A 57,671-nucleotide genomic window follows, 5' to 3' on the forward strand; every position below is an offset into this window, starting at 1 on the left:
GGACGGCAAGATGGGGTACGCGTACCGCGGCGGTCTCCCAGCGGGAGATGCGGTAGGCACTGGTGCGTTCCGGCCAACATCCGCCCTGGAAGGCCTGGGCGAACCTGTTCGCCGCCACCCAGCTCGGATGTCCGCCGTAGAGGCGGTTCACCCGCAGCAGCCAGGCGACGCGGTCCTGGTGCGGGGGCCAGCCTCGGCGGACGGCCGTCGGGCGGGGAGCCCCTGGCGGTCGACCTCGACGACTCGTGAGTCCGTTTCTGGTCCCCACCGGCCATTTATTGCACGACGTGCAGCGGAGTGCAACAACGTGGTTACGAAGCGAGACTGATTCTACTTTTGACTGACCGACCGACCAGCTTCGTCGCTTGTGGCCCTCGAGGACCCGCGGCGGGCGGGAGCGTCGATCTCGACGGTCGCCCATACGACAACAGGGGGACGGATGGGAAAGAACGGTCGAAAGAGGAGAGTCGAGCGGGATGAGCCGCCTGCCGACGTGCGGCGCATTCCACACCAGCGCCACACCGTACCAACACCGCCACCGGACCGCAGCGAACCGCGCGTTCCCGCCCTGGAGAGGGCCATCCGCACCGTGCCCATACCCGGGGCGCCACCGCCCCTGTCCCGAGAGGGCGCCGCCGTCGGACTGGCCTTCCTCGACATGGCCCTGCGCCAGAACCACATCCGCCGGCTCACCGAACGCCTCACGTTCGTGGAACACGGTGTGGCGAGCAGGACCACCGAGGTCGACGTCCGGTTGAGCCTGCTGGACCCGCGCCAGCGCGAAGCGAGCCATCTCTTCCAGCGACTCAGCAGCCGCAGCGCCCGCACCCGCAGGGAGGAGGAGGCCGCCACACCGACCATCTGGGTTCCGGTCACGCGGATCTCACGGCTCAGCGTCTCACCGATCGACGTGGTCGACGCCGCGGGCAACAAACTTCCCCGGCTCACCCAGTACGAGACGTCGAGGCTGCTCGCGTCCGGCCTCTACCGGCTGCTGAAGGGAATCCTGACCAGCCAGCCGGAGTCCCGGCGCCGTGATTCCGGGATCAGCCGGCTGCTCCGGCAGGAACGCGCCCGATGGCTCATCCAGGCCGCCCTCATCGCCCTCCTGACCGAACGAAGCCGCCCGCTGAACGACACCGACGCCCACCACGTCGGGCGGCCGGCCACCCAGACCGACCGGTTGGACGAACGGGACATCCGGGAGCTCGTGCTCTCCGTCCTGCGCGCCCACGAGGCACAGTTGGAGCCCTACTTCAAGCTGGTCGACGTCGCTCTCAACGACTACCTCCTCGTCGCCGCTCTCGACGTCACGAAGGACGACCACCTGCTGAGCTACGACGCGCCGGTACACCTGCGCGAACGCGCCCCCGTCGAGAGTCCCCTGAGCGCCTGGTCGCGCTCGACCTCCGGCAGGTACTGCATCCAGTACCTGGCTCAGGTGCCGGCGGGGCTGCGCTCGTACCACATCGTCGCGGAGACCGAGGCCGGCGTGCACATCGAGGCGATGTCCCTCGTGACCGACGTCGACGCCACCCGGACCAGGGAACTGGCCACGGATCTCAAGGCGCTCGCCCAGCGTGTACGCAAGCAGAAACCGGACCGGCCGATTGAGACTCGTCTGTTGGAACTCGAGCTGCAGGGCGCGCTCGGTCGCCTGTCCGAGCTGTTCCGCAGCCGGCAGTGGGACGCCAACGAGGCGGGGGTGGACGTCTGGGAAGGCGCCTTCCGGGACACCCGCGGGCTGATCGAGCGGTACCTCTCGGCCGAGGACCTGATCAGCGAACAGGACCCGAACTCGACGCCGCTGCTGCGTGCCATGCTGCCCATTCCCGCCATGCTCGAACGGGCCGCGGAGGAACTGCGGGAGCACGACGTCGGCTCTGACTTCTCCGTAGTCAAGCGTCGAAAGAAGCCAGATTTGAGAACCGTCGACCGGGCTTAGTACGAGGTCTCCAACGCCCAGCTCCACGACATCACACAGGTGGCCTTCGGTGCGGCCCCGCCTTGTCAGCGGAGCCTGTCCCACCTTCCCGGTAAGATGCCCGCAGCACCTGCCCCGCGGTGTCTCCTCGGTATCCCCGCTCGTAGAAGTTGGAACGAGAATGGTTAGACGTTTCAATCCCTCCCAGCTACGGTCCGCCGCGAACAGGCTGAAGTCACAGGCACGCCAGGTAGAGAGCGCGGGCCGTAAACTCCAGTCAGACCTTCGAAGGCTTGATCAATCGAGTCGGCGAGCACAAAGCGAGTTGAAAGCCGCTCAGCGGAAGGGCCGCACGCCGAGGCCCTCGACGTTTACGCCGTCAGAGAACGCGCTCCTAGATGAAGCGCGCGATGCCGTACTCGCAGACGTCGCTGATCGTAGTTGTGACGTGTTCCTTTCCCACGCGTCGGCTGACTCTGAGACTGCCGCCGCTCTGCATGGCGCGCTGAACGACTGCGGGCTCGAGGTATGGGTGGACTTCGCGAAGCTGCGTCTTGGTTATAGCCTTGCCCGTCAAATTGACCAGGGGATCGCGCGGTGCAGCGTCGGACTGATCCTAGTGACGCCGACGTTCCTGACTGGGCGTCACTGGACGGAGAAAGAGCTGGGGGCCTTGTTGACGAGCAGAAAGCGGGTAATTCCCATCCTGCACGACGTTTCCTTTGAGGACCTGGGGAACTTCAGTCCTTTTCTGGCTGACCTTGCCGGCCTGAGCACGGCGCATCACTCCGTCGAGGAGATTGCGGAGCAGATCGCGGGCATCTTTGACGAGGACGACTGAAGGCTGAGGCGCGTGGCGCGCCCTATCGAGACTGGGCAGACCCAGGCTGAGGACAATGGCAAGGGCACGGGAAGAAAGTCGCTGGTGTCGGCGAGCGGCGGCTATACCTTCTCGTCAGGCCAACAAGCCTACAGGTCGTCGGCGTCCGGCATCAGTTTGTACCAGGCGAGTTCGTTGCCCGGTTCGTCTGCGTACCAGGCCCAGGTTCCTGAGGCGAGGTCCTTCAGTCGTCTCTTTGCGGCGCTGGCGTTTCTGGACAGGAAGGCCGTGAGGAACGAGCACCGGTCCGCCTTGATGTTCTGCTGGGCGGCCCAGGCCAACAGTGCTTTGCGGCGTTCAGTGGAGACGGGACCGTCTGTCGCGACGGCCTCGATGATCCAGAACTGGACAGGCTCGGCACCGATGTCTGCTATGACGACGTCGGGCAGGACATTGGCAATATCGATCTTGATACCTAGTGCCTGCAGGGTAGCGGTGTGCGAGGTCGAGGTCAGCGCCCCGAAGTACGGGAACGTCGCGGAGACACCCCAGTCTCGGGCGGGATCGATCGAGGTGATGTGCACCGCGAGGGTGTCGCCGGGTTCGGCGTCCTCGACGAAGAACGGCCCGGACACCGGGTTCAGGTACGGCATGCGGCACACCTGCGAGGGCAGGTCGGCTGGGCCGCGCACGAGGCCGCCGAAGCAGTCCTCGGTATGCACTTCGAGGATGTCGCCGGAGCGGACGTGCGCGACCGGGAGACGGCCCCCGAAGGTGTAGGCGAGTTCGTCGCGGGCGGGCCGGTAGGTGAACGTGCTCACGGCGATCACACCCGCTCCATGTCACGCCCGGCCGGCTGGGTCGGTGCCAGGCCGGACAACACAGGCCGGCGACCGGCGATGTAGAGGCCAGCCAGGACGATCACGCCGAGGGCGAGCCAGGCCAGACCCAGGCGCTGGGCGGCGATATTGGCGTTGACCACCACATAGGCGAGGATCGCGAACCCGATCCCGGGCAGGACCATGTGCGCCCACCAGTTCCCGCTGCGCCGGCGGATCAAGTGATGCGCTACGACGGAGACATGAAGGACGAGGAAGGCGACCATCGCCCCGAAGTTGATCAGCGACGACAGCAGCGTGATCCCGTCCGCCCGAGTGGCCATGTACAGGCCCAAGGCGAGGGAGACGACGCCGGTGAGCAGGGTCGCGTTGATCGGCACGCTGCGGCGCACCGACACCTTCGCCAAGAACGCGGGAAGCTGCCGGTCGCGGGCCATCGCGTACAGCAGTCGCGAGGTGGCGACCTGGGCGACCATCGAGTTCGGCAACCCCCAGGCGATCGCGGTCGCCACCGCGCACAGGGTGGCCAGCCAGCCACCGCCGGCCACGGCGGCGGCATCGTAGAAGGCGGTGCCGTTCACATCGCCCTCGGCCAGCAGCGCGTCGGGGTCGGTGACGAGCATCGCCGCCAGCCACGTCTGCGCGATGAACAGCACCCCCGCCAGGACGAGCACGGCGGCCATCGCGCGGCCGATCTGCCGGGCGCCGTCACGGGTCTCCTCGGCCAGCATGGAGATGCCGTCGAAGCCCAAGAAGCTGAGGACGGCGATGGACACCGCCCCCGCTACGAGGGACCAGGTGAAGGTGTCCGAGTTGTAGAACGCCTCCCAACTGAACCGCCCCTTGCCGGAGGCGAGGGCCCAGCCGGCGACGGCCAGGAACACCGCCAACACGACCAGTTCGCCGATGAGCATCACCCGGGTCACCACCGCGGTCATCCGAATGCCGACCGAGTTGATGATCGTGTTGACTACGACGAACCCGAGCAGCCACAGCCACACCGGCACCGCTGGCACGGTGGCGTGCATCGCCACCGACGCCACCAGATACAACAGGCCCGGCACCAACACGTAGTCGAGCAGGATCACCCACCCGGCCAGGAACCCGACCGGCGCACTGATGCCCCGACCGGCGTAGTTGTAGACACTGCCCGACATCGGAAACGCCTTCACCATCTGCGCGTACGAGAACGCGGTGAACACCAACGCCACCACACCAATGGCGTAGGCGAGGGCGACCATGCCGCCGGAGCCGGCGTAAACGCCGCCGAAGATCGCCATCGGCGCGATCGGCACCATGTACACCAGGCCGTACGCGACGAGATCACGGAATCGAAGCTGGCGGCTCAACTCCTGCCGATAGCCGTACCGGGTCAGGTCATTCGAAGTTGTCATCGGGGATCCCCACGGAGGTGAGAAGCGCGAGTACGGAGCGGGAAGGCGTCTGCGTCGCCGTCGAGAAGGACTTGACGGCAGCGGGCATCCGCGATTGGCGTTGCTTGGCAGCCACTCGATGTATTTCGTCGCGGTGGCTACGTCCGGATCGGCGGTGATCCGGTGCGGCAAGCTTGCCAAGCACATCCATGCAGATGGATCCCCAGGAGTGGTGAGATTTTCCCCCAGCCACGCGCGCCCGTGACCTGCACAGATTTTGATCAACTAGCGAGAATTTACCCACCCGAGGGCCGGTGGCCTCGCCGTGACCCGTACCGGTTCCGGTAAGAGGGGCGATACCGTGCGACGGGGAGGCTGCACGTAGGAGGTGACCGCGATGGCAAGAACAACTGGTACCAAGGCGCAGCGCGATCACGTGCGCCAGACATTGGCCGGTTTCGGCGCGACGCCGGCAGCCATCGCCGCCGAGTTGCAGCGACGGTTCGGTCTGCGCCCCCGGGATGCCTTTCGACAGGCGCACGGGTGGACCCAGGACGCGGTGGCAGAGAAGTTGAACGCCAACGGTACCGGTTCGGCTACGTTCACAGGGGCGCGTATCAGCGACTACGAGCGGTGGCCCTTCGGCGGTCGTCGGCCCACCTTGGCCGCCTTGAGCGCTTTGGCGCAGGTCTTCGGGACCGAACCGAGTTGCCTGGTCGACCTGGACGATCTGACTTCTATGCCGGACGCGGACCGAGAGGTTCTGAGCGGCCGGAACGCCGCCCCGATACCTAGCCGATCCGTCACACCCCAAGCTCCGCCTGGCGCGATGGCTGAGCCGCTGCGGTGGGACCTCGGCGCTCTGCAGGACGAGACGGAATTGGTGATAGCGGTGGCAGAACGTACGGCGAGCTTCGGCGCATGGGCGCAAGCCTCCAACGTCGGGCCCTTCACCCTTGATGATGTCGCTGCCTCCACCCGCAGGATCGCCGTCGACTATCTGACCGAGCCGCCGGTCGTCGTCTACGCCCGGGCAGGTCTATTGGCGGACCGCGTATTTCGACTTCTGCAGACGGGGCGTCAAGACCCTGATCAGTCTCGGGAGCTCTACACCTGGGCGGGGTACCTCTGCACGCTGCTTGCCTGGATGGCCGGGGACCTCGGTCATCCGGCCGCAGCCGAGTCGCAGGCGCGCACCGCGTGGATGTGCGCGGAGACCGTCCGCGACAACACGCTCCGAGCCTGGGTCCTGTCCACGGTCAGCAAGATTCACCTGTGGGAGCGACGGTTCGAGGACGCGGCGAACGCCGCCGTGCGCGGCTTCGGCCACGCTGCCGAGGGAAGCGCGGCGGTCATGTTGGCGTGCCAGGAAGCAGACGCCTGGGCGGAGATCGGCGCTGCCGACCCGGCCAGGGCGGCGCTGCGGCGGGCTGAGGAAGCCCGCCAACACGTTAGCGGCGATCCGGTGGGTGGACTACTGGCCTGCGGCTTGGTGCGCCAGCACAATTACGCTGGTTCGGTGCTGCTTCGCATCGGTGAGGCCGCCCGCGCCACCGAGCACGCCGAGCACGCTCTCGCGCAGGCCGCCGCAGATTCCTCGGTCGCCTACGGCACGCTCGCCCAGATCCGCATCTGGGCCGCCGCCGCGCATCTCAATGCCGGCAGCCTCGACGGCGCGGTCTCGGTCTTGTCTCCAGTGCTCGCTCTGCCGCCCGAACAGCGGCTTGACCCACTGGTGCACCGCCTGCGTGGCGTTGGCCGGAGCCTCGCCGGCAACCCGTCGCTGCGCACGAGCTTCGAGGCGCGAAGTGTCCAAGCAGCGATCACCGAGTTCTGCGCCACCGGCGCCGCCCGCCAACTCCCCTGACGACCTGGAGAACCAATGGCAGCACCGCACGCCACCGAGGTCCGCAACCACTGGTACTGGCGACCGGGTTGGGGGATCGGCTCCCGCTTCTACACCTGGCACATCACCTTCGACGGTCAACCCGAGGTTGAGGAACTCGCTGACCAGTACCGAGCCCTGCTGTCCTCGCAGCCAAGCCTTGACGTCATCCCGAACCGATGGCTTCACCTCACCATGCAGGGCATCGGCTTCGTGCAGGACATTGCTACCGACGATGTCGACGCCATCGTGGCCGCCGCCAAGGATCGCTGTGCGCGCCTGTCGCCCTTCAAGCTCACCATCGGCACTCCCCACGTCGATCCCGAATCCATCCAGATCGCCGTCGACCCCGTCGAATCCGTGCGACGGCTACGCGCCGCCATCCGTAGCGCCATCGCAGACGTCTGGGGTGAGGACCGAGTACCCGAGCCCGCCGAGCCTTACAACCCTCATCTGAGCCTGGCCTACACCAACACCGACGGTCCTGCGGCTCCGCTGATCGAGGCCCTCTCGTCCGCTCCGAAGCCCAGCGCAAACGCCGTGATCAACTCATGCCAGCTCATCATCCTCAACCGTGACGAGGGGATGTACGTGTGGGAACCGTACGCAACCGTCGAGCTCCGATCCTGAAGTCTGTTCCGAACCACTGCCGCGGTCGCCGATAGCGGCCGGTCGCTCAGCCGCGGAACCGTCGCGTTGGTCTATGCGGGTTGAGCCGGGGCCTGCACGGGGCTCTTGTCTCCATCGAGCAGGCCGAGCAGTCCGGCGGTGAACAGTTGCCGCCGGACTGTGGGCGGGATGTTGACCAGCCGCAGGATCCCGCCGCGCACGTGCACGGCCCGGTGGCAGGCCACCAGCGTGCTGGTGGCGGCGGGATCGAAGCGGGTCACGTTGGCGAGGTCGAGGTCGACGTGGCGGACGGTGTCGGCGCGCAGCGCGGCGAGCACGGCGTCGTACACGAGCCCGCTCGTCGGTGTGCCGAGTCGGCCGGTCAGGCTCAAGCGCACGAGCGGGCACTCGCCGCTTGTGGTGATCGTCAGGTTCATGGCTCCTCGCTGCGCATCTCAGCGCTCAGGATACGGAGCGAGGTGCTATACAAACCCGGAAGACTACTCTCCGATTCGAAGTGACCGCTTACGGCGACTGGTCGCACAGACTGTCAGTCGATGAGGGGTGGCAGGTCGATGTCATCGTCGCTGTCGGGCATCGGCACCCACCCCGGCCCGTCTGCGGCGGGAATCAGGTAAGCGGCGGCCGGTCGGGATCGGACCCACGCGAGAACGGCCTCGCGGGTGCCTTCGATCTGGTCGATGCCGGTGGTTCGGCCGGGGACCTCATCTATCCAGGTGGCGACCCAGACGACACGGCGGTGCAGGTCGCGGCCTTTGTGCAGGTAGACGGTGCCGTAGCCCTCACGGGGCTGGGCGAGCAGTTGCCCCGGCGCGATCTCCTGGCCACGCAGCTGGGGCGGCAGGTAGTGGGCGTGCTCGCGTCGGCGTGGGGTGTCCACGACCCGCATCGTAGTGTGGCCGCGCGGCGAGGGTCGCCGCCCAGCGATGTAGTTCCCATGGGGTCGGCGGGCAGGTGAAGGGGGTTGCGCCCGCCCCCTGGGGGCGGGCGCAGGTCACGCGGCGCGTGGTGGTGCGGGTTGGTGTAGGCGGAGTAGGCGGGCGAGGGTGGCGGCTTGGTCGACGGTGGGGAGGCCGGCTTCGGCGGCGAGGGCTTGGATCTCGGTTTCGGTGGCGGGGTCGGTCAGGTAGCGGGCCATCGACAGCGTTCCCGGAAGGACGGGAGGGTCGGTGTCGGGGTGTGCGGTCGGGGCCTCGCCGTCGGTTGTCCGCGTGGGCGGGGTCGGCGGCGACGGGTGTGGTGTGTTCGCGCGTGATGTCTGGTCACGGCGTGTGGCCATGTCCCTCCCAGGACGGCTCGTGGCGTGAGGACGTGGTGTGGGGCCATGGGGACCTCCTTCGCGGTGGTGGGAACTCGTTGAAGATCGATCGCCGGATCGCGCAGCCTGCGGGCGGCGGCGGGTCGGCGTCGGTGAAGGGCCGCGGACTGTAGCTCCGGTGGCCGTGGAGGTGAAGACGTGCGCCACTCACAGCGACTCACAACGGGCGAGCCGCTGGTGTGAGTGGGCCGGGCGGTCGTGGGCTCTGTCGCCGGACAGCGTCCGGTGACAGTCGTTGACAGCTTCCGGGAACTGCCGCTCCGCTGCCGCCCGACGCGCAGCCCGGCCCGGTCGCCTCGGTGCGGGCCGCAGGGCGGGCGGTGACGGCTGCCCCCGGTTGGGGGCGGGCACGGGCGGGTTCGGCGGCGTGTGGGCGAGTGGGACGCCCGTGCGCGCCGTGTGCTCCGCCCCGCCCGCATCAGGCGACCCGGTCTTCCTGGTCGGGCGCGGTATGGGTGGGGAACTCGTTGTCGTGGCGGGTGTCGGTGTAGGGCAGGTCGATGAGGCGGTGACGGCCGGCGCGGTCGACCAGTTGCCAGACCTGCTCGGCGGGGCTGGCGGCGAGTGCGGCGCGCAGTTCGGCGGTGGTGGTGGCGACGATCGTCTCGAGGCCGATGCCGGCGATCCGGTGGTGCAGGTTCGCCTCCCGTCGTGCCGACGGGAGATGGAACAACACCGGCCACGCCCAGGTGCTCATGGTATAGAGCCGTTCGTATTTGATGACCTTGTCGATGAGGACCTGCAGGTTTCGCCTCCGGTGTCGTACTCGAGGAAGAACGGCACGGACCGTCCTCGCTCGGTCCACACCCCGGCCCCGTCCGGGCGGGGGAAACCGGTCGCCCCGGCGATGATGATCTGCGGGTCCCCGCCCTCGCGGTACAGGGTGCCGGGTTCGTGGTAGGCCGACGCGGGCTGCCACCGGACGAGGTCCCCGTCGGGGTGGGTGCGGGCGTGGGCGGCGAGGTCGATGAAGACCTGGTTGCCGCCGAGCAGGTGCGGCAGGTCCGGCCGAGAGGTCAGCGATTGTTTGCGGCGGCGGGCCTGGTCCCGGCGGCCTCGTGGGAGTCCGCGTTGGGCGTGGACGTGGTCGTAGCCGAGCTGGTCCAGGACGTAGTGGTAGGGGTGGGAGCCTCCGTCAGCCTTGTTGGGCCGGAACCGGTCCACCGCCCGCAAGGCGGTGAGGCGGCGTAGCCGGCGTTGGGTGAAGTCCAGGGACGGGAACAGGGCGGCGGCGATCTGGTCGGTGGTGAGTACGCCGTGGTCGTAGAGCCAGCCGAGGAGGCGGTCGTCGCGGGCGGTGATGCTGGCCTGCAGGCGCAGCAGCGGATCCGCGGTCGGTAGGTGTTTACCCATGAGCACAAGCCCCTGGGGGGGGACCCGAGACTGGAGGGTCTGTCTGGAGCGGAGTCGGATCGCTGAGAGTGGGGTTGACCTGGGCTGTGAGCGGCTGTGGGGGGTCCGGTTGGGGGTCAGGATCAAGGCGGACGGTAGAACGGAGAGCGACGCTGACTCCTACACCGCCGGGCACACCGAGTTCGGGGTGAGAAGCAGGCGGGAGTGTGTGTGAGTCTCGCCGGTGACGGGACAGTCGACGAAGGTGAGCGTTGTACTGCGGCATCATTGTTGCTGCTCCAAGGTCAGGTAGAGGTGAGTGGGTGTGCGGTGCGGCGCCGGCCGCTGGGCGGGCGGGCACGCGCTGACAGGTCTGGTCAGGTTGTGTCAGCTGCCGGGTCTCCTGACAGGCACGGGTCTGACAGCGGTGGGCCGGTCTGACAGGCGGCGTGCGGTCGAAGTTCTGTCACGCGGCCTCCCGGTGTGACAGATCCGGTGCGGGTGCAGTGGTCTCGGCGCGTAGGACGCGTACGAGAGCTGAGGCGGTGGCGTTGGACAGCTGGTGCCCGTCGGCGCGGAGCTGTCGGGCGAGGGCCTTGCGGGACAGCGGTGTCCCTTCGGCGGTGAGGGTGCGGGCGGCGGTCCGGGCTGCCGGGACCAACGCGGCGACCTCCGGACCGCCCTGGTCGGTCCACGCCTCGCGGTCCGGACGGTCCGGGCGGTCCGGGACCGCCGCAGGTTGGTCCGTGACGGCGGGGACCGCCGTCGGCGAGTCCGGGACCGCGGTGGCGGTCACGGGTACCGGTGCTCTGGTGTCCGGGACCGACGCGTCGACAGCGGGCGGCGGTCCGGGCTTCGTCCGTTCGTCGTGAGCGGTCTGGTTGGGCGGATGGGCTTCGGTGCGGCCGAGGGCGATCTTCACCATCGCCAGAAACCCGAGGGCCGGTAGGGCGGCGGCGATCCAGCCGATCACCGAGGCTTCCGCCTCCACGACCTGCGCGGCCAGCGACAGCGACACCGCCACCACGAGCACCGCGGCGGGGAAGGCGACAGGCTTGCCCAGGCGCCGCTTGCGGCGCAACTCCAGCCCGGCGGCGATCGACATCAGCTCCAGCACGATCGCGTCGGCCCAGGCCAGCCAGCCCGGCTGCCCGTGCCCGGCGGCGACGTCATGCACGTGCGTGAACGACGCCGCGCCGGCCGCCCCACCGATCAATAACATGATCGCCACCTGGACGCGGTCCTCCCACCGCTCCCGCCCCGAGCCCGGGCGGGCAGGTGAGCGGGCGGTTCGCCGGTCAGGTGTCGCCAACGGCCCACCACCTGGGTTCAGGCGGCGCGTGCACGGCCGCGTTCAGCGTCGTCTTCCGGAGGCGGGCCGCGATGGCAGCCGCCTCCGTGTGGTTGGTGGTTGAGGTCACGTTCTGCTCCCAAGGAAGTGGTTGAAAAGTTTGACTTCAGGTGGTTCAGGTCCGTCCCAGGCCGCGCCTGCCCGGCTTCCGGTCGGTGTCCGGGCAGGCGCGACCCTGCCGGGCGACGCCCGGCTGGGCGGACCCCTCGTAGGTGCAGGGGGACGGCAAATGTCACTATGGTCGAGTCAACGAACACGCCAGACCCCGCGCAGGGGCAGGCAGCAGGGCAGCAGGCGTCGCCACAACCCGCACAGCGGGCTGTGGTCAACACGGGCGGACACAGGGCAGGCGGCCTAGCCGAGCCACAGAGGATCAAGACTCACCACCGGCAGCGCCCACAGCAGCGCTCAGGTGGTTGCGGCGGCTCAACTCGCCGACGAACGGTCCTTCATGTGGGGGCCTCCCATCTCTGCACGTCCCTTCGCGGTGTCGGCACGAACAACGGCAGGCACCCTGTGGGGTGCCTGCCCGCTGCATGTGTGGCCGACCGCGCCGGTCGGCGCTGCGGGAACGTGTCTCCATTACGCCTCGGCGATCCGGTGGAGTCAAACCCCGATTGGCAACGGATCGGCCACCGAGTCTTGCCAACGGTCCGGCTAAGTGCTATTGAGTCCGCCGGGGTCCGTCGGTGTGCCGACGCGTCCACTCTGCGCGGGCAAAAGTTTGCCTCCAAGACGTCCACATAGTGAGACGGGCGGGCCAACCCTCAGCGTCTGGCCACGTTGTGGCGGCTTCGGGTTGCTAGGAGCGGGTGACGGTGAGCAGGACCGGCGTGGTGATGCCGTCCTGGGCGCTCAGGTCGGCGAGGAAGCCGCCCAGCCAGCCGAGCGCGTCCAGTGACCATTCGGCGAGTGTCCCGGAGAAGGTCACGCGGTGCCGGGGTGGGCCGTTCCAGAAGCCGCTGTCGAACGGGGGACGCATCGCCTTGGGGTCATGGTCGGTGTCGGAGTGCGACTCGCACGCGAACACGCGCTGGTCCAGCCGGTTCATCTCCTCGCGCAGGTGCGTGGCCGCCGCGGGCAGGGACGGGTTCTGGCCGCTGTCCAGCGTCACCCGTATCGGTGTCCGTGAGTGCCGATCGCCGCCCTCGAACCATCTGGCGGTCGGAAGCGACGGCACGTCGAGAGCTTGGACGGCCAGCAGGACCTGCACCGCCGGCAGATCGAGGTCGCCGATGCGCGCGGCGACGTCCCCGGCGCAGCGCAGGAACGGCTGCACGGGCAGGGGTCGGTCGTCGGCCACTGTGTCGACGGCGACCTGGAACCAGGCGACCAGTGGCGCCGCCGGGTCGGCAAGGGGATGTTCCGGTCCGGCGTCGTTCATGCCCTACAGACCCGGCGCCGCCCGCCGCCTGTCCGCGGCGGTCGTGGGAAGCAGTGGTGGAGGTGTCGGCGAGCCATCCCATGGCCAGCGACCTCTGGTGGAACGGGATGTACGCGTCCTGGTCCTCGTCCGGACCGCGCCACGGATGCGGCGACAGCTCACCGTAGAGAGCGGCGAACATGGTGCCCGCGAAGACACGGGCACCACGTTCCAGGCCGGGCTGGGCTTCCCTGCGGTCGTCCGCCACTCGGTTTCCGGTCACCTACTACGCCAATCAGTTGACCTGGCAGTTGATGTCGGCCGGCCTCATCTCCACGTTGCCGTCGTCGACCTCGCCGTTGCGGTGTCTGTGGCGTCAGATACCTGTGCCGAGTTGCTCGCGGGCTCGGAGGCTGAGGGCGGAGCGGAGCGCGGCCAGGGCAGTGGCTAGGTAGATCGCTGTAAGCAGGGTGAGCAGTTGCGCCCAGGGGATGCTGAGGACGAAGCCGGAGATTCGCAGGGCAATGACCACCGTGGGCGGCAGGGCAATGATCAGACTGAGCAGGGTGCTCGTAGCAATGAGAATGCCGTACTGGTAGAGCAGGACGTGACGTGCCCAGGTGGGGGGAATGCCGATGGATACCAGGCGGGTCAGGTAGCCGCGTAGCGTGCGGGTCTGGGCACGGGTAGCGGAGAACACGGCGGTGAGCACGAGGATCACCAGCCCAGCGGCGGTGGCTAGCAGTGCAGCGGCTGGAACGGGTGGCTTGGGTGGTACGTAGATCCGGACTGCTTGCGCATCGATGCCTGCACGGCCGACGGCCTCTTGCATGGCCCTGGCTGCGCTATCGGAGACCTCAGTAATGATGAGGGGCGTGTTCCGCGGCACGGGTAGGTTCAGGCTGTCCGCCGTAGAGCGGAGCATCACGCCGTCGGTGCCGGTGCGCCATTCGACGAGTGGCACGTCGACGGTGGCTACGGGTAGCTCAGGGGTCTGGCTGGTGACCTTGTCGCCCTCCTTCACGGCAAGGCGCGTGGTAGGCGTTGGTGCGTCGGGTGCGTCGGCCCATACGAGCAGTCCGCCTTCAGCCAGCACAGCGCGTTGCGTGGGGTTGAGGGAGTGGCCGATCAACTGTTCGACCTGGCCGGCGGTCTCTACGGCAAGAAGGTTGCCGTTGTGGCCGTCGCGGGTGACTGACCGTGTCGGGATGCCGGACTCGTCGGTGGTGAACAGGTAGGCCAGTTCCGCACGGGGCAGCCCGTCGGCGAGGCCGGAGGCGTCCACGGCTCGTAGTAGCGCCGTTGGTGGGGGAAGTGTGCTGCTGGCGCGGTCGGCCAGGAGTACTTGGCCGGGTAGCGCGTCGGGGTAAGCCTGCTGATCCGTGGTGCGAATGAGGGTGTCGAGCAGCGTCAGGAAGCCCATGGATGCGCCCAGCAGCACCGTGAGGATGGCGACGATCGCTCCGGCGCGGAGTTTGTCGGCCGCGAGTTGCCGAAGTGCAAGGCGGCGGCGTGGCCCGCCTTCGGGCAGCACTCGCAGCACCAGCTCGAGCACGTCGGGAATGACGAGTAGCACCGCGAGTGTGAGCACGCCGGTGAGGATCATCGCTTTGGCCGGAGAATCGACTCGTACGGCGTATGCGACGGTGGCGCACCATGCGGCGACGGCGAGGAGGTGCCGCGCATCTCGGATGTGTCGCTGAGCTGTAGATGTCGTCTGGGATTCTGGATGGGAACGAGGAGCCACAGCAGAGCTGACTTGTTCCTTGTTGCGGGCCAGCGCTGCGCCGGCGCCCACGCTGGTGAGCATGACCAGTGCGAGCAGCTGCAACGGGGGCGCGGCAAGTCCCTCGATCGGGCCGGGCGGCCAGTCGCGCAGCTGCGCGATGACCGCTCTGGCCACCCCACCGATTGCTGTCCCGAGGATCGCTCCGGCCGCGGCCGCAGCTGCGCACCAGGCTGAAGCGGCGATGGCGAGCGCAGCGGCGGCGGTCGCTGGGCGTACGCCGATAGCCACGAGTCTGGTCGATGTCTGTCGGAACCGTCGATTGTTGAGTCCGAACACGAGCAGGACAGCCGCGACGGGTAGCAGCAGCGACGGAATGGTGTAGCCGGCAGGTGTGCGCTCGATCGAGGTGCGCTCGGGCCGCTCGAGGAGTTGCTCCCGGAACCGCAGTGTGCCACCGACCACGAGGGCGTCCGCCCCCTCGGTGACGGTGGGCGACCGCCGTGTGTAGTCGCCTATCGCGGTGGTGAAGGCTGTCACGGCGCTTTCGGCGTCGCCCCCTGACCACAGCAGCAACGGTTGAGCGCCCAGCACCGGAAATCCCTGGGCGAGGCTGGGATCCAGCGATGCCCAGGTGCCCGGGGCGACCAGCAGGTTCGTGCTACGGGCGAACTGGTCCTCAGCGGTGCCGACGACGGTGAACGTCACCTTGCCGCCCAGCAGGGGTAGGGTGCCGTCGGCAGTCTCTGGGGCGTCCTGGGGCTCGGTGAGGACTACCTCGCCTGGTCGGGTCGGCCACCGACCGGACAGCAGGTCGTACCGATCAGGGAAGGGCTGATCCTGCCAGGATGCCTCCAGCATAGGCACGCTACGTGCGGGAGTGGTGGCCAGTTGCGTGGAGGACGCGCTGAGCATGACCTCGAAGTCGGTGAGTCCGGCGCGTAGAGCCTGCGCCCGCACGTCCGACGCGAACTGGTTTTCTCCGGGTGGCAGCACGATGCTGCCGTAGCCGACGGAGGCGCCGAACCGGCCCAGGTCCCGGTCAGCGATCTGAGCGCCCGACAGGGACAGCGTCCGCAGGGTGACGAACATCGCCATGATGGCCAGGCCGGCGACAAAGACGATCGACGCTGACCGGGCCAGCTCGCGGGAGCGGATGAGACGCCGGGCGAGCCGCAGGACGAAACGCAGGTGCGCCACGTGAGACGCCGGAGAGCTTGCTTCGGTCATGAACGGGCTTCCAAGCGTCCATCGATGATCTCGTAGCGGGTGTCGGCGTAGTCGCGGCACCGACGATCGTGTGAGCAGACCACGGCCGTGACTCCCTGGTCGCACAAGGAGCGGATGAGCGCGAACAGTTCTTGGGTGGCGGCGGAGTCCAACGCCCCGGTCGGCTCGTCAGCCAGGAGAACTGCTCTCTGCCCCGTCAGCGCCCGAGCGATCCCTACCCGTTGGCGCTGTCCACCGGACAACTGTCGGGGTAGCCGGTTGTCGAGGCCTTCCAGCCCTACTCGGCGCAGTTGGTCCGTGGCTTCGGATCGCGCAGCCTCGGCGGGTACGCCCCGCGCCTCCGAGGGCAGTGCGACATTCTCCACGGCCGTGAATTCCTCAATCAGGTTGTGCTCCTGAAACACGACGCCCACCGTCTCGAGCCGCAGCTGCGCGCGTTGGCTCTCGTTCGCGGTGGTGACGTCGATGCCGCTGACCTGGATCTCGCCGGAATCGGCGAGATCCAGGCCGGCCATCAGGTTCAGCAGCGTCGACTTACCTGAGCCGCTGGCACCATAGATGCACACGAACTCACCCGGGCGAGCTTCGAAGTCCACGTCTCGTGCGGCCCACACGGTCTCCACCTCAGAGTGGTAGGCCTTGCGCACCTTCTGCGTACGGATGAGTGGTGACATCACGGAGTCAACTATTCAGCAGCTGTACGCCGTACGCCAGGACGACACCTCGTCGCTGTTGGCCGGAGCCACGTTGCTGTCGTTCTGGTTACGCCCCAACGTCTGGTCGTCCCCGGACCCGTTGGCGTCCTTCCACATGCAACCGGAGTGGGTCGTGGACTTGTTCGCCCAGGAGTCCATCTCGTCGTTGGCGTCGCCGCTCAGGTTCAGGATGGTGGATGAGCCCTGGCCGCGCTCGGTCAGCATCCACTTGAAGTCGTTGTTGCCCCACAGGCACATGTAGGCCGCGTCGCAGTCACTCAGGGCCGCGCTCGCGGTCCCCGGAACGAGCACCAGACCCGTCCCTACGATCATGGCCGACGCGATGAGGTTCTTGATCCTCATCGTCACCTCCCCGTCTCGATTGCGAGTGCCGTGATCTACGGCACGCCGTCCATCGAAGCACGTCTCATAGTAGTGAATCAATGACAGAATGAGAAAGTTGCAGTCGGCAAGTGCGTCGCAACGCGCTGACCTGGGGTTACGCACCAGTCTTGATCTGGCGGCCGACCGTAGGAAGTTCGGTCATCATCGGCGCGCTTCAAGATCGTAGTTCGGCCGGCCTACGCCCCCGGCCACATGTTGGCCTGCTTAGGCCTCACCGTGCGGATCGGGCCGGGCGGGTGTCGGACACGCCGGGCTTTACGGCCATCGGCTCCGCCGAGGTTGTCAAGCAGTGGTGCGATTGGCGACACCGGCGGCGCAGCCCGACCGGTTGTTCCCGACCTTCTAGGTCCAGTTCCTCGCGGGCTGTATCTGCAGGTTGCGGCAGTCGCCGCGCTGGTCGGGTTGGTGTGCGGCGGTGACGTCGAAGGCGAGCCGCCACAACAGCGGATTGGTGACATCGTCGGGCAGCACGGCCAAGGTGCTGAGTCGTTCGCGGGGCACAGCCGGACACCTTCCGTCGACGAGATCACGCCGCCCGCCCGATGGGCAGGCGGCGGACACCATCGACACTCAACTCATCCCGCAGGTCAAGTCGCCCTTCACGGCTCCTAGCTCAGCATTCGCCGAGTTCAGGCCGCTTGCTGGTCTTGCGGGCCGAACTTCCACCGCCAGTCGAGGCGGTGGCGGCCGAAGGTGCGGCGTTCGCCCTTGAACCCTGCGCGCAGGAGTTTGATGTCGGCGACGAGGCGGATGATCTCCCGCTTGACGGGGATGTCGTCGCCGAGGTCCTGCCACGCCTGCACGGCCTGGTCGCCGATGCGTCCGCGCAGCACAGCGGGGATCCCGGCGTCGGCGGCGCATTGCTCGTGCTCGGCGATCTGCGCCAGCAGGCCTTTCTCGGCGCGGGCGTAGGCGATCGCGGTGACCTCGCCTTCCTCCCCGAGCTTGCGCCAGTCCTCCAACTCCCCGCGCAGTCGTTGTGCTTCGGCGCGGGCGTGGGCGACTTCCTCGTCGGTGGCGCTGGCGGCGGTGAGGATGTCGTGCACGTCGGGTCGGGACAGCCACGCCACCACGGTGCGCTGCACGTACTCATCGAGGAATTCGGCCTTCACCGCGGTGCACCGCTTGTGCAGGCAGGAGTACACCTGCCCCGTCCAGCCGTGCCGGTTGAGCCGCTGCGACGACAACGGACCCCCGCACACGCCGCAGCGCACGATGTACGACAGCAGATGCACCGCCCGCGCCGGGCGGGTCGTCGTGCGGGACGGGTCGCCCAGCATCCGCACCACCGACCAGTACGTCTCCTCGTTCACCAGGGGCGGCCAGATCCCGTCGCCGACGATCTCTCCACGCAGCACCCGCTTGCCGATGTAGGCCGGGTTCATCAGTTGCTTGCGCAGGATCCCGCGCCGCCAGATCCCGCCCTGCGAGGCAGGAATGCCGAGGCGGTTGAGTTCGGCCTCCCGGACGGTGAGGGGCATGCCTTCGGAGATCTTGCGGAAGTTGTCCCGCACCACCTGCGCGTGCGAGTACTCGGTGACGGTCCCATCGGCGGCGACCGCGGTGCGGGCCTCGGTGTCGGGCTCCTGGCGTAGCAGGGCTTTGGTGCGTTGGTCGTAGATCCGCCGATACCCGTAGGTGATCTTTCCGTGTGGGCGGCCGGCTTCGGCGGCGCCGACGATGCCGCGCAGCACGTTGTCGCGGATCGAGTCGGCCATCCACTCCGCCTGCACGGCCTGGAAGCCGAGCATCATCCGGTCGTTCTTGTCCCGCAGGTCATACAGAACGCCGCCGACGAGCCAGAAGTAGAGGCCGACCTCGTAGCACATGTCGCGGATCTTCACGAACACCGCGAGGTCCCGTTCCTTGCGGGAGATCTCCCAGACCACCAGCACGTCACCCTTGCCCGCGCGGATCTGCTCGATCAGCAACTCGAACTGCTCACGCTCCTTCGTAGCGCGGCGGCTGGCCGAGCGGTGGTTGTCGGTGAACGACCCCGCATCGGTCCAGGACCGCTTCGTGATCTCCGCCAGGTTCAACACGCCCTGGTCGTGGACGCTCTTACCCTGCTCCTTCTTGTCCTGACTCGCGCGCTGATACCGCAACGCCCGCACCTCTACGCCACCGGCCAGCAGCGCGTCCTTGCTGTCGAACCGGCCCCGGTTCCCCGCCCGGGCCTTACGCCGTACCATCAGAACCGTCCCCCTAGATCGACGTTCGTGTCGGCAACATCGACCCTAGCTTCTAACGATTCTTGACAGTCGAGAACGACCCGGCGAGCAGTCGAGCCCACGCGTACTGGCGCCGCAGCGCCGCACTTCCCTGGACCAACGGGAACACCTCGGTGAAGTGCACGCTCGTGCTCCGGGACGCCACCGGTGCGCGTCCCGGCAGTGTCATCGCGTTCGCGGTCGCCGTGTCCTGCACGATCTGGCTGATGAGCGCGCTGTTGGCAGGGCGCGTCTGGCCCTACGGCAACGCGAGCGTGGGCGCGTCCGACGCGGACGCGATCGTGGCCGTGCTGCTGCTCGTGCCCGGATTCCTCTACACCAGGCTCGACCTGCCGCTGCGGCACACCATCCTCGGCCACCTGCGGAGGCTGACCCGATGGCTTGCGCACCTGTCCATCGGCGCGGCGGTCGGCGCCTCCGCTGCCGTGGCCGCCGGCGTCCAGGAAGCGGCCTTGAACTGGGTGCTCGGCATGGCCACGGCCCTCCCGCTGGTCGCTGCCGCCTGGCTGCGGTGGCGGCTCGTCAGGCAGCGGGAACTCGCACCCGTCCGGCTGTCCGCGCCGGGCTGGCTCCGTCCAACCAGCGGCGCCACCGCGTCGATGGACGCCGTGTTCCAGTCCTCGGGATCACACCATGGCTGGCGACCACGCCTCTCTGGCCGCGCTCGCCGATCTCGCCCGTGCCGGTTTCCTCATCGCCCGGCAGTCCCTCATGCAGGTGAACTTCGAGGTGCACCACATCCGTGACCGGACCGGCTACCTGCGGGAGCTGTTCGAACAGAAGATTCCGCGTGCGCGGACGGTTGGCTCGACGGCCGACGCGAGGCCGAGCGACGGCGACGACCCGCTGGCACCGGAAGAGGCGCCACGGGAGACCCTCTCGACGGCCGCGAACGGGGTGGGTCTGGTCATCGGCACGTACGCCGGGGCGCTGCCGCGGGTCATGCAGAGCCGGCACCAGGGCAGCGACCTCCCGGTGGCGTTGCGCGTCGACCATGTGGCCCATGACCTGCAGGTGTTCCAAAGCACCGCGTGGCCGAACCCCACCTTCATCTACGAGTCGGCGCAGCGGTTCGAGGGTCTGATCCTCATCGAGGACGACACCCCGGCCTGGTCGAGCTTCCAGCCCCGCGCGATCGCCGAGCTGGTCGCGGAGATCTCGCGGACGGCGACGGAGCACGAGGCGCCGCTGCTGTCGGTGCAGAGCCCCGCCCAGATGCCGGCCGGGGCCGAGCCCCGCGACTGGCCGGTGCCCTCCGCCGTCGCGCTGCGCTTCTCCATGGCGTTGCGCGGTGCGGGCAGCAAACGGCGCCTCGCGTTGGCCAAGACGATCGCCGACTTCGCTGACCAGCGGGGCTACGGCTTCTGGCTCGCCGACAGTCGTGTCGGCTACCGGCAGGGCAACTGGTACCTGGTGAGCCCGTACCAGGGCCGGAAGGTCGAGAAACAGGCCCGTCGCCGGTCGTCCGGCAAGCCGACGTTCTGCCTGCCGGTCACGTTCGTGGGCCCCGCCCGCGTGGGATCGACCAGCGCGATCATGTCCTACCTCCGGGAGTTCCCCGAGTTGGGCGTCCTGGCCTGCTCGATCATCTCCCTCGACGACCTCGCCTTCATCCACCTGCAACTCGCGGTCAACGAAATGCCGCGCGGCGGCGTCGAGGGGTTCGCGGAGGAGTTGCGGCGGCAGATCCGATCCGCTCACGGGGACGACGTCGAGGGCCGGACGAACGCACCCCAGGACATCCTCCCCAGGATTCTGCCCCTGCTGACCGGCAACCGCGTCAACAACCCCGACCGGGAGACGGCCGCCGGCCTCACCGAACGGGCCGGCGACTACCAGACCCTCACCGGGCCGCCCCTGCCCGTCTGGTTGGGCTCGGACACCGATCGCATCCCGCTCTGGTTCTCCTGGCGGGCCGTCGGGCCGGACGGGTTGGTCGTGCCGCTGACCGCCTTCATGAAGGCGGTCAGCGGCACGACCAACCCGTCCGGCGCCGACCGGATCGAAGCCGCACCTAACCTCGACTACCTGGTGTGCCGGGATGTTGGCGAATCGACCCTCCGCGGGCGGGGCAAGATAACCCTGCCGCGGAACATCCTCGGCAGGCACTCGGACACGAAGGCCGAGGTGCTGGGCGCCCGCATCTCCACCAGTCTGGAGGACGCGTGGCGCGCCGAACTCAGCCGGGACACCACACCGGGTGGGGTGGAGGTGTCGGTCGCGTGGGTCGAGTACCGGCTGAACAACTCCAGCACCCTGTGACGCAGCGACTCTGCCGCATATGACCTGGTCGGCGGCTGCCAGACGACGTACCGGCCGGAGGCGTGCGTCCGAACGGATTCGAACGACCCCGAACGCCCGGTCCCGTCCCGGACCGCGCCGGCGCCGATACGGTCTGTGCCGACCATCGCGCTGGCGGCGGTGGACGGCAGGACGGGGGCCGGCGTGACCGAGCGTGCCGCGACGTACGCAGAGGTGTTCGCGGTGCGCGAGTACCGCTACCTGTTCGGGGCGTACCTGCTGTCGCTGGCGGGTGACCAGATCACGGCCGTCACCGTGGCGTACGTCGTGTACACCGGCACCGGCTCGGCGGCGCTGTCGGCGGCCGCGTACGCCAGCTCCTACCTCGCCTGGCTGACGGCTGGCCCGTTGCTGTCCGGCCTGGCCGACTGGTTCCCGCGACGACGGGTCCTGGTCGTGTGCGACCTCGCCCGCGCGGCGCTCATCCCCCTGGCGGCGCTGCCGGACGTCGCCGCGCCCGCCCTCGTGGTCCTGCTGTTCCTCGTCAACCTGCTGCGGCCTCCGTTCGTCGCCGCGCGGGCGGCGCTGATGCCCGAGGTGCTCGACGGTGACCGCTACCCGGTCGCGAACGGCGTGGACAACATCTGTGCCCAGGTGGTGCAGGTGGTGGGCTTCGCCGTCGGGGGGAGCCTGGTGGCGTTGCTGTCGTTGCGCGGCGCGCTGCTGGTGGACGCCGGCACGTTCCTGGTCTCCGCACTACTGATCATGGTCGGGGTCCGCCGCCGCCCCGCCCCCCGCCCGGCCGCGGGCCCGGCACGTCCGGACCGCGCCGCGGGCCTCCGGATCATCCGCACCGACCCCCGGCTACGCGCCTACGTCCTCGTCCTGTGGACGGCCAGCTCGTTCACCTACGCGGCGGAGGGCCTCATGGCGCCGCTGGCCCGCCAGTACGGCGGCGGGGCCGGCACCGTCGGGCTGCTGCTGGCCGCCGCGCCGACGGGGATGGCCCTCGGTGGGGTGGCCCTGACCCGGTTCTGTCCGCCGGCGGTCCGGCCGCGGCTGATCCTGCCGCTGGCCGTCCTGTCCGCCGGGGTGCTGGCGGCGGTCTGGCTCGTTCCACCGCTGTGGCTGGTGCTGACGCTGTTGCTGCTGGCCGGTGCCGCGAGCGCCTTCGCCGTCCCGTTGAACGCGTTGTTCGGCCGGGCCGTGCCCGCGCAGTTGCGGGGACGCGCGTTCGGCGTGGCCATCACCGGCCTGAGCGGGTTCCAGGGCCTGGCGATGGTCACCGCGGGCCTGGCCGCCGACCGGTGGACGCCCACCACGGTCATCGGATTCAGCGGACTGTCGGGCGCCCTCGTGGTCCTCGCTCTCGCGCCCCTCTGGCCGCGACGCGCCGCCGTGGTGACCGACGGTGTCGAACGACTTCGAACGCCTTCGATCGCCGATGGCCCTACCGCCAAGGTCGGCGGCGGCCGACGCTGAGGTCACCGGGCGGGCCACGGGGCCGCCCCGTCGGGAGGGGAGGAATGCCATGCGCAGCGTCGGCAAGCGCGGCGTCAGCTGGACCTGACCCCGCCATCACCTCGGCGATGTGCCTCCGGATCCGTGCGAACCGGAGGGAGTCGACGGCGCTGACGAGAGGAGGTGCGGCGATGCGTAAGGACGACTGCGCCGGCTGAGAGCACTGAACCACGGTGGGTGGCCACCGCGAGGTGACCACCCACCCCCGAGGCTGGAGGATCCATGCCGATCGAGGGCACCTACCCGCTCACCATGGGCCAGCTCTCCATGTGGAAGGCCCTCGCGGTGCGCCCGCCCGAGCAGCTGTGGGAGTCCAACCAGGACGTCGTGTGGCCGGTCGCGGCCCCCGTCACCGAGGAGCGGATCCGGCATGCCCTCACCGCGCTGGCGGTGCGGCACGAGTCGCTGCGCACCGTCTACCGCCCGGCCCACGAGTCCGGCGAGGTACGCCAGGCGGTGCTGCGCGACCCGCCCGTGCGGTTCGGTGCGGCGTCCGTGCGGGAGCCGTTCGACCTGACCGCCGAGCCGGCGTGGCGCGCCTGGGTCCGTACGCCGGACGACGGGCCACCGCGGGTCCATCTGGTGATCCACCACATCGTGGCCGACGGCGCCGCGCTACGGGTCCTGGAGTCCGACTTCCACGCGCTGCTGCGCGACGAACCCCTCCCCGACGCCCCGGCGCCGCGGGAGGTGGCCGAACGGCAGCGCGGCGACGCGTTCCGGGAGAGGTTGACCGCGGCCGTCGAGTACCGCCGCCACACCGTCGCGGCCGCCCCACGGGCACCGGTGTCCCGCGGTCCTCTGGTGCGGGCTCTCGTCGACACGGGTGTCCCGTACGGCGCGGCCCGCCGCGCGGCCCAGCACCTGCGGGTGACCCTGCCCAATCTGCTGCTCGCGGTCTACGCGCAGGCGCTGGCCGCGACCACGGGGGTGGCGGATCAGCTGCTGTGGCAGTTGGCCGCGAACCGGCTCGACCCGGCCGTACGACGCCTGGTGTCGTCGATGACCCAGTGGGTGCCCATGCTGGTCCCCGTCGATCCCGACGGGCCGCTGGGCCCGGTGGCCCGCGAGGTCAACGTGGCGGCGGTACGCGCCATGCGGCACGGTGTGTACGACCCGTTCGCCGTGGGGCCGCACGACTTCGACCACGGGAGCTACGTCACGTTCATCCCGCCGCCGGCCGACGCCGATCCCGCGTCCACCGAGGTCCTGCCCGGCCGCATCGAGTGGCTTCCGCCGCGCTCCTACAGTGGGGCCAGCTTCTATCTGATCGCCAGGGCCCACCCGACCGTGCAGCTCACCCTGCGGGTGATGCGCGACGGGTACGGGCGGGCCGAGGTGGAACGCTTCCTGACCACCATGGCCGACCTCCTGCTGCGCACCGTCAAGGACGCGCAGTGACCACCAGCCTCTGGCGCAACCGCGACTTCATGGTGCTGTGGTCCGGCCGGACGCTCAGCGAGGTCGGCGACGCCGTCTCGCTGCTGGCCATCCCGCTGCTCGCGGTCACCGTCCTGGACGCCACCGCCGTCGAGGTGGGCATCCTCAGCGCCACCCGGATGGTCGCCTACCTGTTCCTGTCCCTGCCCGCCGGTGTGTGGGTGGACCGGATGCGCAAACGCCGCGTCATGGTGGTCTGCCACCTCGTCCGCGCCGGGCTGGTGGCAACCGTCGCCGTCGGCGCCTGGGCCGGCTGGGTCACGATGGCGCACCTCTGGATCGTGGCGTTGCTGTCCAGCGTGTGCACCGTGCTGTACGAGACCGCGCACCAGAGCTTCCTGCCGGCGGTCGTGCCGGGCGGGCAACTGCTCGAGGCCAACGGCAAGCTGGCGACCACGTACGCGGTCTCCCGGATCGCCGGATACAGCGTGGGCGGCGCCTTGGCGTCGGCGCTGGGTGTGGCGCGCACGGTGGGCGTCGACGCCCTCGCCTACCTGGTCAACGCGGCGTCCCTGCTGTTCATCCGGCGTGCGGAGGACCCACCCGCGGCGGCGGGACCGCGGGACTTCCGCCGGGAGCTGGCCGCCGGGCTGTCGTTCGTGTTCCGCCATCCGATCATGCCCAGGCTGGTGGCGGCGTCGGCGTCGCTCAACCTGTTCAGCCAGATGATCTTCGCCCTGGCCGTCCTCTACCTCGTGCGGGACCTGCGGCTGGACGAGCACACCGTCGGCGTCGTGTTGGCACTCACCACGCTCGGCGGGATCGGCGGTGGCCTGCTGTCCGCGCGGCTGGCGCGACTGGTGGGCAGCGCGCGGATCATCTGGATCGCTCCGCTGGGACTCGGCTGGACGGTGCTGCTCGTGCCGGCCGCGCGGCCCGGCTGGGGCCCGGTCGCCTACACGGTGGGCATGGCCGGGCTGGGAGCCCTGTTCGCCATCTACAACGCGGCGGCGATCAGCTACCGGCAGGGAGTGTGCCCGCCGGAGCTGCTGGGACGCATGACCGCCTCGATCCGGTGGGTGATCTTCGGGGTGATGCCGGTGGGCGCCCTCGCCGGCGGTCTGCTGGGCAGCTGGCTCGGTGTGCGGCCGACGTTGTGGATCGCCGCCGTCGGGGTGTGGGCGTCCGGCCTGTGGCTCTACTTCTCACCGCTGCGGCGGCGCCGCGACGTGCCGGACGCCGCGCCGGACGCGACGCCGTCACCGGCGGCGCGCGAGCGGGTGCCCGTCGACATGGCCGGAGAGGCCACGGGAGGAGGACGACGTGGATGACCAGCCGTTCGGGCAGCGCATCCTGTCCTGGGTGGGCGGGCCGGCGGACGCCGACCGGTTCGTCGCCCTGGGCGGGGTCCGGCTGCCGGCGGAGCCCGACCCCGCCGCGCTGCGGCGGTCCCTCGACGCGATCGTCGCCCGGCACCCCGTACTGGGGGAGGGACCGGTCGCACTGAGGACGGTCGACGACGTGTGGGCGGCGGCGGCCGCGGGGCGGTACCCGCCCGACGCACCCTGCCTGCTGTGGGCGTACCTGGCCGGTGCCGAGCTGCTGCTCGTGGCTCACCACACCGTCTCGGATCCGTGGTCGATGCGGCTGCTGGTCCGCGAGGTGCTGAAGCCGGGCAGCGGACCGGCGCCCTCGTACCACGACGGCACGGCCGGGTACCCGGCCCGGCGGGTGGCCCGTTCCGCGCCGTTCTGGAACGCGATGCTCACCGACGTCCCGGCCCTCGTCGCGGGTACGGACGACCGCGCCGGCACGGCGGAGATCCGGCAACCGAGCGGCATCACGCAGGAGCACGCGGCGGCGGTCGCACGGGTCGCGCGCAGCACGCCGTTCGTCGTCCTGCTCACCGCGTTCGCGCGGGCGCTCGGCCCGCTGTGCCACGGCGAGACCGTCGTTCCGGTGCTCACCCACGGCCGCCGCAGGTCCGAGTGGGACACCGTGGGGCTGTACATGAACGTGCTGCCGGTGCGGCTCGGCACGCCGACCGTGGGCTCGGTCCACCGCGCGTTCGCCGAGGCGTACGCGAACGAGATCCCGTTCCCGCTGCTGCTGGACGCGGTGCCGCAGGCCGACGCGTTGTTCGCCGCAGGCGGACCGAGCCTGGCCCAGTTCGAGGTCATCCAGGTGCCGGACGGTGCCGGGATCGAACCGCTGACGATCCCTCCCGGGCTCGGGCTGGGCGGGCCGCTGTTGCCCGTCAACGGGCTGGCGTTCTGGCTCGAGCCGGGCGCGGGCGGCGCCTACACGGCCTGCCTGCGCTATCGCCGGTCGTACGGGGAACCCGAGATGCGCGCCCTGATGCGGCGCTTCGTCGAGCGATGGGAGGAGATCGATGCCGACCCGGCCCGAGCTTGAGTCGATGTTGACCCGGCTGTGGAGCGAGAAGCTGAACGTCACACCGATCGGCGTCGAGGACAACTTCTTCGCCCTCGGCGGCGACTCGCTGCTCGCCGCCGACCTGCTCATGGACCTCTACGATCGCCTCGGCGTCGAGGTCGACGCCGCGGTGCTGTTCCTCAAGCCCACCATCGCCGAGCTGGTCGACGAGGTGCTGGCCTCATGAGGATCGCGCCCTGTGGCCACACCCGCCCCCCGGGCAGGGCCCACCTCGCCGACCCCGTCCTCCACGAGGTGGGAGACCCGCACGCCGCGTTGCGGGCGCTGCGCCGGTGGGATCCGGTGGGCTGGCAGCCGGTCGAGGGGCGGTCGGGCTTCTGGGCCGTCACCCGCTACGCCGACGTCCGAGCCGTCCTCACCGACCACGAGACGTTCAGCTCCACCGGCGGGGTGATGCTCAACATGCTCGGCCGACCGGAACCGGCGCGAGACCAGCAGTTCGCGTCCAGCGACCCGCCGCGGCACGGGCTCATCCGCGGGCCGCTGCAACGACAGATGACCACGCGCGCGGTGGCACGCCACGCGCCGGCCATCCGGTCCTTCGTACGGGGGATGCTGCACCCCGCCGACGGGCCCCTGGACTTCGCCGACCTCACCTCCGGCCTGCCGCTGGCTTTCCTGGGGCCGCTCATGGGCATCCCCGCCGCGGACTGGCCCGACCTGGCCCGGTGGGTGGCCATGTCGGTGGCCGAGCACGACCCGGAGGCCATGCTGCCCGACGGCCCGACCGCGACCCTCGAGCGCGGGCACCGCGAGCTGTTCGCCTACCTGCTCCACCTGGTGCTCGACCACCGGCGGCGCCCGCGCGGGGACCTCGTGGACCTGCTGGCGTCCATGCCGCTGCGGCCCGGCGCCGTCGTGGCCAACTGCTACAGCCTGCTCCTCGGCGGCGGCGCCGCCATCCCGCACGTGCCCCGCGCGGCGCTGGCCGAGCTCATCCGCACCGGGCGCTACGAGGAGTGGGCCCGGCGACCCGACCGGATCGACCGGGCGGTCGAGGAGGCGCTGCGGTTCACCACGCCGGCCGGGCACTTCATGCGACTCACGAAGCGGGACACCACCGTCGGCGGCGTACGCATCCCGGCGGGTGACGCCGTCGTGGTGTGGCTCGGGTCGGCGAACCGCGACGAGACCGTGTTCCCCGACGCCGACACGATGGACCCCGACCGCCACCCGAACCGGCACCTGGCGTTCGGCGACGGGCGCCACTACTGCCTGGGAGCACCCGTCGCCCGGCTGACGCTGCGCATCTTCTTCGAGGAGCTGTTCGCCACCTTCGCGTCCTTCGAGCCGGCCGGCGAGGTGGAGCGCGTCCGGTCGACCTGGCTGGCGGGGATCCGGCGGATGCCGGTCGTGGGCAGGCGGCGGTGATCCCCGACGCGCTGGCCGCCCAGCTGCGCTCCCGCGGGGAGGCGCTGGCGGTGGTGGATCCCGAGCAGGCCCTGACGTACGCCGACCTGGACGGCCTGAGCGGTGCGGTCGCCGCGCACCTCGACCAGCTCGGGGTGGGCGCCGGCGAGGCGGTGGTCGTGCACACCCGGCTGTCGCGCTGGGCCGTCGTGGCCATGCTCGGCGTCCTGCGGGCGGGAGCACGGTACGTCCCCGTCGACGCGGCCTTCCCGGCCGCTCGCCGGGACCTGATGGTCGCCCGCAGCGGCGCCCGGGTCACGCTCACCGAAGGGCTGCTGGCATCGCTGGCTCCGGCCCATTCGCCGTGGCGGGACGGGCCCTTCGCGTACACGATGTTCACCAGCGGCTCGACCGGCGTGCCGAAGGCGGTGACCGTGTCGCGGGCGGCGCTGAGCTACTCGACCGGCGCCCGGCTCGAGTACTACGGTCGCCCACCCGAGCGTTTCCTGCTGTGCTCGTCGATCTCGTTCGACAGTTCCGTGGCGGGCGTCTACTGGACCCTGTGCACCGGGGGCACGCTGGTCATCCCCAGCGACCGGCCGTTCGACGTGCGGGCGCTGGTCCGGGCGGGAGCCGTGCACCGGCCCACCCACACGCTGATGGTGCCCTCGCTGTACCGGCTGCTGCTCCGTTCGCCCATCCGCAGCCTGACCACCGTGATCGTGGCCGGTGAGACCTGCCCACCCGCCCTGGTCGACCTGCACCATGAGCGGATGCCGCACGCCACGCTCCACAACGAGTACGGACCGACCGAGTGCACCGTCTGGAGCACCGTGCACCGATGCGTGCCGGGGGAGGACCCGGTACCCATCGGCCGGCCGATCCCCGGCACCACGATCTCGATCGAGGACGGCGAACTGTGCATCTCCTCGCCCGGCGTGGTGTCCGGCGGGCCGGTGTACCGCACCGGCGACCGGGTCAGCATGGGCGCCGACGGCCTGCTCCGGTACCACGGACGGGTCGACGAGCAGCTCAAGGTCGGCGGCATGCGCATCGAACCGGCCGAGATCGAGCACGCCCTGATGTCCCACCCGGCGGTGCTGCTGGCCGGCGTCGCCGTCCCCTGGCAGGGCGTGGCATTCGTCGTCAGCGCCGAACCGGTGGACCAGAAGAGCCTGCGGGCGCACCTGCTCGACCGGCTGCCCGCCGTGGCCGTACCCACCGTGTTCGTGCGGGTGCCCCGGCTGCCCACCCTGCCCAACGGCAAACTCGACCGGAGCGCCCTGGGCCGCGCCGCCCGCCCCGAACCGGATCGGCAGCTCTCCCCGTGACCGCCGACGACCAGCCGTCCACCGCACCGGCCGGCGTGCGTGTCGCGGCGACCGTCGCGGACACCGCCCGGATCGACGCGCTGCGCGCCACCGAGTACCGGCACCTCGACCGCGACGGCAGCGTCTACCTCGACTACACGGGAGCCGGGGTGGTGGCACGGGCACAGGTCGCGGCCCACCACGACCGGCTGCTCTCGGGCCTGTACAGCAATCCGCACTCCGAGAACCCCACCTCCGAGGCGGCCGGTTCCCTCGTCGAGTCGGCCCGGCGGGCGGTGCTCGGCTTCTTCCGCGCCGACCCGGCCGAGTACGCGGTCATCTTCACACCCAACGCGAGCGGCGCCTGCCGCCTGGTCGGCGAGGCGTACGACTTCGGCCGCGGTCGCCCGCTCGTGCTGACGTGGGACAACCACAACTCCGTCAACGGGATCCGGGAGTACGCCCGTACGGCCGGCGCGCCGGTGCGTTACGTGCCGCTGAGCGGCCCCGACCTGCGGGTGAGCGAACCCGACGTGATCGCCGCGCTGACCGCCGGCCGGCTGGTCGGCCCTCGACGGTGGCGCCGCACCGGCAGGTCGGGGCTCTTCGCGTACCCGGCGCAGAGCAACTTCACCGGTGTCCAGCATCCGCTGGCATGGGTGGACCTGGCCCAGCGGCACGGGTACGACGTGCTCCTCGACGCGGCCGCGTTCGCCCCGACGAACCGGCTGGACCTCAGCGTCGTGCGGCCGGACTTCGTCTGCCTGAGCTGGTACAAGCTCTTCGGCTACCCCACGGGGGTGGGGGCGCTGCTCGCCCGCCGCGACGCGCTGGCCCGGCTACGTCGACCGTGGTTCGCGGGTGGCACCATCCGGGCGGTCAGCGTCCAGGGCGACTGGCACCAGCCGATGGGGGACGAGTCGGGGTTCGAGGACGGCACCCTCAACTTCCTCAGCATCCCCGACGTGGAGTTCGGGTTGGGCTGGCTCGACTCGATCGGCGTCGACCTCGTCCACGCCCGGGTCGGTCTGCTCACCGCCTGGCTGCTGGAGCGGCTGACCGCGTTGCGGCACCGCAACGGCCGGCCGCTGGTGCAGGTGTACGGGCCGTCGACGGGCCACGCTCGCGGCGGCACCGTGGCGTTCAACTTCCGCCACCCGGACGGGTCACTCGTCGACGAGCGGCTCGTCGCGCGCGAATCGTCGGCGGCCGGCTTCGCCCTGCGTACCGGATGCTTCTGCAACCCGGGCGCGGCCGAGGCGGCCTTCGGGATCAACCGGGACCTGCTGCGCCGCGCGATCCTCACGCACGCCGAGACGATCGACCAGCACCTCGCCACGTTGCGGCTGCCCACCGGCGGCGCGGTACGCGTCTCCTTCGGCCTGGTCTCGACCATGGCCGACGCGGAACGTTTCCTGGCCTTCGCCGAGTCGACCTACCTGGACCGCGACGCCCCCACCGACGCCCGACTGGCACCTCGGATCCGCTGCTGAGAACGGGCCGCCCTCAGCCGGAGCCGGTGGTGGTGGCCCCGGCCAGGGCGGCGCGCAGCTGGGCGCACGCCTGCGGGTCCAGGCCGTCGAGCCGGTCCAGGGCGTCCCGCCAGTGCTGGTGCGCCAGGGCGGCGTGGCCGAGGCCGGCGTGGGCGTTGCCCAGCACCTGGAGCGCCAGGCCGATGCCCCGCTGGTGCTCGTAGCGTCGGCAGATCTCCAGCGACTCGCCCGCGCGCGCGATCGCCGCGCGGTGGTCGCCGGCGGCCTGGAGCGTCTCGGCGAAGTTGACCAGCGCCTGGGCCTCCCGCAAGGGGTCGGTGCCGCTGTCGGTCAGGGCGAGGCCCGCCTCGTGACAGGCGATGGCCCGGGAGTGGTCGCCGAGGCGCTGGTGCACCAGGGCCAGGTTGTCGAGGACCAGGGCCTCCTTGTGCCGTTGCCCGAGTTGCCGCCGGATCTCCAGCGCGGCCCGCAGGCGGTGCAGGGCGCCGGTCAGGTCGCCGCGGTCGCGTAGCGCGTTGCCGAGGTTGTTCAGGATCGCGGCCTCCCGGCCTCGGTCACCGAGCTCGCGCTGGACGGCCAGGGAACGTTCCAGCAGCGGGATCGCGTCGTCGATGCGGCCCTGCCGGAGCAGCGCGACCGCGACGATGTTGAGCCCGGACGCCTCGCCGGCGCGGTCGTCGCGCCGGTTCGCCGCCGTGACGGCGAGGTGACCGAACTGCTGTTGCTCGGCGATGTATCCGGCGTAGTCGAGGAACTTGGCCGCGACGAGAGCCAGGTCACCGACCTCGGTGAGGGTCCGCCCGGCCGCCGTCTGCTGGCGGGCGATCAGCAGCAGGTTGGTGTGCTCCCGGTCGAACCAGTCCCACGCGTCGGCGACGGTGTGCAGGGGTGGGTCGGGGCGTACCGGACCGGTTGGCTCGTCGATGCCGAACCGGTCCTGCGGGTAGAGCAGCCGGGCGGCGCGGATGGTGGTCGCGAGCAGCCACGCGGTCAGCCGGCCGAGGGCCTGCTCCCGGTGGGACGGGTCGTCCACCGCCTGCGCCCGTTCCCGGGCGTAGAGCCGGACGATGTCGTGGAACCGGTAGCGGTCGCCACCGGCGGACTCGACGAGGTGGGCGTCGGCCAACGCGTCCAGCGCCCGCTCCGCCGCGTCGACCGGCAGATCGGCCAGTGCCGCGCACCCGTGCGGCGTGAGGTGCGTCCAGCTCGGCAGCGCGGCGAGCCGGAACAGCCGGGCAGCCTCTCGGCGGTCGCTCTGCGGCGCGCCCTCGAACGCCTGGTAGCCCAGGTGCAGGCTCGCCCGCACCGACAGGTCACCGACCTCCAGCGTGTCCAGCCGGAGGCCCTCGTCGTCCAGACGCGTGGCGAGGCTGGCGAGCGAGGCGTCCGGCCGGGCCGCGGCGCGGGCGCCGACGATCCGTAGTGCCAGCGGCAGTCCGCCGCACCGGCGCACCACGGTGGCGGCCGCGGCGGGCTCCGCCCGCACCCGTTCGGGGCCCGTGAGCCCGGTGAGCAGGGCGAGCGCCGCGTCGTCGGGCAACGGATCGAGGCGGATCCGGGCCGTGGTGTCCAGGTCGGGGAGCATCCACCGGCTCGTGATGATCGTGGTGCACCCGGGACCGCTGGGAAGGAGCGGCCGGATCTGTGCGGCGGACGCGGCGTTGTCGAGTACCACGAGCACCCCGCGTTCGGCCGTCCACGTGCGCAGCAGGGCCGACGCCTCGTCGAGCGAGGCCGGAACGGTGGGCGCGCCCAGCGCCCGCAGGAACCGGCCCAGCACGTCCGCGGGCTCGGCCGGCGCGATGCCGGCGGTGGCCCCGCGCAGGTCCGTGTAGAGGCAGCCGCCGTCGTACCGCCCGACGATCCGGTGCGCGACGTGCAGGGCGAGCGCGGACTTGCCGACGCCGCCGGCCCCTTCGACCAGGCACACGGCCGCGTCGGCCGCTGTCGACGCGAGCAGCCGGTCGATCTCCGCCGAGCGGCCGAGCATCAGCGGCGGCGCCGGGGGCAGCTGGTACGGCACGGGTGCTCCTGGCCGGTTCTCCACCGGCCGTACCTCGGCGGCGGTCGGCCACGGTGACACGCGCGGTCCGGCCCGGTCCGGCCCTGCGCCGGACCCGTCGGCCCGTCCGATCCTCGGACCGGTCCCGCTCGCGGGGATCAGACGCAGGGCGGTGGCGCCGTCCGTGGGTCGCCCGACGCCGTCGCTCCGACCGGTGGAACCGATCGGAGCGGGGGTGCGGGCGGCGGGACCGGCCGGTGGGCGTCCGGGCCGGCGCGGTGGACGTCCGTCCGGGGCCGCCGGAGGCGCCGTCGCCCGCGCGGCGGCCAGCCGGCCCCACGCCGCCAGCCACGCCGACACGCGGTCGTCCGCCACCTGGCAGGCGCGCAGCAGGGCCGACACCAGCTCGCGACGGGGTAGCGTCGGCCGGCCCAGCATCGTCGCCAGGGTGCTCGCCGGCAGCACGTCCCCGTTGCGCTGCGCGCGTCGGGCGATCTCGCGGTAGGCGAGGCCGGACTGGTCGCGGACGCGACGCAGCAGCGTGACGTACTGCTCCGGGTTGGTGGCGGTGCTCGGGTCGACGCCGAAGTCGGCGGCCGTCATGCGTGCCCTCACGTCAGCTGTAGGCGCCCGACGCCGGAGTGTGCCGGGCGGTCGTCCGGGGTGCGTCAAACGGTACCCGCCCGACTCCAGGGATGGACACAGCTATTCCACAGTGGACGGACGTGGACGCGTTGGCCGGATGGCCCGTCACGACGGCCCACCACAGTGGACCGTTCGGGCTCGCCGGTCCGGTCTGGTGGTCCGGCATCGGGGATGTCCGAGACGAAACGGGAGGTTCTGTCGACGATCACGACGACTTTCGCCGCTGCCTATCTAACTATCGGCGAAGACGGCATGACTTTTCGTTGACCCGGGCATAAGTTGTCGCTACCGTCGACGCATGTCTATGGCCGACGTGACAGCGGCGCCCAGCGAACCCGATTCCGAGCAGCGGACCCTGCGTGTCGCGGTCGTGGGCGCGGGGTTCATGGGGCAGGTGCACGCGGAGGCGGCGCGGCGCGCCGGAGCGAGCGTCGTGGCCGCCGTGGCGTCCCGACCGGAGGGTGCCGCCGCCGCGGCCCGCGCGGTCGGCGCCGAGGAGGGCTACCCCGACCTCACGACCCTGCTCGGCGACGCCGAGATCGACGTGCTGCACGTGTGCACGCCCAACGCCTCGCACGTCCCGACCGCCGCCGCGGCGCTCGCCGCCGGCGTGCACGTCGTCTGCGAGAAGCCACTCGCGACGAACAGCGCCGACGCGCGGACGCTGGTCGAGGCCGCCGGTGGGCGGGTGGCCACCGTGCCGTTCGTCTACCGCTTCCACCCGATGGTCCGGGAACTGCGGGCCCGGCTGGCCGCCGGGGAGGCCGGCGTGCTCGCCAGCGTGACCGGCGGGTATCTCCAGGACTGGCTGTCCCGACCGTCCGACGACGACTGGCGGGTCGACGCCGCGCTCGGCGGCCCGTCCCGGGCGTTCGCCGACATCGGCTCCCACTGGTGCGACCTGTTCGAGTTCGTGACCGGCGACCGGATCGCCCGCCTGTCCGCCCGCACCGCGGTCGTGCACGAGCGGATCCGCGGCGACGGCCGGGCCACCGAGGACCTCGCCGCCGTGCACTTCACCACCGCCGCCGGCATGGTCGGCACCCTGGTGGTGTCACAGGTCGCCGCGGGCCGCAAGAACCGGCTGCACCTGGAGCTGTCCGGCACCGACGCGAGCTTCGGCTTCGACCAGGAGGACCCGGAGCGGCTGTGGGTCGGCCGGCGCGAGGGCGGCCAGACGTTGCTGCGTGACCCCGCCACGCTGCACCCCTCCGCCGCGCGCTACGTCCGGCTCCCCGCCGGGCACGCGCAGGGCTACCAGGACTGCTTCGACGCGTTCGTCGCGGACACCTACCGCGCCATGCGCGGCGCGGACGTGCCCGACGGCCTGCCGACGTTCGCCGACGGGCTGCGCGCGGTCCGGATCACCGAGACCGTCCTGGCCTCCGCCGCCACCGACGGCGCGTGGACGGAGGTGCCGGGATGACACCCGGCCCGGCGACCCGCGTACGCCTGCGGGGGATCACCAAGTCGTTCCTCGGCGTGCCCGTGCTGCACGGGGTCGACCTGGACCTGCGCGGCGGCGAGGTGCACGCGGTGATGGGCGAGAACGGCGCCGGCAAGTCCACGTTGCTCAAGGTGCTGGCCGGGGTGCACCGCCCCGACGGCGGCACCGTCGAGGTCGACGGCACCGAGGTCTCCTTCGCCGGTCCCACCGACGCGCAGCGGGCCGGCATCGCGATCATCCACCAGGAGTTCACGCTCCTGCCGCACCGCACCGTCGCCGAGAACGTCTACCTCGGCCGCGAGCCCGTACGCCGGATGCAGGTCGACCGGCGGCGCATGGTGGCCGACACCCGCGCGTTGCTGGACTGGCTCGGCGAGGACGGGATCGCGCCGACCGACGTCGTGGCCTCGCTGTCGGTCGCCCAGCGGCAGGTCGTCGAGATCGTCAAGGCGCTGTCGACCGACGCCCGGGTGCTGGGCATGGACGAGCCGACGGCGGCGCTCGCCGACCACGAGGTGGAGCTGCTCTACGACCTCGTACGCCGGTTGCGCGAGCGGGGCATCGCCATCCTGTACGTCTCGCACCGGATGCGCGAGGTGTTCGACCTCTCCGACCGGATCACCGTCCTCAAGGACGGCCGCTTCGTCACCTGCGCGCCGACCCGGGAGCTGACCTCCGAGGACCTCGTCCGCCACATGGTGGGCCGCGACCTCGGCGAGTACTACCCGGACCGGGCCCGCCCCGGCGACCTCGGGCCGGTGCGTCTCGCGCTGCGCGGCGCCGGCAACGACCGCGTCCGGGACCTGACCTTCGAGGTGCGCGCCGGGGAGATCGTCGGGTTGGCGGGCCTGCAGGGCTCCGGCCGCTCGGCGGTGGCCCGCGCGGTGTTCGGCGTCGAGCCGTTCACCCGTGGGGTGCTGGAGGTGGACGGGACGCCGCGGCGGGTGGCGCGGCCCCGCACCGCCGTACGCCTGGGGATCGCGCTGGTCACCGAGGACCGCAAGGGCGACGGGCTGGCCCTGCGCCAGTCCGTGCGCGACAACACCCTGCTGGTACGCCGCGCCGCGCTGCGCGGCGCGCGTGCCCGCGCGCGGTCGGACCTGCCGGCGCTGCTCGGCATGGTCGCGGTGGTGGCCCGGGGCGAACACCAGGAGGTGCGGTTCCTGTCGGGCGGCAACCAGCAGAAGGTCGTCCTCGCCAAGTGGCTGGCCGTCGCACCGAAGGTGCTGGTCGTCGACGAGCCGACGCGCGGCATCGACGTGGGCGCGAAGCGGGCCGTGCACGAGTTGCTGCGGGACCTCGCGAGACGCGGTGTGGCGGTGCTGATGATCTCCTCCGAGCTTCCCGAGCTGATCGGGATGAGCGACCGGATCCTCGTCATGCACGACGGTGCGCTGGCCGGTGAGCTGCCGGCCGGTGCGAGCGAGGGGGCCGTGATGGCCCTGGCCACCGGGCACGGTCTCGCGGAGGCGGTGGCATGAGCGAGCGCAGCGAGCGAATCGTCAGGCACTGCGCGGTGGAGTCTCGTGACGGCGCCGACCGGAGGGAGGCGGCGGCATGAGCGAGCGGGGCGAGCGAATCGTCAGGCACTGCGCGGTGGTGTCTCGTGGCGGCGCCGACCGGAGGGAGGCGGCGGCATGAGCGAGCGGGGCGAGCGAATCGTCAGGCACTGCGCGGTGGAGTCTCGTGGCGGCGCCGACCGGAGGGAGGCGGTGGCATGAGCGTCGTGCAGGAGAACGTCTCCCCGGTGCGGCCGAGGACCGGCCGGGCCGCGCCGCGTCCGCGGCTCACGCCGGTCGCCATCGTCTACCTCGCGCTGGTGGCGCTGCTCGTCGTGGGCAGCGTGCTCGTCGGGCTGCGGGGCGAGGTCCTGCTCGACCAGGCCGGCATCCTCAACATCCTCACCCGGGCCGCCGCGCTCGGCCTCGTCGCGGTCGGGCAGACGATGGTGATCCTCACCGGGTCCCTCGACCTGTCGGTGGCGTACCTGATCGGCCTCACCTCGCTGATCGCGGCGGAGACGATGGCCGGGCGCGACGGCATGGTGGTGCCCGGTGTGCTGCTGGCGCTCGCGGTGGCCGCCGGCGTCGGTCTGGTCAACGGGCTGGTCATCACGGTCCTGAAGGCCAACGCGTTCATCGCGACGCTCGGCGTGGCGTTGATCCTGCGCGGCTACCTGGAGGACAACTACACCGGCCCGGCCGGCGACGTGCCGCGCGGCTTCCAGCACCTCGGTTACGACCGGATCGGCCCGGTGCCGGTGGCGGCGCTGCTCATGCTGGCCGTCGCGGCCGTGGCCTGGTGGTACCTGTCGCGCACCCGCCCCGGCTACCACATGTACGCGGTGGGCGGCGACATCGAGGTGGCCCGGCTGTCCGGGGTGCCGACCCGGCGGGTGGTCGTCACCGCCCACGTGCTGTGCTCGGTCGCCGCCGGCCTCACCGGCATCTACCTCGCGAGCCGCCTCGGCTCGGGCGCCCCGTACGTCGGCACCGACGCCGGCTACGACCTGGAGTCGATCGCCGCCGTCGTGCTCGGCGGCACGCTGCTCGCCGGTGGTCGCGGCGGCGTGGTGGGCACCATCGGCGGCGTCCTCATCCTCGCCACCCTGGACACGATCTTCGACGACCTCGCGGTCGACCCGTTCTTCAAGGACGTGGTGCGCGGCGTCGTCCTGGTGACCGCCGTCGCGCTGTACGCCCGGCGGATGACGGCCCGCCGCGCGCGGGGGAGGCTGGCATGACACGGGAGGCTGGCGTGGCCGCGCGCCGCGAGGGTGCCGCGTGCTGGCGTCCCCGGCTGGCCGAGGGCACCGCGCCGGTGCTGGTCGTCCTGCTCCTGCTGCTCGTCGGCCTCGCCGTCACCGGTCCCGCCTACGACGAGCCGTCCGGCTACCTGGCGCTGCTCAAGCGGGCCGCGCCGCTGATGATCCTCGCCATCGGGCAGTACTTCGTGATCGTCTCCGGCGGGTTCGACCTGTCGGTCGGTGCGCTGGTGACCGCCGGGGTGGTCATCGCGGCGCGACTCATCGACGGCGACGAGTCCGCCACGACGGGGGTGGTCCTGCTCGTGCTCGGCTTCGGCCTGCTGGTCGGCCTCGTCAACGGGCTGGTCACGACGAAGCTCCTGGTGCCGTCGTTCATCGTGACGCTCGGCATGATGCTCGTGCTCGACGGCGCGGTCTTCCTGTGGACCGACGGCGCGCCGCGCGGGGCGCTGTCCGCCGGGTTCCGCACGTTCGGGCGCGGCAGCGTGGACGTCCCGCTGCTCGGCGAGGTCCCGTGGTCGGTGCTCATCCTGCTGGCGATCCTGGTCGCCGCGGCGCTGTTCATGCGCGGCGGCACCGGCCGCGCGCTGGTGGCGGTCGGTGACAACGAGGCCGCCGTACGGCTGTCCGGCGGCCAGGTCGACCGGCTGCGGCTGCTCGCGTTCGTCCTGTCCGGCCTGCTCGCCGCGGTGGCCGCGATCCTGCTCGGCGGGTTCGCCGGCGTCTCGGCCCAGGTCGGCAACGGTCTGGAGTTCCGGGCGATCACCGCGGTCGTGCTGGGCGGCGTGCTCCTCGGCGGCGGTCGGGGCTCGGTGGTCGCGGCCGCGGCCGGCGCGCTGTCCCTGGAGGCGCTGTTCACCCTGCTGAACCTGCTCGGCGTGAGCGGCGCCCTCGAATCGGCCGTGCAGGGCGTCATCATCATCGCCGCCGTCGCCTACGCCGCCCTCGGCGGGGGCCTGCGGCAGCGGCTGCGGTGGCGGCCGAAGCGGAACAGCACCCAACCCGCTCCCTCCTGATGTCCCCACGGCTGGCAAAGGAGATCACGACAATGACCAAGAGATGGGCCCTGGTGGCCGTGGCGGGCGTGCTCGCCCTCGCCGGCTGTTCCAGCGACCTGCCCGAGGAGACGCCCTCGGGCTCCGGGTCACCCAGTTCCGACACCCGCAGGTCCGAGTTCTTCGACCAGGCCGAGTACGACCGCCAGCTCGCGTTCCGCGACGCCACGCCGCAGGGCCCGGACGGCAAGCCGTGGGAGCAGATGCTCGAGCCTCAGATGGTCGACACCGCGAAGTACGCCAAGCCGGGCGGGAAGTACCGGCTCTGCTTCTCCAACGCCGCGGTGGACAACCCGTGGCGGCAGGTGGGCTTCAAGACCATGCAGCAGGAGGTGAAGCTGCACCCGGAGATCAGCGACTTCGTCGTGTTGGACGCGGAGGCCAAGGACGACAAGCAGATCAGCGACATCCAGTCGCTGAGCGGCCGCGACTGCTCGGCGATCATCATCTCGCCGAACACCACGGCCACCCTCACACCGGCCGTCGAGCAGGCGTGCGCGACCGGCGTGCCGGTGATCGTGTTCGACCGGGGCGTCAACACCACCTGCCCGGTCACGTTCATCCACCCCATCGGCGGCTTCGCGTTCGGCGCGAACGGCGCGGAGTTCCTGAAGGAGAACGTCAAGCCCGGCGGCAAGGTCCTCGCGCTGCGCATCCTGCCCGGCGTGGACGTGCTGGAGCAGCGGTGGGCCGCCGCCAACGAGATCTTCTCCGGCAGCGAACTCGACGTGGTCGGTGTGGAGTTCACCGACGGGGACGCGGCCAAGACGAAGAGCATCGTGTCCGACTACATCCAGCGCGAGGGCACGATCGACGGTGTCTGGATGGACGCCGGCGCGACCGCCGTCGCCGCCGTCGAGGCGTTCCAGGACGCGGGCGTCGACGTGCCGGCCTTCGTGGGCGAGGACCAGCAGGACTTCCTGCGGCTGTGGGTCGACGAGGGCCTGACGGCTGTCGCCCCGACGTACCCCACCTACCAGTGGCGCACCCCCGTCATCGCGGCCGTGAAGATCCTCAAGGGCGAGCAGGTGCCGAAGGAGTGGGTGCTGCCGCAGCCGCGGATCACCGGCGAGAACGTCCGGGAGTACGTCAAGGAGGACATGCCGCCCCTGCACTACGCGATGTGCGGCTGCGAGGACATGCCGGGCTACCCGGGGCCGTGGAAGTGACTGCCCACCGCCTCGGGGTCAACACCTGGGTGTGGACCTCGCCGCTGACCGACGCGACCCTGGCCGCGCTGGCGGCCAAGGTCGCCGGGTGGGGGTTCGACGTGCTCGAACTCCCGGTGGAGAACCCCGGCGACTGGGATCCGACGCGGGCCGCCCGGGTGCTCGCCGACCACGGCCTCGGCGCCACCGTGTGCCTCGTGATGCCGCCCGGCCGCGAACTCGTGGCGGCCGACGCGGCCACGATCCGGTCCACCCAGGACTACCTGCGCCGCGTCGTGGACGCGGCCGCCACGGTCGGCGCGCCGGTGATCGCCGGCCCGGCGTACGCCTCGGTGGGCCGGACCTGGCGGCTGTCGCCGGGTGAGCGGGCGGGCGCGTACGCGCAACTTCGGGAGAGCCTCGCCCCGGTCGTCGCGCACGCGGGCGCGGCCGGCGTCACGGTGGCCGTCGAGCCGCTCAACCGGTACGAGACGAGCCTGCTCAACACCGTCGGCCAGACCGTCGAGGCGATCGGGGACCTGCCGCACTGCGGGGTCGCGCTCGACCTCTACCACCAGAACATCGAGGAGACCGACATCCCGGCGGCCGTCCGCGCGGCCGCCGGCCGCGTGGCCCACGTGCAGGTGTGCGGCAACGACCGGGGCACCCCCGGCACCGACCACCTGGACTGGCCGGCGATCCTCGCGGCGCTCGACGCGGCCGGCTACACCGGCTCGCTGTGCATCGAGTCGTTCACCGCGGAGAACGCCACCATCGCCACCGCCGCCTCCATCTGGCGTCCACTGGCCGAGAGCCAGGACGCCATCGCCGTCGACGGCCTGAAGTTCCTGCGGGCGGTGATGCCCTAGACCCGATCGCCACCACCGCGAATCCGACGGCGCCGGCACGCCGCACGGTCACGACAGCATCAGTTCCTCGCGTCCCAGGGAGGTTGCACATCCCATGAACGTGACCCGGCGTCCCCGGTGGGGACGGCTGCTCGCGATGCCGGTCGCCGCCGCGCTCGCGATGTCCATGATCGGCCCGTCGCCCGCCGCCGCCCACCCGGGCGCGCACGGCGACGCCCACGTGCTGATCTTCACGAAGACCACCCAGTTCCGGCACACCGAGGCGATCGAACAGGGCGTCCCGGTGCTGCAGGCGGCCTTCGCCGAGGCCGGCATCACCTCCGAGCACACCGAGGACTCGTCGGTCTTCAACGACGAGGACCTCGCCCACTTCGACGCCCTCGTGATGTTCCAGGCCTCCGGCGACCCGTGGACCGCCGACCAGAAGGCGGCCATGGAACGCTACATGCAGGCCGGTCACGGCATCGTGGCCATCCACAACGCCACCGACATGCGCGGCAACTACGCCTGGTGGGACAACATGATCGGCACGCTGATGCCCGGTCACGCCGCCACCGGGACCAGCCCCGGCCTGCCGGGCACCGTCCGCGTCGAGGACCACACCCACCCCTCCACGAGCCACCTGCCGCAGCGCTGGGAACGCGCCGACGAGTGGTACAACTACGCGCTCAACGTCCGCGGCGACGCGCACGTGCTCGCCACGATGGACGAGACGACGTACGACCCGGGCGGCAACGCCATGGGCTACGACCACCCGATCTCGTGGTGCAAGCCGTACGACGGCGGCCGTGCCTGGATGACCGGCATGGGCCACTTCGGCGCCCACTACACCGGTGAGCCGCAGCTCGTGCAGCACATCGTCGGCGGGGTGAAGTGGGCGGCCGGCATGGTCGAGGGCGACTGCGGCGCCACCACGTGGGACAAGTTCGAGCGCGTCCCGCTGGACCAGAACACCTCCGCCCCGTACGCCATGGACATCGCGCCCGACGGCCGGGTCTTCTACACCGAGCTGGTCCGCGGCGAGATCCGCGTCTACGACCCGCGCACCCGCACCACGTCGACGGCCGTCACCATCCCGGTGTACTCCGGCGGCGAGGACGGCCTGCTGGGCATCGCGCTCGACCCGGACTTCGCCGACAACGGCCACCTCTACGTCTACTACTCGCCGGCGAGCGCCGACGACACCGACCCCGACAACTTCGTCAACCGGCTGTCCCGGCTGACCGTCGGCGAGGGCTCGCAGATCGACCGGGCGAGCGAGAAGGTGCTGCTGGAGGTGCCGGCGCGGCGGCTGCCCGACGAGCCGGGGCACACCGGCGGCGGCCTGGACTTCGGCCCCGACGGCAACCTCTACCTCGGCGTCGGCGACGACGTGAACCCGCACTCCGAGCCCTCGGGCGGCTACGCGCCGCTGTCCGAGCGCGACGGCACCTTCCACGACGCGCGGGCCACCTCGGCCAACACCAACGACCTGCGCGGAAAGGTCCTGCGGATCCACCCGGAGCCGGACGGCACCTACTCCGTCCCGGAGGGCAACCTGTTCCCGCCGGGCACCGAGAAGACCCGCCCCGAGATCTACGCCATGGGCTTCCGCAACCCGTTCCGGTTCGCCATCGACCCCGAGTCGGGTGCGCTGGCCGTGGCCGACTACTCGCCCGACAACGGCAGCGACAACCCCGACCGCGGCCCGGCGGGCATCGCCGAGTGGAACCTCATCACCGAGCCCGGCTTCTACGGCTGGCCGCTGTGCATGGGCGACAACGAGCCGTTCCGCGACGTCGACTACCGCACCAACCCGGTGACCGTCGGCGCCTACTTCGACTGCGACAACCCCGTCAACGACTCGATCCGCAACACCGGCCTGCGGGAGCTGCCGCCGGCCAAGCCCGCGAAGATGTGGTACGGCTACCAACGCTCCTCGGTGCCGTCGGTCATCCCGCAGGGCGGCGGCCTCGCCCCGATGGGCGGCCCGTTCTACCAGTACGACCCGGACCTGGACTCCGACACGAAGTTCCCGGCGTACTACGACGGCAAGCCGTTCTTCTACGAGTGGTCCCGCAACAAGATGTACTCCATCATCCCGGGCGCCAACGGGACCGTGGAGAAGGTCAACCCGTTCCTGCCGCAGGAGCAGTTCCTCGCGCCGATCGACTCGAAGTTCGGCCCCGAGGGCTCCCTCTACGTGCTCGACTGGGGCGGCGGCTTCGGCCGGGACAACCCGAACTCGGGCCTGTACCGCGTCGACTACATCTCCGGGTCGCGCTCCCCGGAGGCGAAGGCCACCGCCACACCGGACTCCGGGCGGGCGCCGCTGGAGGTGCGGTTCGACGGCGCGCCTTCCTCCGACCCGGAGGGCGAGGCGCTCACGTACGCGTGGGACTTCGACGGCAACGGCACGGTCGACTCGACCGACCGGGCGCCCACCCACACGTACACCGACAACGGCGTCTACAACGCGCGGCTCACGGTCACCGACCCGCACGGCAAGACCGGCACCACGACGGTGCCGATCACGGTGGGCAACACCCGGCCGCAGGTGCGCTTCGAGGCGCCGCCGAACGGCGCGTTCTTCGACTTCGGTGACGAGATCAGCTGGAACCTGTCGGTCACCGACGCCGAGGACGCCCAGATCGACGACGCCGACGTGGTGATCCAACCGGCGCTCGGCCACGACGAGCACGCCCACCCGGCCGACCCGCTGCACGGGCGGACCGGCTCGGTGGTCACCGCCCTGGGCGGCGGCCACAGCGACGACATGAACGTCTTCTACGCCCTCGACGGGCGCTACACCGACTCGGGCGGCCCGGGTGGCATCCCCGCGCTCACCGGATCCCACACGACGCTGCTGTTCCCCAAGCAGCGGGAGGCGGAGTTCTTCGACGCCTCGCAGGGCGTCACGGTGGCGCCGGCACGGGACGTGGAGGGCCACGCGAACGCCATCACCGGCGCCAACGGCGCGTGGGCGTCGTACGACCCGGTGAACCTGCGCGGTGTGGACCGGCTCGTCCTGCGGGCCGCCGCGACCAGCGCGGGCACCGTCGAGCTGCGCCGCGGCGCTCCCGACGGCGCGCTGCTGGGCACCGCGCAGGTGCCGGCGACCACCGCCGGCCGCTACGTGGACGTACCCGTCCAGGTAAGCGACCCGGGGGAGACGTTCACCCTGTACGTGGTGTTCCCGGGCGCCGGCGAGCGGCGGCTGAACTTCATCGAGGCCGACGGCAAGGGTGTGTCCCCGACGACCAAGCCGAAGGTCACGGTGACCGCACCCGGACCGGACGACGACCTGGAGCCGGGCGCCATCGCGGTGACCGCGGACGCCTCCGACGCGGAGAACACGATCACGAAGGTCGAGTTCTTCGTCGACGACACCTCGATCGGCGTGGACACCACGGCGCCGTACGCGGTCACCTGGAACGCCACGACCGAGAAGCGCTACCGGCTGACCGCGGTCGCCACCAACGACAAGGGCGCCACCACCACCTCACGCATCGTGGAGGTGGAGGTCGGTGACCTCTACGGCGACTGGCAGACGTTCAGCAACACCAACGCCACGTTCGACCGGCCGGACACCGACACCTGGGTCGTCACCTCCGGTGGCGCGAACATGTGGCAGGGCACCGACCAGTACGGCTCGGTGTACCTCCCGGCGGCCGCCGGGAACCAGTGGACGGCCACCGTGAAGATCGCGCGGCAGGGCAACTCCAACGCCTCCGCCAAGGCCGGGCTCATCGTCCGCAACGACATCACCCGGCCCGGCACGTCGCCCGGCTACGCGGCCATGACGATGCGGGCCGGGCTCGGCTTCGAGTGGCTGCGCGACACCGACGGCAACGGGCAGCTCGACGCGAGCACCGGCGCCAGCACGACGAGCTACCCGGCGTGGGTGCGGATCGTGCGCGACGGCGCCCGGTACTACGGCTACTGGAGCAAGGACGGCGTCACGTTCACCCGCGTCGGCGACCCCGTGACGCTGCCCGGCGCCACGAGCCCGCAGGACATCGGGCTCGCGGTGACCGCGCACAGCGCCACGGCCACCAGCGAGGTGGAGTTCACCGGGTTCAGCCTGGTGGACAGGGCCATCCACCCCGGACCGGACCCCGAGCCGGAACCGGGACCGGGCTGCCTCGTCACCGGCTCCGACCCGTTCGACGGCGACGCGCTGAACACCACCCGCTGGACGGTGGTGCGCCACGCGCCGGACCTGCCGGTGCGGGTCGCGGACGGCACGCTCGTGCTGCCGGTCACCAACGGTGACATCAACGAGGCCGCGACCGGCCCGATCAGCTACGTCGGCCAGCCGGCGCGGCCCGGGTCGTGGACGGTGCGGACGAAGGTGTCCCTCGCGCACACCCGGGAGTGGCAGCACGCCGGGTTGCTGATGCACGGCGGCGACAACGACTACGTGAAGCTGGCGTTCACCCGCAACTCGTCCGGCGGGCGGCTGCTCGAGTTCCAGACGGAGGCGGCGGGCACCCGCACGTGGCACGCCAACGTGACCGTGCCGGCGGACTTCCCGCCGGCCGTGCACCTGCGGCTGACCAGCGACGGGTCGAAGCTGACCGCCGCGTACTCGACCGACGGCGAGACCTGGACGGCCCTGGCCGGCCAGGCGACGGTGATCCCACGCGCCACGATCGGCCTGATGGCCGCCGGTGACACGGCGGCACACGCGGTCGACGCGGTGTTCGACCACTTCACCCTCACACCCGACACGGGCGACGACGGTGTGCGGGCGCCGGGCGACGAGTTCGACGGCGACGCGCTCGACGGCTGCCGCTGGAACGCCGTGGTCCGCTACGACTCGTCGAAGGTCGCCGTCACCGACGGCCAGCTGCGGATCGAGACGCAGCCCGGCGACATCAACGGCGACACCAACCAGTCGCCGCGCAACTTCGTCCTCCAGGACCTGCCCGACGGGGACTGGACCATCCAGACCCGGCTGACGCCGACGATGCTGCACCGCTGGCAGCTGGCCGGGTTCCTCGTGTACGCCGACGACGACAACTACGTGAAGTTCGACGTGGTGGCCACGAACACCAGCGGCGCGCCGACCGACCTGCGGGCCGAGCTGGTGTCCGAGCGCAACGGCCAGTTCGGCAACGGCGGCAACCGGTCGATCGACGTCGCCGAGGCGACCGAGAGCGGCTGGTACGACCTGCGGCTGAAGCGGACCGGGAACACCTACTCGGCCGAGATCAGCGACGGCGGAGTCACCTGGACCTCCCTCGGCGACCCGGTGACCAACGACGCGCCGATGACCTCGTTCGGCCTCATGGCGCTCGGACCGGAGCAGGTGTCGCCGGTGACGGTGGCGTTCGACTACTTCCGGGTGGTCGACACGGTGGCGCCGTCGGTGTCGGTGGCCGTCGACCCGGCCGCACCGAACGGCGACAACGGCTGGTACGTCTCGCCGGTCACCGTCTCGGCCACCGGGACGGACGACCGCGGCCCGGTGCGGATCTCGTACCGGATCGGCGACGGCGAGTGGACCGACTACCGGGAGCCGGTGAGGGTGACCGGGGACGGCACGCGTGAGCTGCGGTTCCGGGCGGTCGACGAGGCCGGCAACGTCTCGACGGAGTCGGTCGTGTCGCTGCGGGTCGACGCCACGGCCCCGGTCGTGTCGTTCGGCGGGGTCACCGACGGCGGCTCCTACGAGCTGGGCGAGCGGCTGCCGATCACGGCATCCGCGAAGGACCCGGCCTCGGGTGTCGCGTCGGTGGTCGTCACGCTCGACGGCACGCCGGTCAGCGGGCCGGTCGCCCCGACCGCGGGCGCCCACCGGGTGACCGCGGTGGCCACCGACAAGGCCGGCAACGTCACCGAGTCGGCGGCGTCGTTCGAGGTGGTCGCGACGTACGCGAACACGGTCGCGCTGGTCGACCGGTACCAGGAGGAGGGGCTCGTCCCGCAGCACCGCGCGGCTGCCATGAAGAGCCAGCTCAAGGTGGCCGAGCGCCTGGTGAAGGCCGGGCAGGAGCCGCAGGCCGAGGCGGCGCTGGACCGGTACGCGTCGTTCGCCGACGCCGTCGCCGACCAGCCGGCGCGCACCCAGTTGATCGCGGCCGGCGAGTACCTGCGGGCCCACCTGTGAGGAGATGACGGCGAGCCGGTGCCGGCCGGCTCCCGACCGGTGCCGGAGCACGCCAGGCGTGCTCCGGCACCCGGTGTCCGCGACTGCCGCTGACACGCCTTTCCCACGCGCCGACGGCTTCGGGCAGGAGGCGTGCGTGAGATCGGCGAGTCCGGGGTACGGGTTCCCCTATGCCGAGAGAGGGGCAAGTCGTCGGAGGCCGTTACCGCCTGGAGGAGAAGATCGCCAGCGGCGGTATGGGTGACGTGTGGCGGGCCGTGGACGAGACGCTGAGCCGCTGCGTGGCCGTCAAGACGCTGCACTCCCGCCTGGTCACCGACGCCGAGTTCGGCGAACGGTTCCGTCGCGAGGCGCGGGCGATGGCGGCCCTGCGTCATCCCGGTGTCGCCCAGGTCTACGACTACGGCGAAGTGTCACTGCCCGGCGAGCCGGCCCTCGCCTACATCGTCATGGAGTGCGTGCAGGGACAGCCCCTGGCGGCGCGGATCGCCGAGGCGCGGCGGCTCGACCCGGCCGAGACGATGTCGATGGCGGCGCAGACGGCCCGCGCCCTCGACGCCACCCACCGCGCCGGCGTCGTGCACCGCGACGTCAAGCCCAACAACCTCATCATCGAGCCGGACGGGCACGTCGTACTCGTCGACTTCGGCGTCGCCGTCACGCAGGAGGCCGTAAGCCTCACCGCGGCGAACAAGGTCGTCGGCACCCCCCTCTACATGGCCCCCGAGCAGGTGGCCAGGAACGAGACCACCCCCGCCATCGACATCTACGCGCTGGGCGCCGTCACCTACCACTGCCTCGCCGGTCGACCGCCCTACCAGGGAGACAACGCCGTCACGGTCGCACTGCGACACCTCGAGGACGAGCCGCCGCCGCTGCCCGAGGACGTCCCGGCGGAGCTCCGGCAGTTCGTGGCCACCGCGATGGCCAAGGAACCCGCCGACCGGTTCCCGACGGCGGCCGCGATGGCCGGCGCGGCGCAGGCCCTCGCGGACTCGTACGCCCGGCCGGGGAGCCCCACGGTTCGGGCGGCGTGGAGCGAACCGCCGACCGTTGCCCTCACCCCGCGACAGCCGACCTCCAGCGGTACGCCCCGCCGGCTCGTCGGCCGGGAACCCACCAAGGTCGCGGTGCTGCTCGGTTCGCTGGCCGCCGCGGCCGCCGTCCTGGCGCTCGCCGACCCGGCCGGGACGATGTCGGACCGGACCGGACGACTGTCGGAGCCGTCCGCGGTCTCTCCCACGGTGTCGCCGTCGACCCGGCCCGCGCAGGTGGAACCTGGCCCTGGCGCCGGTGGCGGTGAGCCGGTCGCGCGCACGTCTGCCGGCGTGCCGACTCGCGCGCCCGGATCCGCCAGCCCGACGGCCACCCGCCCCGCAGCTGGGAGTACCACGGGCGCTACGCCCACGGGTGAAAGCGGCTCGCCGGATCCCACCACCTCCGGCAGCGCTTCGGCTGACCCGACCGGTCCGCCGACGGGCGGAACGACCGGCGGCCCGACCGTGGAACCGACCGACGAGCCCAGCGCGGACCCCACCGGGGAGCCGACCGAGGAGCCGACCGGGGAGCCGTCGGCGGACGAATCGACGGCCGGGGACGACGCGGCGTCCCTGCGTCAGCCGACGCCGGACGGATCCTGACTGGGCGAGCCGCGCTGCGGCAATTCGCGGCTCTGCCGCCATCTCGGCGTCACCGACACGGTGCGGCGGGTGACAATGGGTCGATGCCGGTGCGCGCGGACGCACCCCGACTCGATCCCGACGGAGGAGCCTTGAGCGCCACGGTCACGTCGTTCAGTTATGACGTTCCCTGGGAGGGCCTGTACGGGTTCAGCCAGGCCATGCAGGTCGGCGACACGGTCTACATCTCCGGTCAGCTCGCGCACGACGCCGAAGGGAACTTCGTCGGAGAAGGCGACTTCGACGCCCAGGTGAACGCGACGCTCGACAACCTCGACAGGGTGCTGGCGCACTTCGGTGCCTCCCGGCGTCAGGTCGTGGAGACCACGGTCCTCGTCGTGGGGTTGCGCGAACACTTCGACGCGGTGGCCGCGGCGCACTCCCGCTACTTCGGCGACCACCGTCCGACCAGTACGGTCAGCGGTGTGGTGGAGCTGGCGCTACCGGCCCAACTCGTCGAGATCGGGGCTGTCGTCCGCCTGGACATCGCCGCCTGATCCCAATCTCCGGACCTCTGCCCTACGTCCGGTCCCTGGCGGTCTCGCCCCGGATCGGCAGCCAGTAGAACGGGATGAACATCGCGATCACCGCCACGCCGAGAGGAGGGAACAGCGCACCCAGGACGGTGCCGGTGGCGATCCAGGTGAGGGCGAGCCGGAAACGCCGACCGAGGGCCTTCGCGCCGGCGAGGTCGATCGTCGTCGCGAGCAGCCGGCGGTGCCGCCGTACGTGGCCCCAGATGGCGTTGAACAGGACCGCCGCCAGCCCGAACGTGAGGCCGTGGAGGACGACGGCGGCGCGCTGCCCGTGTCCGTCCCGGAACGCCTGGGCCAGGACCGACGCGGCGAACGGCAGGAACGCGATGTCCATCAGCAGCACGGTGTTGAGGAACAGCACCATCCGATCGGCGACGCGGATCTGGTCGAACATGACGTGATGGTTGGCCCACACCTGCCCGATGAGCATGAAGGTGACCGCGTAGGCCAGATACGACGGCCAGAGTGCGGCCAGGCCGTCGGCGAGATGGCGGGTGTCCTGCGGCGGCCGGATCTCCAGGACGAGCAGGGTGACGGCGATGGCGATGACCGCGTCGCTGAACGCCACGAGCCGGGAGGGATCGCGCTCCATCCCGAAGGGCGTCGACCGTCCCGGCCACCGAGCGGGTTCTGTCACCGTCCCAGCGTCCGGCATCGGCCCCCTCGACGCCCGCAGCCGGGGCGTGTGTCCCGCAGCGCGTTGCTCGTCGTCCGGGCGCGCCGGCGCCGCGATCGACACCTACTTCGTCCTGGGCAGCGTGCCGCTCGTCGGGATCACGGCCGCCCACGTCCGTCGGCGGGTTCCCGGAGCCCGAACGGCAGACCGCCGGGATCGGCCGCGCCCACCCACATCGAAAGGAAGGTCCCCGCCGTCGGAGCAGACGGCGGGGACCGGTGGTGCGAAAACTACTTCTGCGCGAGCGCCCGGGCGTCGGCGACGATGACGCCGGCGACGTCCGGCGGCACCTGCTTGCCGGCCTGCACCGTCGCGTACGTGGCCAGCGCCGCGTACTGGCCCTGGCTCAGCAGCGCCGTCATCGCGGTGAGCGCGGACTGCTTGGCGCCGGAGGTGAGGATCACGTAGCCCAGGCCCGCCTGGCTCGGCGTCACCGTGAAGGTGCTCGTGGCGGTCGCCGTACCCTCCGGACCGGTCACCTCGGCGCGGATCGTGTGCTCACCCGCGGCCAGCGTACGCAGGTCGAGAGCACGCCCGACCTCGGTCTTCACCCCGTCGACGGTGACGGTGACGGTCTCGGCGTTGGTCGCGGCCACCGCGACGACCGGGGACTGGGCCCGGTCGAGGCGCGCCTCGTCGGCCGGCGAGGTGATCGCCACGGTCGGCTCGGCGCTGGGACGCTGCTGGAACGCGGAGTTCCACCCGACCAGCTCGGAGGGACGGTTGGTGATCACCCCGTCGACGCCGATCCGCTCCAGCCGCTGCCAGAGGCTGGCGGAGTCCATCGTCCACGCCATGACCGCGACACCGGCGGCGTGCAGCGGGGCCACGATCTCCGGCTTGGCCAGCAGCGCGTTGCCGTCCGGGTTGTACGCGGTGAGGTGCAGCTCGCGGGCGATCGCCACCGGGTCGGCGTCGAGGCTGCTGCGCAGCAGGCCGAGGGGCAGCTCGGGCGCCAGCTCGTACGTGTAGCGCAGCGCGTCGACCTCGAAGCTCTGGACGAAGACCCGGCCCGTCATCTGCTGGTCGCGGACCACCTGGACGATCTTCGCGACCTCGTCCTTCGTGTGCCGGCCCTTGATCTCCAGCAGCAGGTTCCCGCCCCGCGTACGCAGGTCGGCGAGCTGCTCGGCCAGCGTCGGGACCCGCTCGCCCGCGTACTGCGGTGCGAACCACGAACCGGCGTCGAGCGCCTTGATCTGCGCGGCGGTCAGGTCGCGGATGTTGCCGGTCCCGTCGGTGGTCCGGTCGACGGTGCCGTCGTGCAGCACGAACGGGATCCCGTCCTTGCTCGGCTGCACGTCGTTCTCGATCCAGTCGGCGCCACCCTTGCGCGCGATCTCCTGCGCGACCAGGGTGTTCTCCGGCGCGGCCGCCGACGCGCCCCGATGCGCGATCACCGTGAGCGGGCTGCCCTCCGGGCGGAGGAACCCGTTCGGTGGCAGCTCGGTGACGACCACGTCGTCGTACGAGACGGTGCCGCCGTTGACGAACAGCGCCTGCACGCCGTTGGCGGAGCGCTGGAGGCTGCTCGTACGCATCATCTCGCGCCCGTCGAAGATCCAGCGGGCCTGGTTGCCGTGCACCTCGACGGCGACGCGCACGTCCCGGCCGGTGCCGGCGGCGTACGGCGCGGAGGCGGTGTTCGTGACGACCCACGCGTTGCCGGTGGTCCGCTGGGCGAACTCGAGACCGTTGGAGGCCGTGCTGCCGCTGCGCATGGTGGCGATCCACCACGGCGTCGCCCCGTCGGCCGGCACGTCGATGCCGAGCGACGCCCAGCGGGTCGCCGCCTGCACCGACTCGAAACGCATGGTCGCCTCGAACCGGAAGTCGTTGAGGTACCGCCCGAACGTGATCTTGTTGTTCGCGCTGGCGCTCGCCGACGTCCCGTACAGCCGGCCGTTCTCGACCTTCCACGTCCCGTCGACCGCGTTCCAGCCGGCGGGCAGCGACCCCGAGGAGAAGTTCTCCGAGACGACCACGTCGCCCGGCTTCGCGGTGGCCGGCGACGAGGTCGCGACGGCCACCGCGGCGGCGGCACCGGTGACGGCGAGCGCGGCGGCGACGGCGGCGACCCGGGTACGCGTGGCGGCGAGTCTCGGGGCGGCGAGGATCTTCGTCGCCCGGCCGCCCGGCGATGATGCGGAATGGACAGTCATGGTCGCCGACCGTAGGAAGCGGAGCCGACCACATGATCAACCGAGCGTGGCAGGCACGGGAACGCTCGGTGTACGGAACCGATCGGGTCACGTCGCGCGCGACGGGCCGGCGTCCTGGAGCCGGGTGAGCAGGGTGGCCACCTCCGTGTGCAGGCGGCGCAGCTCCGCGGCCGTCGGCGCCAGCTCGTAGCAGTGGTGGTGCGCCGCGGCGGACAGCGTCGCCCAGGCGAACGCCACCCGCCGGGCCGTCTCGGTGCCCGGGCCGAGCCGGCCCCGCAGCATGAGCTGCTTGGCGCGGCCCTGCCGACAGGCGGCCACGGTCGGCTTGACCCGCCGCCAGTAGGCGTCGATCCCGCCTTCGAGAGCGAGCCGGATGAGGCAGGCGCAGGCCCGCGGCCACCATCCGGCGGTCACCGCGGTGGCGCCGAGCGCGCCGGCGCCGCGCAGCAACTGGTCGGCCGCCGCCAGACAGCGCTGCGGCGACGGGCTCCGCCCGGCTGCCGCCGGCCGCGTCACGACAGCACCCCCACGAGGTGGCGGACGTCCGCGACCAGTCCGGGCAGGTCCGCCAGGTACGCCCCGTGCACCCCTTCCCGGCACGCCTTGTACGCGGTCACGGCCCGCGGCCCGTGCCGGCGGCTGAGCCAGCCGAGCACGTCACCGCCCCGGTCGGCGTCGTCGAACACCGCGAGGGCCACGATCGTGGCGACCCGGCGGGACGCGTCCTCGATGGCCTTCTCGATGTCGACGTGCGGCACCCCGCGCGCCACCCGCCTCCGCCAGACCGTCCGGTGGCAGGCCGCCTCGACCGCCGAGCGGCACAGCTCGGCGATCACCGGTCCGCGTACCTCGGCGGCGATCTCGTCGTTGCGCGCCAGCGCGTACGCGTCGTCGAGGTAGCGGGTCACCGGGTCCGAGCCGGTGCGCAGCGTCACCACCGACCGCTCCGCCCGGGTCACCTCGACGATCCGCGCGCGACCGAGGTCGAGCCGGCCGATCGCGTCGGGCAGCCGCGTGTCGTGCGTGAACACCACGACCTGCCGCTGCTCGGCCAGCTCGGCGAGCACCCGGGCGAGGCCGTCCACCTTGGCCGGATCCATGCTCTGCACCGGGTCGTCCACGACGACGAACCGGAACGGACTCTCCGGCGCGCAGCCGCGCGGCAGGAACGTCGCCAGACCGAGGGCGTGCATCTCGCCCTGGCTCATCACCCCGAGCGCGGTGCCGTTGTCGGCGCCGTCCACGCTCACCGGGAACACCACCCGCCGCCGGGTGTTGTTCCCCTCCAGCCTCATGGCGCCCAGCTCGACGTTGCTCTCCTGCCGCAGCTGCGACCAGATCCGCTGCGAGTGCTCCGCGAACGGCGCCAGCCGCTCGTTGCGCACGTCCGCCGCCGTGGCCTTCAACCAGCTCCGGGCCGCCTTCAGCCGGCCGAGGGTCGCCTCCCGCTCCGGCAGCCGGGCCGCGGCGTCCATCCAGGCCCGCAGCTCGGCCGCCGCCTGCCGCCAACCGGTGTCGCGCTGCCGCAGGAAATCCTCGGCGTACGCGCGGACGACCCGCGCCGCCTCCACAACCGCCGGGTACCGGGCGGTCAGATGCGCGGCCAGCTCCGCCGGCTCCCCGGGCAGCTCCCGCAGCGCCGCCACCGCCCGCCGCAGCTCGGGGACCGCCTGGCGCAGCCCGTCGAGCGGCACCTCCACGGCGTCGCCCTCGGGCACCGCCAGATCGTCGACCAGGTGCCGCGCCTGCCGCACCAGCGCGTCGAGCCGCGCGCCCGCGGCCTGCGCGGCGAGGCTGCGGTCCCGAAGCCGCACCAGGGAGGCCGCCGCCGCCGAACGCCATTCGTCGTCGAGCCGGCCCGCCGCGCACACCGGGCAGGGGCCGTCGCCGCTGTCCTCGTGGTGCTCGATGGCCAGGCGCAGCAGCTCCGCGCTGCGCAGCGCGGCCCGCGACCGCCCGCCGTCGTGCCGCCGTACCTCCGCCTCCGCGTCCACGAGCCGGGCGGCGAGGTCCGTCACCGCCTCCGGGGCCGGCACGGTGAGCCCGGCCAGCGCCCGGCACACCCGCAGCGGGCCGTCGGCGGTGACGTCGTCCGGTTCGTCGAGGATCGCGGCCAGCGCCGTCAGGTCGACCGCGCCGCGCCCCGTCAGCAGAGCGGCGGCCCGGCGGGCCCGGTCGTCGTCCACCTCGCCCAGACGCGCGGCGAGGGCGGCGCGCTGCGCGCGTACCTCCTTGACGACGCCCTCGACGGGCCGGGCGGCGGCCATCAGCCGCTGGTCAGCGTCGGTGACCGCCTCCAGGCCGAGGATCGCGGAGATCGCGTCGAAGAGCTGGCTCTGCGTGCCGGCGGCGAGCCGGCCCAGCTCGGCGGCGGTGAGGAACGGCCGGTACAGGGCCAGGGGACGCGCCAACCCCAGCTCGGCCAGGTCCGCGTGCCGCCCCTGCTCGCTCGTGACGGACACCTCCGCGTCGGCGAGCCCCGCGCCGAGCGGCCACGACCGGGACACCGTCACCGGCCGGGCCACCCCGTCGACCCGCAGCTGCACCTCGATCCAGCACGGGTCCGGGCTGTGCAGGTTGCGCCACCCCGTACGCCAGATGCTCGTGCGGTCCGCCCAGCGGGCGCTGTCGCCGGTCAGCGCCAGCTCGACGGCCTCCGCGAAGCTCGACTTGCCCGACCCGTTGCGACCCACGACCAGGGTGATGCCCGGGCCCGGCCCGATCGGCAGGGTGCGCTCCGGGCCCACCCCGCGGAAACCGGCCACGGTGATCGCGGAGAGCCAGATCTGCGCCGAGGACTCCCGGTCGCCCGGGGTGTCCAGGGTCAGGCTCGGCGCGTCGCCGCGCAGGGCGGCGGCCAGGTCGTCGTCGCCGCAGAGCGCGGCGAGGACCAGCTCGGCGGTGGCGGTGGGCACGTGCTCGTCGGCGAGCCGGTTGAAGATCAGCTCGACCAGGGGATCGGTGCGGGTCATGAGACCTCCGGCTGACGTGGGCGGGGGAGGACTTGGGGGCGTGGGCCGGTCCGCTCGTGGTGGTGGTGTCAGGCCGCCAGCGCGTGCCAGTCGCGCAGGAACGCCTCGACGAGGCCGTGCGCCCGCTCGCGTACGTCGAACCGCTCCTCGACGCGGCGGCGTGCCATGTGCGCGAGGCCGTCGGCGGCCTCGTTGAGACAGTGGTAGGCGTGCGCCTTGACGTGGGTGAACATCAGGTCAGGGCGCCCGGCCACCAGCTCGGCGAGCCGCACCAGTGTCGGCTTCATCCCGGAACGGCGGGGGCGCAGGTCGTAGCCGGCGGGCATGGACTCCGTCTCGCCGCCCTGCCAGCGGTGCAGGAAGGCCAGCGCCGGCACGGAGTCCACGAGCACGGTCATGCCGGCCGGCGGCGTGTCGTACGCGGTGAGCAGGAACTCGACCGCCCGCAGCTCGCTGACCAGCACCCGCGAGCAGCCGGTCGGATCGCCCCGCCCCGACCGGCGGCCGCGCAGACCGTACCGGCCGTCGCTGGCGACGTACCCGATCCCGCCGGCACGCCCCTTCCAGCTGGCGTCGGTCGCGGCGATCACCGGCCCGGACGCCGCCGCCCAGCGGCGGACCTGCCCACGGCCCGGCTGGTGCGCGGACTCGTGGTGCGGCCGGCAGGCCAGGTCGTGGCGGGCGGCGAGCCGCTCGGCGGTGTCGAGCAGGCGTGCCGCCTCGCCGAACTCGTCGTAGCGGGCGGCCGTCAGCGCCAGCCGGACGGCGTCGCCGATCGTGGTGCAGGACTCGCAACACCGCGGCCTGACGTAGGTGCGCAGGGCGAGGACGCGGTCGTGCAGGGGAGCGGGGAGCAGCTCCAGGGCGCGAAGGAACTCGTCGGGACGCACGGCACCTCCTGACGTGTCGTGACGGGTGGTGGAGGGGGCAGGACGTGGTGGCGGATGCCGGCCACGGTGGTGCGGTGCGGTGCGGCCGATGCCGATGCCGATGCCGATGCCGATGCCGATGCCGATGCCGGTGGCGGGATCAGGCCGGGGCGATCGTCCAGTTGCCGTCGGCGGTGATCTGGACGAGGGCGGGAGCGGACAACGGCCGCACCCCGGAGTAGGCGCCGATCTCGTTGACCAGTAGGCCTCCCTCTCCCGTCTCGAGTGAGTAGGCGTGGACGGCGAAGTTGGAGTCGCCCCGACGGTGCGTGATCTTGGCGGCGGTGGCGTCGCCACCCAGCACCACCACGTCGTCGCCGGTGCCCGAGGCCTTCCCGGTCGGGGCTTTGGTGGCCAGCTGGTCGACGGACCCGATCGTCAGGGTCCACGAGCCGCTCGCCTCGATCTCGAACTGGGTGGTCAGCGAGCCGTCCTCCAGGTTGATCCACCGCTTGCCGCTGTACGCGCCGATCTCGTTGACGAGCAGCCCGTCTCCGTCGCTCCGCAGCACCGTGTTGCTCGTGCACTTGCAGGTGAACTTCACGACGGCCAGGTCGGTCAGCTCGCGGATGCGTACGACGTCGTCGCCGCGTCCCTTGATGACCTTCGGCTTGGGGGTGGGCGGTGCCGTGGTGGGCGTGGGCTCCGTCGTCGCCGGGGCGGCCGACGTGGGCGCCACCGTGGTCGGCGCCGCGGTCGTCGGTGCCGCGGCGGTGGTGGGTGCGGCGGCGCTGGGGCTCGTCGAGATGGCGGCGCTGGGCGTCGGCTCACCATCGTCGTCCCCGCTGATCGCGTTGATGGCGGCGCCTCCGCAACAGAGCGCGACGACGAGGGCGGCGCCCCCGACGACGAGGGCACGGGCGTTGGACTTCGTGGGACGGGCCGCGTTCGGCGGGGCGGGGAAACCCGGGGCCGGATGCTGAGGCGCCGTCGGACCCGGCGGGAAGGCGGGCGACGGCTGCGGCGGCACGCCGGCCTGGTGGGTGCCCTGGTCGGGCGTCAGGGGGACGTTCGGGTCGCTCACGGCGTTCTCCTCGTTCTCCTCGTGTGAACAGGGGGAGGCGGGGCGGGCGGTGACGCCCGCCCCGGGACGGGTGGTCGATCAGGAGAGGGAGACCTCGACGCCGCCGGAGAACGGCGAGTCGTGCAGCTCGAGCTTGGCGAGCTTGGCCTTCTTGGGGATGTCGAAGACGAGGACGCCGGTCACCTGGTTGCCAGGGTTGATCTCGTTGAACAGGGTCTGCTGGTCCTTGTTGGCGTAGATCGCGGCCTCGGAGTCCGTGGAGTACTCGGTGCCGTCCGCGGCGTACGCCTTCTGGCTGCTGTCGACGAGGGTCTGCGGCTCCTTGCCGATGTTCTTCACGTTGACCGTGATGAGGCAGAACTGGCCCTGGGCCTTGTCGCCGATCAGATCGCTACCGACCTTGGCGACGCCGCACTTTGACGACTTCACCGTGAACTCGAACTTGCCGTCCCGGGCCGCCTGGCCGATCTTCGCGGTCTTCGCCGCCTTCTCGTCGCCCTTGGCCCCGCCCTCGTCGCTGCTGGAGCTGCTCGCGTTGTCGGTGGCGCCGGCGCCGCAGCCCAGGGCGACGACGGCGGTGGCGAAGAGAGCGAGGGTCGTGGTCTTGCGCATTGGCTTCTCCTGAGTGGGGTGTGGCATCGCCCAGCGACGCCGCAGGGGGATGAACAGTGATCGCGCCGCATCACGTGGAGCGAAAGCAACGCCAGTAAAGCATCGCGTGAAAACACTGTCAATCGCGATGTTGCCATGAATGGCCGGCTGCCCTAGGGTTGCGGTGACCGGCCGTCAACC

At 71.5% G+C, this 57,671-nt stretch carries 43 protein-coding genes and 2 pseudogenes; 24 read left to right on the forward strand and 21 right to left on the reverse strand.

The genetic code is table 11. The annotated features are described in order from the left end of the window. Positions 1-589: 589 nt before the first annotated feature. Positions 590-1,945, forward strand: coding sequence for a hypothetical protein (locus tag D7I43_RS20740; protein WP_147427268.1), 1,356 nt, complete (start codon positions 590-592; stop codon positions 1,943-1,945). A gap of 427 nt (positions 1,946-2,372) precedes the next feature. Next, the gene (locus tag D7I43_RS32770) at positions 2,373-2,765 is read left to right on the forward strand and encodes a toll/interleukin-1 receptor domain-containing protein (RefSeq protein ID WP_158610122.1); all 393 of its coding nucleotides are present in this window, start codon (positions 2,373-2,375) and stop codon (positions 2,763-2,765) included. Positions 2,766-2,893: 128 nt separating this feature from the next. Here D7I43_RS32770 and D7I43_RS34125 read toward each other — a convergent pair whose 3' ends face one another. Together D7I43_RS34125 and D7I43_RS20755 are read right to left on the reverse strand one after the other, a co-directional pair. Further along, positions 2,894-3,574 (reverse strand): BsuBI/PstI family type II restriction endonuclease, encoded by a 681-nt coding sequence (locus tag D7I43_RS34125; protein ID WP_120330203.1) that lies wholly within the window; start codon positions 3,572-3,574, stop codon positions 2,894-2,896. Continuing rightward, a complete protein-coding gene (locus tag D7I43_RS20755) occupies positions 3,571-4,977 on the reverse strand; it encodes an APC family permease (RefSeq protein ID WP_120330204.1) in 1,407 nt (468 codons plus the stop codon). The genes D7I43_RS34125 and D7I43_RS20755 overlap by 4 nt, the downstream gene beginning before the upstream one ends. A 376-nt stretch (positions 4,978-5,353) precedes the next feature. Between D7I43_RS20755 and D7I43_RS20760 the strand changes: the two genes are divergently transcribed. Continuing rightward, positions 5,354-6,823: a helix-turn-helix domain-containing protein gene (locus D7I43_RS20760; RefSeq protein ID WP_120330205.1), complete on the forward strand. Its 1,470-nt coding sequence runs from the start codon at positions 5,354-5,356 to the stop codon at positions 6,821-6,823. A 15-nt stretch (positions 6,824-6,838) separates the two neighbouring features. Then, positions 6,839-7,471: a 2'-5' RNA ligase family protein gene (locus tag D7I43_RS20765; protein WP_120330206.1), complete on the forward strand. Its 633-nt coding sequence runs from the start codon at positions 6,839-6,841 to the stop codon at positions 7,469-7,471. A 71-nt stretch (positions 7,472-7,542) separates the two neighbouring features. Here D7I43_RS20765 and D7I43_RS20770 read toward each other — a convergent pair whose 3' ends face one another. From D7I43_RS20770 to D7I43_RS20825, 11 genes and pseudogenes are all read right to left on the reverse strand, one after another. Further along, a complete protein-coding gene (locus D7I43_RS20770; RefSeq protein ID WP_120330207.1) occupies positions 7,543-7,887 on the reverse strand; it encodes an STAS domain-containing protein in 345 nt (114 codons plus the stop codon). Between the two features lie 113 nt (positions 7,888-8,000). Next, on the reverse strand, positions 8,001-8,351 hold the full coding sequence (locus D7I43_RS20775; RefSeq protein WP_147427269.1) for a hypothetical protein: 351 nt from the start codon (positions 8,349-8,351) through the stop codon (positions 8,001-8,003). Between the two features lie 114 nt (positions 8,352-8,465). Next, entirely contained in the window at positions 8,466-8,609 is a 144-nt protein-coding gene (locus tag D7I43_RS33720; RefSeq protein WP_228543157.1) for a hypothetical protein, read from the reverse strand. Between the two features lie 598 nt (positions 8,610-9,207). Next, positions 9,208-10,142, reverse strand: a pseudogene (locus tag D7I43_RS20785) (replication-relaxation family protein). 445 nt (positions 10,143-10,587) lie between these two features. Beyond that, positions 10,588-11,352 (reverse strand): DUF2637 domain-containing protein, encoded by a 765-nt coding sequence (locus D7I43_RS20795; RefSeq protein ID WP_420870225.1) that lies wholly within the window; start codon positions 11,350-11,352, stop codon positions 10,588-10,590. Between the two features lie 922 nt (positions 11,353-12,274). Further along, positions 12,275-12,856: a hypothetical protein gene (locus tag D7I43_RS20800; protein ID WP_204985248.1), complete on the reverse strand. Its 582-nt coding sequence runs from the start codon at positions 12,854-12,856 to the stop codon at positions 12,275-12,277. A 355-nt stretch (positions 12,857-13,211) separates the two neighbouring features. Beyond that, entirely contained in the window at positions 13,212-15,791 is a 2,580-nt protein-coding gene (locus tag D7I43_RS20805) for an ABC transporter permease family protein (protein WP_147427270.1), read from the reverse strand. Beyond that, positions 15,788-16,465, reverse strand: a complete 678-nt coding sequence (locus tag D7I43_RS20810) for an ABC transporter ATP-binding protein (protein WP_240033080.1) — start codon at positions 16,463-16,465, stop codon at positions 15,788-15,790. The genes D7I43_RS20805 and D7I43_RS20810 overlap by 4 nt, the downstream gene beginning before the upstream one ends. 15 nt (positions 16,466-16,480) lie before the next feature. After that, positions 16,481-16,849: a peptidase inhibitor family I36 protein gene (locus D7I43_RS20815; protein WP_147427271.1), complete on the reverse strand. Its 369-nt coding sequence runs from the start codon at positions 16,847-16,849 to the stop codon at positions 16,481-16,483. 384 nt (positions 16,850-17,233) lie between these two features. Next, positions 17,234-17,392: a hypothetical protein gene (locus D7I43_RS20820; RefSeq protein WP_240033074.1), complete on the reverse strand. Its 159-nt coding sequence runs from the start codon at positions 17,390-17,392 to the stop codon at positions 17,234-17,236. A 128-nt stretch (positions 17,393-17,520) separates the two neighbouring features. After that, the gene (locus D7I43_RS20825) at positions 17,521-19,083 is read right to left on the reverse strand and encodes a recombinase family protein (protein ID WP_120330214.1); all 1,563 of its coding nucleotides are present in this window, start codon (positions 19,081-19,083) and stop codon (positions 17,521-17,523) included. Positions 19,084-19,328: 245 nt separating this feature from the next. Here D7I43_RS20825 and D7I43_RS32495 point away from each other — a divergent pair, with 245 nt between their 5' ends. The 10 genes from D7I43_RS32495 to D7I43_RS20880 all read left to right on the forward strand — a co-directional run bounded on the left by D7I43_RS32495 (position 19,329) and on the right by D7I43_RS20880 (position 30,874). Continuing rightward, entirely contained in the window at positions 19,329-19,868 is a 540-nt protein-coding gene (locus D7I43_RS32495; protein ID WP_147427272.1) for a hypothetical protein, read from the forward strand. Next, on the forward strand, positions 19,756-21,384 hold the full coding sequence (locus D7I43_RS20835) for a hypothetical protein (protein ID WP_120330216.1): 1,629 nt from the start codon (positions 19,756-19,758) through the stop codon (positions 21,382-21,384). Before D7I43_RS32495 ends, D7I43_RS20835 begins: the two co-directional genes overlap by 113 nt. Before the next feature lie 183 nt (positions 21,385-21,567). Then, complete coding sequence (locus D7I43_RS20840; protein ID WP_204985249.1) at positions 21,568-22,845, forward strand: MFS transporter; 1,278 nt, start codon at positions 21,568-21,570, stop codon at positions 22,843-22,845. Positions 22,846-23,106: 261 nt separating this feature from the next. Next, positions 23,107-24,285 (forward strand): condensation domain-containing protein, encoded by a 1,179-nt coding sequence (locus tag D7I43_RS20845; RefSeq protein WP_120330218.1) that lies wholly within the window; start codon positions 23,107-23,109, stop codon positions 24,283-24,285. Then, positions 24,282-25,595 (forward strand): MFS transporter, encoded by a 1,314-nt coding sequence (locus D7I43_RS20850; RefSeq protein WP_240033075.1) that lies wholly within the window; start codon positions 24,282-24,284, stop codon positions 25,593-25,595. The genes D7I43_RS20845 and D7I43_RS20850 overlap by 4 nt, the downstream gene beginning before the upstream one ends. Continuing rightward, a complete protein-coding gene (locus tag D7I43_RS20855) occupies positions 25,588-26,679 on the forward strand; it encodes a condensation domain-containing protein (protein WP_120330219.1) in 1,092 nt (363 codons plus the stop codon). Before D7I43_RS20850 ends, D7I43_RS20855 begins: the two co-directional genes overlap by 8 nt. Beyond that, a complete protein-coding gene (locus D7I43_RS20860) occupies positions 26,657-26,887 on the forward strand; it encodes a phosphopantetheine-binding protein (RefSeq protein WP_120330220.1) in 231 nt (76 codons plus the stop codon). Before D7I43_RS20855 ends, D7I43_RS20860 begins: the two co-directional genes overlap by 23 nt. Continuing rightward, complete coding sequence (locus D7I43_RS20865; protein ID WP_120330221.1) at positions 26,884-28,092, forward strand: cytochrome P450; 1,209 nt, start codon at positions 26,884-26,886, stop codon at positions 28,090-28,092. Before D7I43_RS20860 ends, D7I43_RS20865 begins: the two co-directional genes overlap by 4 nt. Beyond that, positions 28,089-29,402, forward strand: a complete 1,314-nt coding sequence (locus tag D7I43_RS32500; protein WP_158610124.1) for an amino acid adenylation domain-containing protein — start codon at positions 28,089-28,091, stop codon at positions 29,400-29,402. Before D7I43_RS20865 ends, D7I43_RS32500 begins: the two co-directional genes overlap by 4 nt. Further along, on the forward strand, positions 29,399-30,874 hold the full coding sequence (locus D7I43_RS20880; RefSeq protein ID WP_120330222.1) for an aminotransferase class V-fold PLP-dependent enzyme: 1,476 nt from the start codon (positions 29,399-29,401) through the stop codon (positions 30,872-30,874). Before D7I43_RS32500 ends, D7I43_RS20880 begins: the two co-directional genes overlap by 4 nt. A 13-nt stretch (positions 30,875-30,887) precedes the next feature. Here the strand turns inward: D7I43_RS20880 and D7I43_RS20885 are convergent, their stop codons facing one another. Continuing rightward, positions 30,888-33,479 carry an ATP-binding protein gene (locus D7I43_RS20885; RefSeq protein ID WP_120330223.1) on the reverse strand — a complete coding sequence of 864 codons (2,592 nt, stop codon included), beginning with the start codon at positions 33,477-33,479 and terminating at the stop codon, positions 30,888-30,890. Between the two features lie 340 nt (positions 33,480-33,819). Between D7I43_RS20885 and D7I43_RS20890 the strand changes: the two genes are divergently transcribed. The 10 genes and pseudogenes from D7I43_RS20890 (at position 33,820) to D7I43_RS20930 (ending at position 49,077) form a co-directional block, all read left to right on the forward strand. Continuing rightward, positions 33,820-34,947: a Gfo/Idh/MocA family protein gene (locus D7I43_RS20890; protein ID WP_204985250.1), complete on the forward strand. Its 1,128-nt coding sequence runs from the start codon at positions 33,820-33,822 to the stop codon at positions 34,945-34,947. Beyond that, positions 34,944-35,453 (forward strand): annotated as a pseudogene (locus D7I43_RS34410) (ATP-binding cassette domain-containing protein); the annotation flags it as partial. The gene D7I43_RS20890 and the pseudogene D7I43_RS34410, both read left to right, overlap by 4 nt. Before the next feature lie 210 nt (positions 35,454-35,663). Further along, a complete protein-coding gene (locus D7I43_RS34415; RefSeq protein ID WP_420870226.1) occupies positions 35,664-36,449 on the forward strand; it encodes an ATP-binding cassette domain-containing protein in 786 nt (261 codons plus the stop codon). A gap of 236 nt (positions 36,450-36,685) precedes the next feature. Continuing rightward, on the forward strand, positions 36,686-37,711 hold the full coding sequence (locus D7I43_RS20900) for an ABC transporter permease (RefSeq protein WP_120330226.1): 1,026 nt from the start codon (positions 36,686-36,688) through the stop codon (positions 37,709-37,711). Continuing rightward, positions 37,708-38,751 carry an ABC transporter permease gene (locus D7I43_RS20905; protein WP_120330227.1) on the forward strand — a complete coding sequence of 348 codons (1,044 nt, stop codon included), beginning with the start codon at positions 37,708-37,710 and terminating at the stop codon, positions 38,749-38,751. The genes D7I43_RS20900 and D7I43_RS20905 overlap by 4 nt, the downstream gene beginning before the upstream one ends. 32 nt (positions 38,752-38,783) lie before the next feature. Continuing rightward, a complete protein-coding gene (locus D7I43_RS20910; protein WP_120330228.1) occupies positions 38,784-39,959 on the forward strand; it encodes a substrate-binding domain-containing protein in 1,176 nt (391 codons plus the stop codon). Beyond that, positions 39,956-40,807 (forward strand): sugar phosphate isomerase/epimerase family protein, encoded by an 852-nt coding sequence (locus tag D7I43_RS20915; protein WP_120330229.1) that lies wholly within the window; start codon positions 39,956-39,958, stop codon positions 40,805-40,807. Before D7I43_RS20910 ends, D7I43_RS20915 begins: the two co-directional genes overlap by 4 nt. Positions 40,808-40,901: 94 nt before the next feature. Then, entirely contained in the window at positions 40,902-46,901 is a 6,000-nt protein-coding gene (locus tag D7I43_RS20920) for a ThuA domain-containing protein (RefSeq protein WP_120330230.1), read from the forward strand. Between the two features lie 170 nt (positions 46,902-47,071). Continuing rightward, on the forward strand, positions 47,072-48,541 hold the full coding sequence (locus D7I43_RS20925) for a serine/threonine-protein kinase (protein ID WP_120330231.1): 1,470 nt from the start codon (positions 47,072-47,074) through the stop codon (positions 48,539-48,541). Positions 48,542-48,672: 131 nt separating this feature from the next. Continuing rightward, positions 48,673-49,077 (forward strand): RidA family protein, encoded by a 405-nt coding sequence (locus tag D7I43_RS20930; protein ID WP_204985251.1) that lies wholly within the window; start codon positions 48,673-48,675, stop codon positions 49,075-49,077. Positions 49,078-49,099: 22 nt separating this feature from the next. Here D7I43_RS20930 and D7I43_RS20935 read toward each other — a convergent pair whose 3' ends face one another. The 7 genes from D7I43_RS20935 to D7I43_RS20965 form a co-directional block, all read right to left on the reverse strand. Next, a complete protein-coding gene (locus D7I43_RS20935) occupies positions 49,100-49,708 on the reverse strand; it encodes a TMEM175 family protein (RefSeq protein WP_120330233.1) in 609 nt (202 codons plus the stop codon). Positions 49,709-50,022: 314 nt separating this feature from the next. Further along, positions 50,023-51,954: a glycerophosphodiester phosphodiesterase gene (locus tag D7I43_RS20940; protein WP_120330234.1), complete on the reverse strand. Its 1,932-nt coding sequence runs from the start codon at positions 51,952-51,954 to the stop codon at positions 50,023-50,025. An 87-nt stretch (positions 51,955-52,041) separates the two neighbouring features. Further along, positions 52,042-52,470, reverse strand: a complete 429-nt coding sequence (locus tag D7I43_RS20945) for a hypothetical protein (RefSeq protein ID WP_120330235.1) — start codon at positions 52,468-52,470, stop codon at positions 52,042-52,044. After that, positions 52,467-54,926 carry an AAA family ATPase gene (locus tag D7I43_RS34130; RefSeq protein WP_120330236.1) on the reverse strand — a complete coding sequence of 820 codons (2,460 nt, stop codon included), beginning with the start codon at positions 54,924-54,926 and terminating at the stop codon, positions 52,467-52,469. The genes D7I43_RS20945 and D7I43_RS34130 overlap by 4 nt, the downstream gene beginning before the upstream one ends. Before the next feature lie 68 nt (positions 54,927-54,994). After that, positions 54,995-55,816 carry a hypothetical protein gene (locus tag D7I43_RS20955; RefSeq protein ID WP_120330237.1) on the reverse strand — a complete coding sequence of 274 codons (822 nt, stop codon included), beginning with the start codon at positions 55,814-55,816 and terminating at the stop codon, positions 54,995-54,997. Positions 55,817-55,955: 139 nt separating this feature from the next. Beyond that, positions 55,956-56,879, reverse strand: coding sequence for a hypothetical protein (locus D7I43_RS20960; protein WP_120330238.1), 924 nt, complete (start codon positions 56,877-56,879; stop codon positions 55,956-55,958). A gap of 78 nt (positions 56,880-56,957) precedes the next feature. Next, positions 56,958-57,491: a DUF4352 domain-containing protein gene (locus D7I43_RS20965; protein WP_120330239.1), complete on the reverse strand. Its 534-nt coding sequence runs from the start codon at positions 57,489-57,491 to the stop codon at positions 56,958-56,960. Positions 57,492-57,671 lie beyond the last annotated feature (180 nt).

Origin of the sequence: Micromonospora globbae (genome assembly GCF_003610785.1) — a bacterium.
Taxonomy (GTDB): Bacteria; Actinomycetota; Actinomycetes; order Mycobacteriales; family Micromonosporaceae; genus Micromonospora; species Micromonospora globbae.

Coding starts and splice junctions, on each gene's coding strand:
- D7I43_RS20965 (WP_120330239.1), bottom strand. CDS start 57,491: ATGCGCAAGACCACGACCCTCGCTCTCTTCGCCACCGCCGTCGTCGCC.
- D7I43_RS20760 (WP_120330205.1), top strand. CDS start 5,354: ATGGCAAGAACAACTGGTACCAAGGCGCAGCGCGATCACGTGCGCCAG.
- D7I43_RS20835 (WP_120330216.1), top strand. CDS start 19,756: ATGGCTGGCGACCACGCCTCTCTGGCCGCGCTCGCCGATCTCGCCCGT.
- D7I43_RS34415 (WP_420870226.1), top strand. CDS start 35,664: ATGGTGGGCCGCGACCTCGGCGAGTACTACCCGGACCGGGCCCGCCCC.
- D7I43_RS20755 (WP_120330204.1), bottom strand. CDS start 4,977: ATGACAACTTCGAATGACCTGACCCGGTACGGCTATCGGCAGGAGTTG.
- D7I43_RS33720 (WP_228543157.1), bottom strand. CDS start 8,609: ATGGCCCGCTACCTGACCGACCCCGCCACCGAAACCGAGATCCAAGCC.
- D7I43_RS20810 (WP_240033080.1), bottom strand. CDS start 16,465: ATGTCACCACTCATCCGTACGCAGAAGGTGCGCAAGGCCTACCACTCT.
- D7I43_RS20920 (WP_120330230.1), top strand. CDS start 40,902: ATGAACGTGACCCGGCGTCCCCGGTGGGGACGGCTGCTCGCGATGCCG.
- D7I43_RS20890 (WP_204985250.1), top strand. CDS start 33,820: ATGTCTATGGCCGACGTGACAGCGGCGCCCAGCGAACCCGATTCCGAG.
- D7I43_RS20765 (WP_120330206.1), top strand. CDS start 6,839: ATGGCAGCACCGCACGCCACCGAGGTCCGCAACCACTGGTACTGGCGA.
- D7I43_RS34130 (WP_120330236.1), bottom strand. CDS start 54,926: ATGACCCGCACCGATCCCCTGGTCGAGCTGATCTTCAACCGGCTCGCC.
- D7I43_RS20910 (WP_120330228.1), top strand. CDS start 38,784: ATGACCAAGAGATGGGCCCTGGTGGCCGTGGCGGGCGTGCTCGCCCTC.
- D7I43_RS20815 (WP_147427271.1), bottom strand. CDS start 16,849: ATGAGGATCAAGAACCTCATCGCGTCGGCCATGATCGTAGGGACGGGT.
- D7I43_RS20900 (WP_120330226.1), top strand. CDS start 36,686: ATGAGCGTCGTGCAGGAGAACGTCTCCCCGGTGCGGCCGAGGACCGGC.
- D7I43_RS20905 (WP_120330227.1), top strand. CDS start 37,708: ATGACACGGGAGGCTGGCGTGGCCGCGCGCCGCGAGGGTGCCGCGTGC.
- D7I43_RS20925 (WP_120330231.1), top strand. CDS start 47,072: ATGCCGAGAGAGGGGCAAGTCGTCGGAGGCCGTTACCGCCTGGAGGAG.
- D7I43_RS20860 (WP_120330220.1), top strand. CDS start 26,657: ATGCCGACCCGGCCCGAGCTTGAGTCGATGTTGACCCGGCTGTGGAGC.
- D7I43_RS20770 (WP_120330207.1), bottom strand. CDS start 7,887: ATGAACCTGACGATCACCACAAGCGGCGAGTGCCCGCTCGTGCGCTTG.
- D7I43_RS20935 (WP_120330233.1), bottom strand. CDS start 49,708: ATGGAGCGCGATCCCTCCCGGCTCGTGGCGTTCAGCGACGCGGTCATC.
- D7I43_RS20940 (WP_120330234.1), bottom strand. CDS start 51,954: ATGACTGTCCATTCCGCATCATCGCCGGGCGGCCGGGCGACGAAGATC.
- D7I43_RS20805 (WP_147427270.1), bottom strand. CDS start 15,791: ATGACCGAAGCAAGCTCTCCGGCGTCTCACGTGGCGCACCTGCGTTTC.
- D7I43_RS20825 (WP_120330214.1), bottom strand. CDS start 19,083: ATGGTACGGCGTAAGGCCCGGGCGGGGAACCGGGGCCGGTTCGACAGC.
- D7I43_RS20845 (WP_120330218.1), top strand. CDS start 23,107: ATGCCGATCGAGGGCACCTACCCGCTCACCATGGGCCAGCTCTCCATG.
- D7I43_RS32495 (WP_147427272.1), top strand. CDS start 19,329: ATGAGCGCGCTGTTGGCAGGGCGCGTCTGGCCCTACGGCAACGCGAGC.
- D7I43_RS20885 (WP_120330223.1), bottom strand. CDS start 33,479: ATGACGGCCGCCGACTTCGGCGTCGACCCGAGCACCGCCACCAACCCG.
- D7I43_RS20800 (WP_204985248.1), bottom strand. CDS start 12,856: ATGAACGACGCCGGACCGGAACATCCCCTTGCCGACCCGGCGGCGCCA.
- D7I43_RS20865 (WP_120330221.1), top strand. CDS start 26,884: ATGAGGATCGCGCCCTGTGGCCACACCCGCCCCCCGGGCAGGGCCCAC.